The sequence below is a fragment of the Candidatus Enterococcus moelleringii genome (assembly GCF_017377575.1).
GTDB classification, from domain to species: domain Bacteria; phylum Bacillota; class Bacilli; order Lactobacillales; family Enterococcaceae; genus Enterococcus_A; species Enterococcus_A moelleringii.
This window is the reverse complement of record NZ_JAFREM010000004.1, coordinates 403,699-448,607: the sequence shown is the minus strand read 5'-3', so window position 1 is coordinate 448,607 and position 44,909 is coordinate 403,699. Positions and strand designations below refer to the sequence as shown.

Here is a 44,909-nt window from a genome sequence, read left to right as displayed (position 1 = left end):
AATGATCGATCAAACTAGCGCTGTCTTGTGGGCGGCTTAGTCGGGATTTTTCTTCTGTTTTTCCTTCGCTTTCCTTCGCTTTCCTTCGATTCCTGCGCCGCCGCATCTCCATAATCAAGTTATAAGAATGCGAATCGGTTTCAGGTTGTGTTCCAGGTGTTCTTTCCTCCAATACTTCATTTGTTTCAGATCCTGCTTTTACTCCTTCTTTTGGCTTATCAAGAGAGACTTGGGGTGTTTCTGGTAGTGCTCGATAGGTACTTTGTGATTTCAACTCTTCGAGTTTTTTCTTTTTATCTGCTGCATCAACTTCTTCCACCGTTTTTTCTTCTATAGTTACTTCAGGTACTTCCAACATAGGTATAGCTGGTGCATAAGCCAACATGGACTGGTTCAAGACAACTGGTGCATTGGCTTCACCAAAGAATTCATCACCAGTAAAAACCGATGTCTCAATGGTTTCTACATACTTGGCACTAACAACTTCCTCGAACAGACCAACACCATCTTTTTCAAAGATGTCTAAAGTCGTTAACAGCTCTAAAGATTGCTTGATTTCAGCTGGACTTAGATCGGTATTGGGATCTTTGATACTCAGCGTGTGCTTTTTTCCAAGACTGTTTAGGAAGCCGGTCACTAGTTTAATCATGTTCAAAAAACTCCTTTCATCATTTTTTAGCGTAGGGGACAGGGCAGTAATATCATCAAAATCAGGTGGCAGCTACTTCAATTGGCAATAACTTGGCAAGTGGCGACAGAATGACAGACTTGGCTTTCTCAATGAAATTCCGAACAGGGAAGACTCTCAAATTTATTCTCTTCCACTCTGACGTCTCGAAGTAATCCTGGAAAAAGTAGATGAATTTCTTCATGGTTTTGGTGACTTTGGTTCGGGTAAATAAGTATTTGACTAAATCTTTTAACACCAAAGCAAACTCCTCCGCACCCAACTGATAGCGCACGCGTAACGCTAGCAATAGTTGGATGGTCGTGGCATTGTCTTGGGTCTCCTTGTAAAAATCCATCATGCGCTGCTCGATGGTGCTTAATGATAAATTGAAAATCTGGTTGGGTGTGAAGGGTTGCTCTGACATTTGTATTTCCCTCTTTCTCTTAGTAATTTTTTCAAAATAGGTCGCATAGAAGACTATCCCAACTCCATCGTTGTGCACACTTCCTAGTAACGATGAGAGTAGAGGATTAGCCTAGGGTATTGCTCTTAATTCCTAACGACGTTTATAGGCAGCTAAGGCTTCTGCTTCTACATCAAAGACCGGTGTTTCAATAGTCTCCACAAACTTGGCACTAACAAGGGTTTCATAGGAACGGACGCCGTCTTTTTGGAACAGATTTAGTCCGACAAAATCAGTTAACAAGGTTTTGATTTGAGATGGTGTTTTGGTAATATCTACATCTTTAAAGCTGATCGTCTGACTCTTGCCCATCGCGTTTCTAAAGTTCACAACTAATTTCTTCATGCTGGTCATCATACTTATTCAGCCCCCTCATTAAGATCTTTGGTGATGCGTGATTGCACGGTCATGATCACACTATCGAAGCTGCTTCCTGCTTTGGAAAGCTCCGCCATAATTTCTCCTAATCGAACGACCTCTGCTTCAGGTGGGTTATCAATCACGTTTTGGAAATTCACTTTCTTCTGTTTGTCTTCGCCTTCTTGTTCGATCAATACTTGTAATTTTGTTCCTAATTTTTGAATCATGTTATTTTCCTCCGCTTTCTGTTTTGGGATTTTAAGTTTTATTTTTTGTTGCTGTGGTGTTGCTCCGGCCGGTGATTAAACAATAAAAGATTTTTCGACAAAACTCCACAGACGACTTAGAAGGGTCACCTACGACTTAGCGACCTTTCAATTTTTGAAAACCTTGATTTAAAGGGATTCTTGATTTTTTGGATAGAAAAAAGTGCTCTAAGTCGAAGGTGAATTCCTGACTAACTTTTTTGTCTGAAATCAGCCAAAACCCGGGAAAACCTTGGTATATCAACAAAACGTCCCTTAAGGTTTTCTTAATAATTTCGACTGAATTTTCAAAGATGGGGGAATAAAAGGCAAAAAAAGCAGCAGATACCCATCAAAAGATGAACATCAGATGTGTTGAGTTTTGTTATTTATAATTTAGCTAATTCTTCTGTCAGCTGACGAAAGGTTAATCCATCTCAATCGATCGTTCGTGAATTCATGCCAGATACTTTTAAGATATGTCTAAATTATTTCGCATCAGGAATGTTTGTAGCAACTCGTGCTTGCTCAGCTGTCCATTGAATTTAGCATTTGGAACAGGTAGTGAAGCAGGATATCCAAAGTTCGAATATGAAAACACATCCCTAGCATTAGCAGATTCTGTAGAAAACAAGGCTAGATTAACAAAACATTGGCTGCATACTTCTCGATGGTCCGCTTCTAATGCTTTATAATCCTCTCTGGGACGGATAGGTACGCCCTTTTTTTATCAGATATAACAGATTTAGACAGACAGAACGATACGGTACATCTAACGGAAAGAGTACACACGTAGGGTGTAACATAGGGATTTTTTACTTCATAAAGCAGTCATAGCGCTGAATGACCTGGGTAGTCAAGTCGTAATTGTAAAACATAAGCATCTCTTCCTTTCGTAACAACTGTTTCATTCGAGAGTGACAGGAATCGCCCGCATAAAAGGCCAATGTTTCATTACGTTCAGGAATGAGTAGAACTGTGGAGATGGACAACGGAATATCTTAGAGATGGCATAGCTGAGACTGCTCGACCAATTCATCCCACTTATCCAACTGAGAGAATTCATCACTCGTATCAACAAACAAAACTTTATCATCTATTTTACATTTCATCAAAATTCACTCTTTGTTTCCTGTATTATTAGAACTGTAGGGAAATACATTCATTAAGGAACCAAAAATTTGAAGCGGAGTTGGCTAATTGGCTGCGGGAATTAATGGTGGCACAAGAGATCGAAGGACAGGAAGTGCAGGGAAGTATGGGTTAACTAGCTGGATGGTCTAGTTCGTCAGAGCTAGGCTGTTTTTTGTTTGGGTCATTTCGGTGAATTTTCAGCAAAAAGGGAAGGTTTATTCATGATTAGACCGTTTCTTTCATTTCTCTCTATTTTTTAATCTTTGGCTTCTGTATAATGAGATGGGAAATAAAGGAGTGGTATGGTGGCTAAGGTTTTAATTATAGAAGATAACAACGATATTAATGGGATTTTACAGGATTTATTGAAGGAAGAGCATGAGGTGTTTCCGGCATTTTCGGGAACAGAAGGCCTGATGCTTTTTCGTTATGAGGCGATCGATCTGGTGCTGCTGGATATTATGCTGCCGGGAAAAAGCGGCGATGAAGTATTGGCGGAGATTCGTCAGGACAGCAGTGTGCCGGTAATTATCATCACGGCTCTTGGAGACAAGAAGACCGTCAGTGATTACTTGATGAACGGGGCCAATGACTACATTACCAAACCTTTTGATTTAGACGAGGTTCATGCCCGCGTCATGGTTCAGCTGCGAAATCGGCAGGCAGTAGAGCCTGAAAAGAACAAATTAACCGTTAAAAATATTACTTTAGATGAAGACAGCTTTACCATTAACACAGGGGAGAATTCTTTGCGTTTAGGGAAAAAGGAATTCGACATCTTGAAGACTTTAATGAGTCGGCCAACGCAGATTTTTACTAAGGAACAGTTGTACGAGCAGGTTTGGCAGGAAAGCTATTTGCCAGGAGATAATACGTTGAACACTCACTTGAGTAATTTGCGGAAGAAAATCAATCAGCTGGATAGCGAGAATGAATATATCGAAACGATCTGGTCGGTGGGTGTGAAGCTGGCAGGTGATAAATGAGTTACCTAGCGATAATCAGTACCCTAGCGGCATTTTTTCTAGCCTACCGCTATTTGACTCTGCGATCAAGCTTGCGGAAGTTAGCCAAAGAGATTGAAGAAAAGCGGATCAGTCAAACCAATGTGATACTAACTAATCCTGAGCATCAAGTGATTTTGGACCCTTTAATCCATGAAGTGAATCAAGTGTTTAATGAGCTGCAGGAGATTCGGATTATGAGCCAACAGGAGAAGAAGACCTTGGATTTGGCGATTCACAATATCACCCACGATATTCGGACACCCTTGACGATTGCCAGCGGCTTTACCCAAAATTTGTTAAAGGATGTTCCGGAGCAGCAGGAGAAGCTGATGAAAATTCAGAAGAACTTAACTACCGTTTCTCAGCGGGTGGAAGTTTTGTTGGAATATCAGGATTTGTTGGAGGCCAATGTGCAGCCGCAGTTCCAGCAGTTGGACTTGTCTCAGGTATTGAAAGAAAATCTGCTTCACTATTACAGCAACTTAACGGAGCAAAACTTTGCAGCTGAGGTGGATATTGAAGAAGGTGTGCTGATCGATAGTGATCCTGAGATATTGCAGCGAATCTTTCAAAATATCTTTAGCAACATCCTAAAGCACGGGGAAAAGCAGCTGTCGGTGAAGCTTTCCAGTGATGACAAGTGGGCTTACGTGCAGATTCAAAACCAGAGCCAGCAGGAAATCAAGAATCTGAACAAGCTGACCAGCCGGTTTTATTCAGAAAATATGTCCGAGACCGAGAAGTCTTCGGGTTTAGGTTTGTATATTACTAAAGAGCTGGTGGAGCTGACTCAAGGGTACTTAACAATGAAGTATCAGGAAAAGCAGTTTTGTTTGGAGATTGCTTGGCATTTAGTAAGAGGATAAAAAACGATCGACTCCGGTATGGAATCGATCGTTTTTTTAGATATCTCTTTTTCTAAAAGATGCTAGTGACACTGTAGAGCAAAGAATGATAACCACCAAACAAGTCACAGCTACTTTTAACCAATAATTGTCAGGGACATTGATCCAGGCTGCATCGATGTTTCCTTGGAAGCTCAGGTAACGGAATACCTCAACTTTACTGTAAATAGCACTCATAAGTGAGATGAAAATCGGCAGAAGGACTACTGTCAATACAGCTGAAATGTTTGAAAAGGTTAGGAACAAAACCAGTAAACCAAAGGCGAAAATACCTTGTACCGAGATAAATTGCATAATTAGTGCACGGAATAAATTCTCGAAATAGTCAGGACCAAATGTGCCTACACCGCTCTTAAGAGAAGCCGTAATGAAGAGCGTGCCGTAATAGAAGACAAACTGCATCAGGACCATAAATAAGAAGACCACATATTTAGAAAAGAAGAATTTGCCTCGGGATACGCCTGATGTAACTAGGTTCTTTAAGGTTTTGCGAGATAAGTCAAAGCCGATAGTCATGATAAAAATCGGCAAGCTGAAATAGATTAAGAAGCTGGCCATGGTGGACATCGCAACAACCGTGTTTGCCCCAGACCATTGTGCTTGGTTGGCTTGCTCCTGCAGACTGTGCAGGGTTTCGCTGAAACTGCCAACGGTTACCAACCCTTCAGTCAGTACGGATAAAACCACCACTGCTATTAAAATAATTTGTGTCACGTAAAAGCCCTTTGAATGAAATAAACGATAAAAGTCTGCCCGAATTGTATTAACCATGATGAATATCCTCCTCATTTCCACCGACTAATTCAGTGAAATAATCCTCTAAGTTTTGTTTTGCGTGATAAATGCCGTCGATGACAATGCGTTCTTCGACTAAGGCTTGAATGATATGATTCACTTGATTGGATTCGCCAAAAATATGCATGGTGTCGTTATCGACTACCTTCAATACATAATGCAGGCTATCCTGCAGCAGCTGACTGGCTTGCTGAATTTGTTTCGTTTGCAGGACAATGTACTCGTCATTGATCTGATCGAATTCTTCTTTAGAAATTTCCTTCACCAGCTGGCCGTCATTGATAATCCCAAAGCGGGTAGCGACATAATAAAGCTCAGTTAAAATATGGCTGGAAATGATAATCGTCATGCCTCGTTCTTCGTTCAAGCGTTTGACTAAGCGACGAAACTCTACAATCGCAATTGGATCAAGTCCGTTGATGGGCTCATCTAGGATTAAGAAATCGGGACGAGTCAGGATCGCAATGCCGATCCCCAGCTTTTGCTTCATTCCTAGTGAGAAGTTTTTGTATTTCTTTTTGCCGGTGTCTTTTAAATCCACCAACTCCAAGGTTTCTTCAACGACTTGTTTGGCATTCACGATACCTCGCAGCTTACAATAGTAGGTTAAGTTTTGCTTGGCCGTCAGCTGATCGTAGGCTGAAGGAGTCTCGATGACTGCGCCGGTGCGCTTCAAGCCGTTAGTCCATTCCTTGTCGGTAGAAGAACCGAACAAAGCGATGGTACCGTTAGACGGTGCGATTAAACGAGTGATAGATTTCAGCAGCGTGGTTTTCCCAGCGCCGTTTCGTCCGATCAGGCCGTAAATTTCCCCCTTGCGAATTTCTAATGAAACATTTTTTAAAGCAAATTGATGTTTGTATTTTTTGTTTAAGCGATTCACCGTTAAGATGGTTTCCATTATTTGCAGCTCCTTTAAGTTTGTGTTCGTCAGCCGGTTAATTTTTTTCGTTATGTTGTGCTGACTTACTATACTTAATACTTTACCCCTTCTTCTTCAGATAACTCTCAACCAATTCTAAAATGTTTCTAAAGTTCTTGAGGAAATGAAAAAAGACTAGAGCGGATTCTAGTCTTCAAGTGAGAGCTATTCAATTCTAAACTGTTTCTCTAACAAAACACGAAGCAACAAAGTGCAATCCAAGGCTTAACACTAACATGCCTGGCGCCCATGGTAAGATCATTGTCAGCATGGCTGGAATGACTAAACCGATGACAATGCAGCCGGTTGTGATGTTAATGATTGCGGAGGCAGCGACTTTGCCAAACCGGTTCAGCTTTGCATCGTTCCAGATCCAAGGATAAAGGACCGCAAAGACTGTTGCGATGACTGCGGAACTAGCGGCGGCGATGGCAACATGTGTGAAGCTAAGATTTTTTCCTTCTATTAAAACTAGAATACCCATCAACCAACCGCAACTTCCTAATACTGCTTTTGCGAATGCTGTTTGATATTTTTTCATGATTGATTCCTCCAAATTTGTTTTTGATTTTCTATAAGCTGACTATAGCATGGGAAAAACAGCAGGAATATCAAATTTGGATTTGTTGCAAGAAAAGGATGGTTTGTTGCAAAAGCAATAGGATTCTCTTTGTTTTTCGATACGCAAGGACAAGAGAATGTGATAAACTTTAGGTAGTTAACGGAGGTGAAAATAATGGCAAAAGGAATTACAGTCAAACCGATTATCATTCAATGGGCCATTCAAAATTCTGGCAAAAGTATGTCTCTGATCTCTCAAAAGTTTTCCAAAATTGATGAATGGGCATCTACAGAAAGCGAATTAAGTGTGAATGAGCTGAATAAGCTAAGCAAAGAACTGCGCGTCCCTTTTGGCTATTTTTTTCTTAAAAAACCTCCAGTTGAAGATATTGAACTATTGAAATACAGAACGATCGACAACGAAGAGCATGAGACTCCAAGCAGAGAATTGATCGATACGATTAAACATATGGAAGCTCGTCAAAGTTTTATGCGGGAAAACTTGGTGGAAGATGGCTTTTTGCCATTGAACTTCGTAGGAAGTGCTACGACCAACGAGGAAGCGGAAGAACTAGCAACTGCAATTTTGACAGAGCTTGGTTTAACCAGTGATTGGAATCAAAAAAATCCTGATACTTTTAACACACTGAGACAAGCGGCGAGTAATGCTGGAATTTTAGTCATGCAAAATGGTGTCGTTGGCAACAATAATTACCGCCCGTTAGATGTTGCTGAATTTAGGGCCTTTGTGTTGATTGACGAGTACGCACCATTGATTTTTCTAAATGCCAGAGATAGTGTGAAAGCCAAGATTTTTTCTTTATGTCATGAACTTGTTCATATCTGGCTAGGTGTGAATGAGCTATATAACGATCCTCAAGGGGAGAACCAAGTATTCCTAAATGAGCAGCTTGAAAAATTCTGTAATGAAACAGCGGCAGAGATGTTGTTGCCGGGAAATGTATTGCGTGAGATTTATGATGTAGAAATGAATGCCTATGAGAACATAAAATCCATTTCTAAAGGATTTAGTGTAAGTGATTTGGTCGCATGTATCCGACTGAGACAGCAAAAGCTAATCTCTAAGAAAATCTTTGATGAAGTTTATCCGACTTTACTGGAAGAAATGCGTAAAAACTTATCTGCTAAAGAGGAAATGGAAAAGAGCTCTGGTGGCAATTACTATTATACTCAAGGATCGAGACTGGATAAGAATTTTGTTCACTCGGTAAGCAGGAAAGCTAGAGAAGGAAAAATATTGTATACGGAGGCCTATGAACTTTTAGGTGCAAAAGGCAAGACATATGACAAATTGATAGAGTTTGTGGAGGGGAGATAATGAAGAAGTATCTGATTGACAGTAACAGTCTCATATCGCCTTATCGAACTTTTTATCAATTTGACATAGTTCCTTCTTTTTGGGAATGGTTCAAACAAACCTATGATCAATCCGTTTATTTGGTGGATCGAGTGAGGGACGAGTTGTGCCATGCGAAGGGAGACAATAAAGATGATTTGCAGATTTGGGTCGAAACATACTGCTTGGATAGAAGTAAAATAATTTTTCCTAACAGTGATAGCGCTGTTTTGACTGAATATGCTAACGTGCTTAATCATATAGAAACTTCTCCTTTTTATAAACAAAGAAGTTATGACGAATGGGCGGTCTTTGAAAAGGCAGACCCATGGCTGATTGCTATAGCGAAGGCTCACGATTATACAATCGTTACAATGGAAGAACGTAATTTGAACTTGAACCCTAAAAACCCAACTGGTAAAGAGCCAAGAATTCCAGATGTCTGTGCTGCTTTGGGTGTCAGATGTATTAATTTATACGACTTGATGCGGGAAGTTCAATGTGTAATTTAAAAAGGATGTAGCAGCCTACATCCTTTTTGTTATGCATTCAATTTCTAAACATCCGCAATCACAATCAGCAGCAAAAACTCATCATCGGATTGTTTGATCTTCATGGTGCCGTCGTAGTTATCGACGATCTCCCGGACATTGGCCAGGCCGAAGCCGTGGTTCTTTTTATCGGGTTTGCTGGTTAGGATTTTCCCGGCTTTAGTTACCAGCTGTTCCTCAGTCGAATTGACAATTTCGTAGCTGAAGTAGCCTTTGTAGTAGCGGGCCTTCACCGACAGCTTTCGCCGATCCACCTCAGGGATTTTCGCAGCGGCTTCGATGGCATTATCTAATGTATTGGCAAAAATCGTACATAAACTGACGTCATCGATGCCTACCCAGTCGCTGAGATCGATGTTGAAGAAGCAGTCAATTTCATTTTGCTGCGCCAGCTGATACTTGGAATTCAGCACATTATTTACCAGCGAGTTCTTACTGAAGGCGCGGGTTTGACTGGCATAAACCTTGGAAAGGCCAGTAAAATAATCCTTGGCTTCTGCTACTTGATCGCCTTCCAGGTAGCTTCCCACCACACTTAAATGATTGTTTAGATCATGCTTCAGCTTGCGGACTTCCTGCTGATTTTTTTCCAATTCTTGATAGTAATCTTCCTGCAGCTTGTAATTTTTATTTTCCAAATCTTTTTTGATCGCCTCAGATAAGTAACCAGTCAAATACTGGATGCCGATACTGGTTAAGGCAATGGCCAACATCGCTGGAAAGATCACCCAAGCGCCATCACTGGGTGCGAAAATGACAACGAAAACAATGCCCACCAAAGGGCCTAGTGAGACCAAATTGATCATGTTCCACATAGCAGGGTTCATAACCTTTTTGGCATTGGTAATCCTTTTTTGGTAGCGGCGATAAACCGTATACCACAAGGGAATGCGCAAAAAATTAAAGAACAGATGAAGAGCCGTGTCGATCGTGAGTGTCTGGCCTGTTTCCAAAAAAATACGCAAGCCCAGTTCTTCAAAGACAAAATTACTGGAAATAACCAAAGGTAATAAAAGAAAAACAGCTCCCAGCCTGCGCTGATAGGTTCCTTTGAAGCCCAGCAGCATAGTCAAGGTGAACAACAATAGGACACCCAGTACATTGAATGGATCTTGCGGGTAGATGACTGTAATCATAACGCCATAGGTCATGAAATAAACCAGCAGCTTAATTACCCGTTGTTCTTTTACGGGTGCAAAGCACAAGATCGTTTGGTAAAAATAGTACGCAGGGATAATGATTAATAGGTTGTTTAAGAGCTGCGCAATGATTTGTGGAAGACTCATAAAATTACTCCAATAACAGTTTGGCAAAGGCGACGTGCAAATCTTGCTTATTCCCGCGGCTCAAAGGCAGCGACTGTCCAGCGCATGACACGTACTCTGTGCCGGTTTCTTGAACAAAGTTGATGTTGACTAAATAACGATTATGAATGCGAACGAAGCAGTCAGGCATTTCCAGCTCAATCTCGTTGAGCTTGCCGTAAAAGGTTAAGACTTCCTCTTCCGTGCGAACGTGAATCTTGCGGCGCTCACTCCAAAAGTAGCAAATATTTTGTACCAGCAGGCGTTTTTGCCCGCCTTTATGCTTCACTAAAAAGGATTGCTCCGGTTCTTCTGACAGCTCAGCAATCGCTGCGTCCAGCACTTCCAGTATTTTTTGTTCCTTGTAAGGTTTTAAGATATAGTTCAAGGCTTTTACTTCATAGCCTTGGAAAACGTAGTCAGGATGGGAGGTTACGAAAATCAGCAAGGTCTCCGGAGCTTGTTTACGCAACAAACGAGCGGTATCCATGCCGTTTAGCTGCCCCATTTCGATATCGAGGAATAAAATATCGATACTGCCAGCAGATAGCTCAGCTAACAACGCTTCGCCGCAGTCAAATTCCTGCAGCTGATAGTCTCGCCCTTTTAGCTGCAGCGATCGTTCCACTACCTTCCGTAATTCTTTACGTAGACGCTGTTCATCGTCGCAAATAGCGATTCGAATCATGTTATCCCTCCTTGTATTTCCGACCAGCTATAAGCTGGAAAAAATTATGAAGCCTTTCTTATTATTCTATCATAAAACGCTAACAAAACTTTACAAAAATCGGGTCAAACTTTACATTTCCCGGTCTATTTTGAAGGCGGAAATTCTTTTATGATTAAGTAGAAGATAGGGATTTAAAAAATAAGGAGGAGTTAAGTATGTTACAAGTCAATCATTTATACAAAAGCTACCAAAGCGGGAATGTTACTTACAATGTGTTGAAGGATGTGTCGTTTTCCATTCGTAAGGGGGAATTCGTTGGGATCATGGGGTCATCAGGTAGCGGGAAAACTACCTTGTTAAACTGTATTTCCTGCTTTATTCCTTACGAAAAAGGCGAAATTTTGCTAAACGGCACGAAGATTGCGGCTTTAGACGAAGAACAAATGGCGGAAGTGCGTAATGAAAAACTAGGCTTTGTCTTCCAGGACTTTATGCTGCTGGACGGTTTGACGATTTTTGAGAATATCTGTCTGCCAAAGATCATCAAAAACGCTCCTTACAAGAAAATGGAAGCGCGCGCCAAGAAGCTGCTGACCATGTTCGGCATTCGCGAAGTGGGGAATAAGTATCCAGTAGAAATCTCTGGTGGTCAAAAGCAGCGGACTGCCGTAGCTCGTGCATTAATGAACAATCCGTTGTTGATTTTAGCTGATGAACCGACAGGGAATTTGGACAGTAAATCCGGGGCAGCAGTTATCGGTGCTTTTACCGAGGCGAAAGAGGAGCTGGGAGCAACCATCTGCATGGTTACCCACGATAGTTTCTCAGCCAGCTACTGTGATCGGGTAATCGTGATGAAGGACGGGCATATTTTCAAGGAAATGGTTCGTTCTAGTCGTCCAACTGCCTTTCACGATGAGCTGCTGCTGGTATTGAAAGAGCTGAATGGGGGCGCGGATCATGAGCATGGATAAGGTTTTTAACAAGCTGCGGCGTTACAACCGCGGCAATTACGTTCAGCTGGTTTTTTGTTTAGGCTTTGCGGTTCTTTTGATTACTTCCTATGCTGCGACGCTGTTTAGTCCCACCGTTCAAAATGTTTTGCCGCCGGGCGGGGATTCTCGCAAGCAGATTTATATGATTTTTGCGATTGCCTTAATCGGCTGTCTGATGTTTGCCATTTATGCCACTGGCTTGTTTTTCAAATATAAAAGTCGGGAGACCGGCGTTTTCTTGGCGCTTGGTGCGTCAAAAAGAGTATTGGCGAAAGCTTTTTATAAAGAGCTGGCTAAAATTTGGGCTGCCTGCAGTCTTTGCGGGATTATTTTTGGGAATATTATTTCGTTTATTGTTTGGCAATTGTTCCGTTTGTTAGTGATTAATACAGAGCAGATGGCTTATCAATTTGCCCTAACCGGTTCGTTGATTGGCCTGTTGTTTGCCTTAGTGCTGGGCCTTTGTATCTTGGTAATGGCGTATATCTTCATGAAGCGCAGCAATCTGATGGATATTTTAAATGATCAGCGGAAAAACGAGCCGATTCAAGAGGTGACGAAGTTTTACGGCTTAACTGGATTGGCTATGACAGTAGTTGGTATCCTGCTAGGGTATGTGGTTCCGTCGATTACAGCCAATAACTTCAACACGCAAATGCCTGCTATTTGGAGTGCTACGTACTTGATTTCAGTTGTTGGAATTTACCGTTTTGTGACTTATTTGATTTCTCATCATGAACGAGGCAGAAGACCACAAAAATACTACAAAAATATTATTCCCTTCAGCATGATGAAGTCGCAGGGGAAACAAACGGTACGCAATATGTGTGTCATGGCTTTATTGGTACTAGCAAGTCTCTTTGCATTATTTTATGTGCCGATGAATTCCACTATGTTTTGGGAGATTGATGACAGCCCGGTGGATTATTCTCTGCCTTACCCAGCTTCAATCGATCAAGTGAACCAAGAGGATATTCAGCGTTTAGCGGATAAGCATAAGGTGGAGGTAACTAATTACATCGAAGTGAACTTTCCTCAGCTGCTGGTCAGTGGGGTAGAACGTGACTGGACGGACGACGGTGAATTGGTGGAAGAGTATCACGAAAAATTTAAGTATGGTGAATTCATCAGTGCCACCGAGTATGAAAAAATTACGGGTGAACAGCTGACTGTGCCGCAAGGTGGTTATTACATGGTAGTCACTGGTCCGGAAGGTTTTTGGTTGAAGTTCGACGATATGGATCAAGTGACCAATCCAGTAACCAACGAAACCTTCAAGCTTAGTTTTACCGGCTCACAGATGAATAGACAAATGTATTCTGCTGGAGCACCCCGTTATGTTCTGAATGATGCTGATTTTGCTCAAGTGGCGACAGATTTGCCGATTGAACATCAAGTGAAGCAAGTAATGTTCAATGTAGCGGAATCCGATGCTGAACAGGCTTTTGCTCAAGACGTTTTCAGCGAATTTGTTGATCGTGCACCGGCAGAAATGGCTCGAGTGACTGGGTATGATGACTACCAAGCCGAACAAGCACAGCTTACCAATGAGTCTCACGATGGCGATATGCCGATTGAACTTGATACTGATAATCCTGACCTGATGAGTTATTGGAAATACTATCCAACTATCAAAACGATTATCAAGCAAAACTTCTTACGCGATCAGGCGGTATTCTTCCTGCTCTTTATCTACGTTGCGACGATTTGTCTGGCAGCTGTGGGGATTATTGCCTACACCCGCAGTATTACGATTGCCATCAATAACAAACAGCTCTTTGATGATCTAACCAAGCTGGGGGCCAATAACCAGTACATTCGCCGAACCATCAATTCTCAGTTGACGAAGATCTTCGTTTACCCAACTGTGATTGGGGCCGCAGCTATGATGCTGTTTAGCCTGCTGATATTCTGGGGCAATGACCGATCATTTGTCGCCTCAGAAAGGATCGCTTTTGGAATTGATGTCTTGATAACTGGTGTGGTGTGCATCTACATTTTCATTATCTATCGCTACTCGTATAAGCGAATGAGGAAGCTCCTGCAAGTATAAATAGAAAAAAATTAAGCTGGCCGCCATTGAGATATTCTTGTCTTAACGGCGGTCAGCTTGTATGATTGAAGCAAACGATTAGTAAAGGAGAAGCAATGTTTGTTTTCGAGATGCAATTAGCTAAGACAATGCCTAGAAATGGCTATCCTTATGAAGTGCTGGCAATTAAAGAAATTCTCAAACAGGATGGCAAACTGCCCTTTACCGCACCAGTGACCTTCTTATCTGGCGATAACGGCACTGGGAAATCGACTATTTTAGAAGCGATCGCGGTGGCTTACGGGATTAATCCAGAAGGCGGCAGTCAGAATTTTAACTTTTCTACCGTGGAGAGTCACTCGGAGCTGCATGAGCACGTGCGCTTAATTCGCAAAGGCGATATTCCGCGGACGAAGTTCTTTTTGCGTTCGGAAACCTATTATAATGTAGCTTCTGAGTTAGAGGAGTTGGGGCGTGATCCGCTGCAGGGTGGACTGGCTCATGCTTCTTATGGACATCAGCCGCTGCATACTCGTTCTCATGGAGAAGGGTTGCTGGCAATTATTGAGAACCGCTTCGGGGATCAAGGCTTTTATCTGTTGGACGAGCCGGAAGCGGGACTGGCTACTAGTCGGCAATTTGCTTTGCTGCAGGAGATGCACCGCTTGGTCAAGGGAGGCTCGCAGCTTATTATCGCTACTCATTCGCCAGTGATTATGTCTTATCCTGGTGCAGTGATCTATCAGTTCTCGCAAGTGGGGATTGAAGAGCTGCCGCTGGAGGAGACGATGGCGTATAAGGAGACCAAGCTGTTTTATGATGATTATAAAAGGATGCTGCATTATTTGTTGGAGGGGTAGGTTAGAGTAAAAAATGCACCTCCTTTGTCAGGAAGTGCATTTTGACTTATTCAGCAGTTTCAGTGGCGTTCTCTTTTACATAATGCTCATATAGCATTTCCAAGAACTGAATTTCAGTCACATTTTGATAAGGTAGTATATAAAAATCGGTAAACAGGAAGAAGCGTATCAAATTCCAGAAAAAGAATGAATAGCGCAGAATCAGAAACTCAATCTTATAGCCATCCATAATTTCTCGGCTTAAAGTGATTGCGTCTGAGGCGCTTAACTGTGGATTCTTTTCCAATAGAAAATTCGTCATTGCATAAGATGCACTCTTTATGATGCCCGGAATAATGAAGAGTAATGACCATAAGAATGTATAAATAGCAATCAATACATTGGCTTTCAAAATTCTGTTTTTCTGTGCTCTTACAAAGTATGAAAAAATCTTTAATCCATCAGCTCGTTGTCCTCTTAACGTATGAATGGCGCACCATTGTAAAACTGCACTGGATAGAGCAGCTATAAAAAAGATGGCTACAATAGCTAAAAGCATTACTAAAAACCATAAAAATTGTGAAAATCCTGTGTAGGGATTTGTGTAACCATACCCGTAGTCATAGGAAAAATAATTAAGGAAACCAAACAACCTGTAATAACTGTTAGTCAGGAAGCGCATGGAAGCTAATCGTAATAAAAAGCTAGCAATGGCGTTAGCTGCAATCAAGAGTACAATTGTTTTACACCATTCGCCGTATCTTCCAGATAATTTTTCCTGCGCACGTTTCTTTATTTCTGCACGAGTAATATTCATTCCTTCTGCTTTTTCAAGCTGTAACTCAAATTCATCATCTGTTTTCATTTGATTGATTTTGTTAGCTAAACGTTGATCAAGAGGTTCATCGCTCTTGGGTATTCCTTGCATTAAGTTATAGCCACATTTGGGACAAAACTTTGCATCAGCGTTTAACTCCGTACCACAATTTGGACAATATTTCATTTTTCTTCACCCTAACTAATTTATTTCTGCCTGTTAACTCCTTGAATGAATCACTAACCCTTTTTCCCAACCCTAACAATAACAGAAAAGATTGAAAAAATAAATGGGGGGATAGTTTGTATACAGAAAGTATTATTGATATAATTCCATTAGTCAATAAATTTTAAAAGGAAAACCAAATTGAGAAAAATAGACCGAAGAAAACAGCAGAAACAGAGACGACAATGGGTTTTGGTTGTAACCGCTATATTCATGCTTGTTTGTTTTGTTACCTTTTTTACACTAAAGATAGTGAAAGGCAGACAAGTAGAAGAAGCTGCTACAGTTCAATCCTCAACAAAGGAAACAGTAGAAAAGATTAGTCAAGCAAGTTCAGTAACTAGTGAATCATCTTCTGCTCAACAAGAGCCGGTCACTAGCACAGTAAGTACGGAATCATCTAGTACAGCAGAAGAACCCAAAGCAGTGATTTTGGATGATTCTGGTTTAATAGCTAATGCCAGCCAAGTCAGTTATGGAGTCTACTATTTTAGTGATGATACGTACATTTCTAATCAAAATTCGATCCCTACACCATCCGCAAGTGTTATAAAAGTTTTTATCATGTCCTATATATTCGAAACCAATATGGATATGCAAACTATTGTCAACGGTGAGCCTTTAAGCGAGCTTACACGACGCATGATTCAAAACAGTGACAACAGCGCTACAAATGCAATCATTGATCAAATTGGAATGGAGCAGTTAAACGCCTATTTCCAAACCTCTGGATATACGGATACACAATTGCAACGGAAAATGTTGGATGAACAAGCTGTGAGTATGGGGAAAGAAAATTATACATCTTTGAACGATACTATGGCTTTTTTAAAGAAAGTATATCAAAATAGAGGGGCCTATCCTTACTCGTCTATGCTTGAGTTAATGTTGGGACAACAGGTTAGAACTAAGATTCCGAGTAAACTACCTGGAGATGTGGTTGTAGCTAATAAAACGGGAGAACTTCCTTCAGTGGAGAATGATATAGGTTTAGTTATGTCTGAAGATGAACCCTTTGCAATAGTAGTTCTTTCGAATGGTGTAACCAATAGTGGAGGAATGCGGGATGCTATTGGGAATTTTACTTTAATTGCTTTGAGATAGAAATTATATGGGTATAAGAATGATCTAGTGAAAAGGGAGTGGTAAAAATGAAATATTGTCCAAACTGTGGAGCAGCCAATCAAAAAGATGCAGCATTTTGTGAGCAATGTGGACACAAATTAACTTCAGTTGCAGAAGAAAGTACTACAGTAGATAATGTCCAAAATGATGAGGCTGAGATGATCACACCTGTTCGGCGTACTACTAAAGCGAATCAAAGCAGTAAAGTACCATGGATTATTGGAATAGTTGTGCTTTTAGGTGTTGTTGTTGGCGGTGGAATCTTTTTTGCTTCTTATGGAAACAACAATCCAGAACCGGCAGCTTCACGGACCACATCAATTTCGAAAGAATCTTCTAGTGAGGAGTCAGAGGAGACATCTGATACAGTAGAAGATGAGCTTTCTAAATACGATGAGATTATTCGCGACGCTAAAGAAATGACTATCAATGGAGAATATCGAGAATCGTCTTTACTACTTGCTTCAATTCCTGTAAGTGATCTTTCCAAAGATGAGTTCCGAGTCATTCGCGATGCTGTTCAAGACTTAACCCAAGAAAATAATAATGGCATTCAGGATGAGAAGAAAAAGGAAATGAGCGATCAAGCGGCTAATAACAATTCGCAAACTGTTTCTAATGGAGGGTTTGCTGGTGATCTTGCTAAGTGGGCGAACACCTACACTTTCTATTATTCACAAAGTGGACAAAAACAAAGTTCATTAACGATTGCTGCCAATGGTGGAGTTACTCAGAATAATTATAATGGAACACAGTATTTCGGAAAAGCAACGATTGCAGGTGCAAGTGGCAGTATACTAAGCTATGAAACGAACGCCTTGTATCCTAGTACGATGCCGAACACCAAATCCATTCGACCAGATGTACAAATCAATGTTCAATGGGATGGTGGCGGAACCCAAACGTTCTATGGATACCTTTCATATTCCTCACGCTTAGCTTTAACTGACGGAGTAGTAAAAGGTGCCGGTGTGAATGAGGTCTGGATTTCTTATTAATTAATGAATATTTTTGGCAAGTCTTCATAATAGGGGACTTGTCTTTTTTGTATACCCTCGAACTGGATATCGGTTGACACCTGCTCAAAAGGGTCGTATAATTCAGATTATACCAAATTGTGAAAATATTCACTAATGCATTTTGAAGACTTTGCTTAACAAGTGATTGCTCACTTTTTAAAAATATGGCGAAACTAGGAGTTGGTAGGTATGGAGAAACTGGTGCTGGCAACAGAAGACATTTTTTTGGACGCGACGGACGCGAAGCGATGTATGGATGCGGAATGCCTGAAATTAGTGGAATATTTGCGGCGGAGACAGTTTGAAACAGGCTTGGTTTTAGTGGATGAAGGTTCAACTCCTGATGAAACTGTTCAGGAAAACTTGAGTTTCTACCTACCAGCTGAAGAAGTTTTTAGCCAAAAAGCCTTTGACTACAAGACGAAATACTTTATCGACAATTCAATCGAACGATTGGAAAAGGCGGCTAGTAAAGGCTTCACACCGGTTCTGATTGCTGAGGGTGGGACCTTAGAGGATAGTGAATTCGACTGTGCTGCGTACAGCACGATCTCAGATTTTCATCTGTCATTGATTCAAGCATCCTTTGAACAGCATTCTGTCAACTAACTAAATAATGGAATTCCAGCTGGATGTAGGCAAATTGCTGCTTACATCCAGCTTTTTTGTTGTGTCGAGATTTTAGGAATGGGCATATTTTTTTACAAGATCTTTTTTTAGATGGTACTTTAGAAAGAGAAGAAGAAAGCGGTTAAAAAAAGAGCAGGAGTGATGACAATGAAAAGAATACTGATTCTTAGTGCCATGGCAGCCCTCTTTTTAGCAGGCTGCACGCAAAATGATTCGGACCCAAACACAGCAATTTCTACACAGGAGACTGCGAGTTCCAGCAGTGCCCCGACTACAAATACGGACACAGAGGTAATCGCAGATAACTTGGATGTCCCATGGTCAATTGAAAAGCAGGGCGAGACCTTTTATCTGACTGAACGAGGCGGAAATGTCATCAAGATCGAAGACGGTGAAACCCAGCAGCAGCCGGTTGCCTTTGAAGAGACGTTGTCTTCGGCTTCGGAAGCGGGATTTTTAGGCTTTGTGCTTCGTCCGGATTTTGCCACTTCCAATGTAGCTTATGGGTATTACACTTACGAAGGTGCGGATGGTCGGATGAATCGGATTGTTCAATTGCAGTTAGACGGAAATCAATGGCGGGAAACGGAAGTGTTGCTGGATGAGATCCCTAGCGGCAACAATCATCATGGCGGACGAATGAAAATCGGGCCAGATGACAAGCTGTACGTGACCACAGGTGATGCTTCTGAGCCGGACAATGCTCAGGACATGGGTTCTTTGGCTGGGAAAATTTTACGTTTGAATTTGGATGGCTCGATTCCTGGAGACAATCCGTTTACCGATTCCTACATTTATACTTACGGTCATCGCAATTCCCAAGGGTTGACTTGGTCGACGGATGATACGATGTATGCCAGTGAGCATGGCGCCAGTGCCGATGACGAGATCAATGTGATCGAAGCTGGGAAAAACTACGGCTGGCCGGTGATTGAAGGCAATGAAACGCAAGATGGGATGGAAGCGCCGTTGTTTAGCTCCGGCAACCAGACCTGGGCACCATCGGGAATGGGCTATCATGATCAGAAATTGTATGTTGCGGCTTTACGAGGTGAGGCGGTACTGGAGTTTGATTTGGAGAATAATCAGACAAGCGAGCTGATCAGTGATTTTGGCAGAATTCGCGATGTGTATATTGATGGGGATGATCTTTATTTCATCACCAATAATCGCGACGGCCGCGGCAGTCCTTCAGATAATGACGATCAGCTAGTGAAGGTAAGTTTGCAAGAATAATTTATAGTTGAATAAGCACAGGTGGATTTTGGCTGCTGAAGTCTGCCTGGTTTTTGTCAGTAAATACTTGTTGACTTAACGTTCAGGTTAACTGATATAGTACTAAATAAGCAGGAAAAGAGGAATGGAAATGGATAAAATGAAGAAACTACCAGAGAAATTGGTCTCAATTGGCCAAACAAATGAACTGGCTGCTAAATTTTTTGAAGGCAACAGTTATTTGTCGGATGTTGTCAATGATCCTAGAGTGGATGTTGGGATTGCCAATGTGATTCAAGAGCCGGCAAGCCGTACCAACTGGCATGTACATAAAAATGGCTATCAAATTCTGCTTGTTACAAAAGGCTGCGGCCTGTATCAAGAAGAAGGCCACGAAATTCGTGTACTCAGTCCAGGCGATGTGGTGATCACTCATCCGGATATTAAGCATTGGCATGGTGCCGCGGAGAATGAATGGTTCGAACATTTAGCGATCACTAAAGGCAATGTCCAGTGGTTGGAGGCCGTATCCAGTGAAGCATTTGAAGCTATATAGGTATAAAAAGGTGCAAGAAATCAAGCTAAGGTTTCTTGTGCTTTTTTTCGGATAAAGGCTGTCATATCAATAACTCAACGCTGCGTTGAGTGGGGAAATCCCCACTCAACAAATTAGTTAGCTGGAAAAGCTATCTCTGTTTTTATGGTATAGGTTATACTTAAAGAGAGGAGGGATAGCTTATGATTAAGATCGGTTCACAGCTTAAATATTTCCGTGAGAAGCACAAATTCACCCAGAAACAACTAGCTAATATTTTGCATGTTACCCCTCAAACTATTTCGAAATGGGAGTTAGATAAAAGCTATCCTGCTGTTGATCAGTTAGTCGAATTAAGTCGACTGTACGAAATCAGCGTAGACAAATTGATCGGACGAGGAAAACCCAGCTTCCTGGATTACCTAGCCAATTCACAAAATTTGCGAAATTATTATGGGATTCCTAAGGTGAAGGAGGAGAAAAATGATGGTTGATAAATTAAACAAAGCGATTCTAATACTTTATAATGTTTGCGGAATCACGCTGGTGGTTCTTGCGGCCGCCGGAATGGCCCCGCCGGTTGGTTGGCTTCCTCGGTCGATGATCATCATCGGAAGCATTCCCTTTGTTATGCTTATCCTCGCCCACCTGTCTCTTTATATAATGAAGAAAAAAAAAAAACAGCAAAATAGCGGCCTTCGATCATGTGTATCTTGCATGATCGAATTTTTTTGTCATAAAAATTGTTAGTTATTTACTTCTGATAAAGAGGGCACACGAGACACATTTTTTTCAGATAACTTTCAGCATTAAAATGCAATCGTTTTTATTCTTAATAAAATTAATATAAGACAAGAAATATGATAAAATAGAATGGAAGCTTACAAAATTATGGTTAGAGTATTTACTGAAGATTAGTATAGTAATGAAACATCTGAGATCGTCAGTTACATATTTCTTTGAGTAGTTGTGAAGAGTTAAATATAGATGGTTAACTCTGTAACTTGTGTTTTTTATAAGACTAGAAAGGGGTGTCTATGATGATAGATTTTCTAAAAGAGCATCGGTATAAAATAGCTGTGATAGTCAGTCTGTCTATTGTGGCCTTTTCTTACTTAATCGTTTTAACATATTCAAAATTCCATGCGACAACCGAAGTGGACGATTCTGCCCGAGTGGCTTTTTTTCTTGGGGATCGTTTTAAAACGACGGATATTAGTCCTGATGATATTGCACCTGGTGAGTCAAAAAAAATATCTATTGATGTATCGAATAGCGAGGGGACGAAAACAATCGAAACTTCGATGCGCTATATTATTGAGGTGGAGGATTTTGGGTCGTTGCCGTTGGAGTATGAGTTGAAAAAAGGAACCACTTTAGTTGAATTTGGGAACAAGCGTGCAGAAGGAACTATGTCCGTAGGATCAGATCAAACTGACAGCTACACGTTAACAATAAAATGGCCAAAAGAAGATAATGACATAGGATATGCAAATGAAGTGAAGGCTATTCGTTTAAAACTCCAAGCAGAGCAAATAGATTAGGTGGGGCTGATGAGAAAAATTGATTTAACTAAATATAAAACAGCTTATCTCATCACAGGACTATTCTGTATTGTGGGGATATTCTTCTTTGGGATGTATAACTGGGGAAAGTATCTGTCTAGGCAGACGGATGACCAGCCTGTAAAGGCAGTCGAAATGTTTTTTACTAGTGATTTGCTGAAGGAGCTTGGTGATTCAACTGGGGAGTATGACTATATTATTTCTGAATGGGATGACGAAGATTCCATCAAGATCCAGCTGCGTAATTACCCGGATAGTCAACGGTTTACGAATCGGGAAATTGTTTATACGGTGGAAACAGATTATTCGGAAGCAACGTTTAGCAGTCAAGGAGTTGGTATTACCTCGACTAGTGGTAAGACAGAGGAACTTACTTTGCCAAAATCAACTAGTGCAAGTGAACAGAGTAGTGAGACTATTGATATCAGTTTACCTAACCTTTTCGATGGTGGTGAAACCAGTAAGATAGTTACAGTCACAGCCACAACATCGTCTCCATATATTCAAACAATTACAGCTAAGTTTCTGATTGAAAAAGCAGCGACCGGGTTTAACGTAAACGTTGTGGATGCGCTAGATAGTCCGTTTGCTACGGTGACCATCACAACAGAAAAAGATCGTGACTTTAAACTAGCTTGGAAAGAAGCTCTAGTTGTGCCTGATCAGACGAATCCAGTTTTTTATGGTAAAAGCATTACTGCTTCTTCGGCTCCATACAATAGAGAAATCTCGTTGGGAACCGTTAAAGATACTGGAGCGATTACCTTTTATATGTTGAAGTACGATGAAGGCGAAGTTTACGACAATACTAACTATACGAATGCATTTGAAGTTATTGAAGTCCCAGGAGGTGGCTAATTTGAGAAAATTAAAAAAACTTGGACTAATTTTTTTGGCGACTCTTTTGGTCATCTTACCAGTTGTCAGTGGTCTAACGATGCTGGCGGAGCCGATGTTAGCAGCAGAAACTGAGACGGTGGATTCTTCGGAGAGTTTGGGGAACAAAACGGTTCTGCCTACTGAGCAAATACAAACCACGGAGGAATCGACCGTTTCCAGTGCTGACTTGGAGCAATCAACCAACACTTCAGAACAACCGATAATAGAAGAAGGCACTGATCAGAGTGATGTAGAAGAGGAACCAATTGTTGACGAGTCAACTTTTGAGGAGCAACTTGGAACTGATTCTCAGTCTTTAACAGATGCTGATGTTGATAACGAAAATAATAAACAGGGGGAACCTGACTCTTTGAGGGACACCAATAATGCTTTCCGTTCTTATATTGAAAGTGAAAGCAATGGTGCTCAAAATGTATTTCTTAGGAATGAAGTGTCTTCAGACAAGGTCGAAGTCAATTGGAAAATTTTGAAAAATGATGGCTATGAATTGGACATTCAATTGAATAACTATTTGCCAGAAGCTACGGTTAATTCTCGGCAAATTGAAGTATTTATTCCTAGAGGTGTTCTAGTAAAAAGAGCCCATTTAGAAAACATAGTATCAGGAAATAGCAATATAAGAAGTGTTGAGGTTAGGGACATGGATTCGACGGTTACTGACCAAGTAAACTTGAATTTTATACGAAGCGCTTTTTTTAATCCGACATCTGGGACTAACACATATTCAAAAGATTATGTAACAGGAGGCACTGTTATTTTTAATGTGTCATCTTCGGCAAGTACTTTAGAATTCAAAATCAATTTGTTGCCTAACTTTGAGGAGGGTACGAATAATAACCGTAACTTTTGGACGGGTGTAACTGATGGTAGCTTAACTCGGGGTCAGCCGTTGACGGCTAAATTAATTGAGAATGCTACAACAGTTGAAACCTTAATAATGGACGATTTCAAAATTCCTAGTACAACTTCTTTGTCGGTAGTCACTCGGGGGCCGTCAACCGGGACCACTACTCCCGGTCCACAAACTTTAGATGAAGATTTACAACTCATTATGCAACCACGTCTAAGAAACGATTCTGAGAATTCTAGTAGTAACGCATACTATATGAGCAATGTAACTTTTCAAGCTTATCTACCGTACATGCCTTTAGACAATGGACAATACTTATCTGCAACGCTGTTGACAGATAAGATGGATGCTTGGGTTAATGGAACTGCAGCGAGTAACAACGGAAATCCATTAATCCAATATTCAACAGAGCTTCAGACTGACGGCAGGGTCATTATTACCTATTCTTTTGTTGATATATCAAAAGAATACTTATTATATATACACGATCTACAGTTATACTATCGACTACCTAGCCAGCCGAATGCAGAAGGCAACTTTTTTTCGTTAGGAAAGGACTTGTACTACACTCAAAATAATCTAGGGTGGAAATTTCATAACTATAAATATAGCGAATCTGAAAATTATGAAATGGTAGAAACTAAGAATGTTCCTTTAACAGATCCACCGTCCAATCAAAAACCTCTAGAAATCACTTCGGGTGAAGCATTTTCTTTTGCATTTCTTAAGAGAGGAAATTATGAAGCAATTTCTGTTGAGGGGACACCTGCAACTACTCTGTTAGGGTATGCTCAAATTACCAATAAATCTAGCGCTAGTGGGGCAGTTCGAGCTTCTTACCAGTTTGACACAGAGAACAAATGGAATTACGGGGTAACTACTGTTCAATTCTGGACAGTTGATTCAAACTACGGAGGAAGTTTAGCGGCTTCACGTAACTATGAGTATAATTTTGACTTCACATTGCAGAAAAGAGATCCACAAGGGACCGGTGATACCCTTCATGGGACATATAAACTGATACCTAGCCAGCAATATCAGGGGGTTACGATTAGTCACGATTATGGAACTGATTCGCCACTTTTAGGTTATCGAAATGAACGGTATTACTACTATGTGAATCGTGAGATGCTTGCGAATGGAACATTCACTGGAGGGTTACCTGAAGGTTTCAATTATAAGGATTACTATATAAAAGAACTAGCATATAATTTCGAAATTTCGTCTAAAGAAGGAGACGATTATATAAGTGGTGATGGCGGTCGTATGAAAGAATCAGGCGGCCAATTTTATGGATATACATTTGGTGGTACCAATAGCAAAGGGAAAGTGAAATATGAACTGTCTTCGGCTGGAAGTACTCCTGGAGTTACTCTAAGTGGCGAGAATACGACTACTATAATTAATAAATCAAAAAGTGATCAAGATGTGGGCTTGTTCTTAAGTAATACAACACAGAAAAGAATGAGAGTCTTGGACGAGAATAATGTACCATTAACTCAATCTACTCAAAGAGTGGATGTCGGAAAAAAAGTCACAGTTACTGCCAGTGCAGTGGCGAGTTTTTATCCATACGGTGCGACAAATTACGCTCCAAATCCCGTCTTCCTAATACGAACACCCGTTGATTTGGATTTAGATGTATCTTCTATTCATATGGCACAAGATGGGACGTCATTAACGGTTGTCACTGATGAACCAGTTGAATTACCCGATGGTAGCAAATTGTATTACGCTAAGCCCACAGATAGCGATGGGTTGGGTTATTACAACGAAGACCGCGAAATGGTCGGCCGTACAATTGATATCAGCTATCAAATGACTGTTAATATTCGAGCAAGGACTGAACCTATCAGATACAACGAGTTGTTATTTATCACTGATCAAAAGTATGCAGCTTTTCCATCAGGTAGTTATGCTGGTTATGCGGTAAACGATATTTGGGGGATAGCCTCGACTTTAGGTACTGAGAAAGCAGGGTTCTACTTCATAGGTGGCATAGCCAAGTTAGCTACAACAAATTCCGGATATATGTTTAACACTAATCCACCAAAATTAGATTTTGGACTTGAGTCAGAAGAATCTGGATTATCTCCCAATGTACGGGAAGAATTAAATCTAAAATACGATGGTGTTCTGGACAAAGAAGCAGTAGAATTTGAATCAACATTTACCTATGAAAATACTAAACAACCTGGACAAATAGATAGCGACGGGAAACTCATTTTTTATCTCCCTATTGCTAAAGAAGGGTTAAAACCAGAATGGGCGCTGGACCAGGAAACACCAGAATTTTCATTATCTTTGACAAAAGAACTAGACTTAGACCCTGAATGGGGGACTTATGAAGTAGGTTATTCAACTGATAGAGACAAAAGGTTCGATAATCGATTAGCTAACTTTGTTGGAAGCGGAAATTATGCTAATTACATGCCTTATGAGCAGATTGTGGATACAAATAGTCTAGATAATGTAACGATGATCAAAATCGTTGCGAAGCCCAAAGAAGGTATAATCATTCCGTATGGTGAAAAAGTGACTGCTACTATGTCCTTAAAGTATAGTTCATCTAATGCTAATGATTTTTATAATCGTACGGGAGAGAAAACCTATTGGACGCCTTTCGTTTTGCAAGTTTACACAATGAATGGAACTAAAAATGAATTTGAGAATAACGCTCCGCAGCAGACCGTGCGCATCCGCTATCGTCCTGAGTTTGATCCCATCCCTATCTGGGCATATAATGAGACGGATTATCCAACAGGTGAAGCTGATGGTATGAATAAAGAAGCAACTGTTTCTCTACCAAGCTTTATAAATAAGTTTAACTTGCAAATTAAATCAGTGGAACCAGTTGGCGTTGACTTGGTAACTTCTGATACTATAGGAACCAATCTGGATAGACCAGTAGAATATGGAAATAGAACATTCGGATTTTTGCATGGATTAAATGAGAATGCTCAAGTCCAACTGTCTTCATCACCTATTTTAGAGTTGGGTGGAACTCTGGTGAAAGAGCAGAATCAACTTTCGTATCAAATATTCAACACTAATAATATCAACAAAACAGCAAGTACAAAACAGGTAAAAATTGTGTATGTTTCTAAGGGCAGTGATGATATTGGATTTGAAGTTATTTTGGAAATTAAGCGACGAGCATCTAGTATTAAAGCAGAAACAGCTTTGATGGCTGGAAAATCTTATTTGAGTTTTACTGAGGATGGAAATAATGATACAACTTTAGAGGATGGGGCATTTACCCTGCAAACAAATCTTGAAGACAATCTATTGCTGACTAATTGGCCTGAAGATGACTCTAAAAAAGAAGAAGTTTACTTGGAGTTTAATTCCACTTCTGGAACAACTCCGCAAAACGGTCTACCCTTAGGGGATACGATTTTAATGAAAGTTCAGCCTGCTAACGATATTAAAGAGCCTGAGTATTATTACTATAGAAAAGAATCTCAAGTCGGTTCTGATCCAGAGACGAAAATTGAATTAGTTGATTTCAAAAAAATGGGTGATAGCGGCGAATCATCATTGTCTTGGGAAGACCTTACTAGACATATTACGAACAAAGCTTCTTACTTGTTCATTTTTGACTTTGCGAATGAAGAAGCTCAAACAACAACTACTGATACCATCAGTTTGAAATTTGGTTTTTTCGAAGAATACGATGCTGCCCCACAATCATTTGTGATTGAAACAAAACGCGTGATTACGAATGATTTAGAAAATTTGAATACTGTGCCTTATGAGATGCATGATCCAATTGAACTAAATGGAAAGTTCGGTCTAACCGATGTCGGGACAGCTGTAGATAGCTACAACATAGAAAAATATCTGGCATTAAACCTTAAATTATTTAAAGCTGGTGAAGGAGAAATTTCTTGGCCACAGGGTGTATTAATTCAGGATATAATCAATTCGAATACGATAATCAAACCAAAACTTGTGGATGGTGATTTGCAGTTTGTTTATCCATCTAGTGAAATTACGAATGTTCTAAGAGAACTAGAGTATAAACTGAAGATATTCACGGATACGCAACCATTTAAACCCGGAAACTACACAATAAAGGTCAATGCATTGAAGGATTACTCTGATACGCATCCGTTAGGTGGACAAACAATTGGAGAAGCAGATATAAGTTTTACAGTTAGAGAGCCGACTTCTAGAGGCCTGCGAGTTCAATCAGCAGCAACGGATCGGTTGGTGTACAATAAAACTAGTAGCCAAGAAGCAACTATCGATTTGAAAGTAGAGGGCATTGGACAAGTTATTCCTGTGCTAGAGAAAAAGGTTCTAAATAATTACGTGGAAGTCACCTGGTCGGATATTATAGAAACACCGCAGCCAGATAGTGATAATCCAGTTAGTACTAACCCATTTGTCATCAAGTTCAAAGAGCTGGATCCAACCATGCTCCAAACTCAAAACGGCGAATACCGAATCGTCTTCAAAGCTTACGAAAATGCTGATGACACAGAACCTCTCTACGAAGTACCTTGGACGTTCCTCATCTGGGACCCGCCAAGCTAACAGGAATTCAAGTAAGAACGAAGCACTTTGCATTTTCACAAATGCGAACATGCTTCGTTCTTTTTTGTCGTCAAAGTTCAGAAATCGTTAAGTTGTGCTGAATAAATAGAAAAATTGGCGGGAATGGGTATAATAGGTGGGGATTTACTGCCGGTTGGCGGAGAGGATTTTTTAGATGAAGCTTTTATTGTGTGAAGATGAAGATAAAATGCGGGAATTGCTGAAGCGATTTTTGGAGAATGAAGGCTATAGTGTGGTTGAGGCCAGTGATGGGGAAGAGGCGCTGGAGAAGTTTTATGAAGAGAAGCTTGATTTGGCGATTTTGGATTGGATGATGCCGAAGATGAATGGGCTGGAAGTGGCTCAGGCGATGAAGCGGGAGCGGAACATCAAAATCTTGATGCTGACGGCGAAAAATATGCCGGAGGATGAAGTGGAGGCGTTAGTGGCTGGGGTGGATGATTATTTGGCGAAGCCGTTTCATGCGCAGGTATTGCTGGTGCGGGTTGCGAAATTGCTGGGTGTGATTAAGCAGGATATCAAGCAGCCGTTGGTTTTTGTACCCAATGAAAAGCGGGTGCTGCTGCATGACCAAGAGCTGGAATTGACCAAAAGAGAATACGATATGTTGTACTATCTTTACCAAAATCAGGGACAGGCGTTGACGCGGGAACAGATTTTGTTGTCGGTGTGGGGATTGGATCACGAAAATGATGAAAGGACCGTGGATAGTTTTATCCGCATGTTGCGGGATAAGCTGGGAAAAGAGTTTATCCAGACGGTTTACGGCACGGGGTATCGTTTTGAACTACCAAAGAAATAGCTTAACTCGCAGCTTTATTCAGCGGGTGGGGATTATTTTTATCGTGATCGTAGTGTTCTTTGCGCTTTTTTATCGCTGGGGCTTTCCGACTTATTATTATTGGAAAATGGAGCAGCCGGTGAAGGAGGCGCAGCAGCTGATTCAAAATGGCAAGGAGGATCAGCTGTCTGAGGATATCGTGGTGGTGTCGTGGGATCGTGACGGCTTTAATTCGGAGGATGAATTGAACGCAGATTTGACCTTTCAACTGGGCCAGGCGGGCGTTTCGTTGAATCGTTTTTGGGTGGATGCGACGACGATTGATGCGGCGGAGTCGGGTCGATCGGTGCAGCGGTTGTACAATCAATCGAGGCAACGGAATGATTTTTATGCGATTTTCTTTATAGAAGATCAGAATCTTTATTTGATCGGGACGAGTATTCCGGACTTTCAGGCGGCGATTCGCACCTTGATGCCAATTCTGATTGCGACGACAATTTTGTTTTTGGTGTTGCTGTTTGGCTTGATTGTTCTGCTGGTGCGCAACCAGATTATTAAACCGATCGGGCGCTTGGAGCAGGCGACGCGGAATATTTCTAATCTGAATTTTGCTGGTTCGGACATTCAAGAGGAAAATGAGCTGGGCAGCTTGAGTCAGTCGATTAACCAGATGAAGCGTTCGCTGCAGCAGCATGAAATGGAGATGCTGGAGCGCAACGATCAGCTGAAGGCTTTTTCATCCAATTTGGCTCATGAGTTAAAGACACCGTTGTCGGTGATGCAGCTGTTGGTGGATGGTGAGCAGATGGGCTTGGAGAATCCGACCTTTTTGCAGGATGTTGATCAGCAGTTGGCGGACATGAACGAGCTGGTGGCTCACATTTTGGCTTATAGCCAGCAGATGAAAGAGGATGTTCAGCTGGAGTCGGTGGAGATTCAGGCGCTGGTGGAAAAGGAATTGAAACAGCAGCAGCTGATTGATCCGAAATTCCAGGTGACTCTTGCGATCGAGCCTTGTCAGTTGGAAACCAATCAGCAGTTGATGGGAATGATTTTGCTGAATCTTTTGACCAATGGGATGAAGTACAGCTTGGATAAGCAGATGACTGTGACCGGGAAAAGGTCGGGCAACTATTACCAGTTGACCTTCCAGAACAAGGCGACGGAAATGTCTTATCAGCAGTTTTCTCAATTAACCGAACCCTTTGTGGTGGGGGAAGCCTCCCGCAACAATCGGTTGTCGGGAACTGGCTTGGGACTTTCGATTGTGCAGCAATCCTTGAGAACATTAGGCGGCGAATTAATTCTTCGCCAGGAAAATGGATATTTTATTGCAGGTGTGACCTTGCCTGTTAAGCGGAAGACAGTCTCTTAATGGAGGCTGTTTTTTTTGCCAGTTCCACTTTTCGCAGAGTACATAGTGAGAAAAGTTTAACAAATGCCCAGCAAACGATGATTCGTGCTGTGTAGTGGAATGGTAAGCGTAAGACGATCGGACTAATTTTTCCCGATCTTGGAAAAATTAATCTCATAATGGGAGGTAGCTGTCACTCCTATTTTTCACGAACTTGGAAAAATCAATTCCTCGAAAGGAGATAGCTGCCAGTTATGCTTTTCGCAGTTTGTCAGAAGCGAAAGAATTTCTATAGTTTACCACCTAGGCACAGATTGCAAGGTTTAGCATAATGGTATGCGTACGAGAATGAACTTGATTTTTCACGAGCTTGGAAAAATCAATTCCTCAAAAGGAGTTAGCTACGTGGAAATGAGAATTTGCAACTTCTTTTGAATTTTGCACAAGTTTTGCATATTCCTTCTGTATTCTTCTCGTTGTAGGGTGCCAGTCCAACTTTTTGGCAGTTAGGCAAACATTAGAAATCTACCTAAAATTATTCTCTGTAAAAAAAGAGAAAAGTGTAATTGGATGGTATCCGTGGTGAGAATCGGATTAATTTTTCTGCAAGAAAAATTAATACCTTAAAGCGAACTAGGAGGAAATAGACATGAATAATAGAACCAAAAAGAAAGTCATCATCGGCGGTTTAACGGCTGCTTTGCTTTTATCAGGCGGTACGCTGGTTTCAATGGCGGCCCATCAAAAAAAGAGCGGGCAGGCAGACGCGACGCCGGTGGCGTTAAAATTTGACGAAAAAAAAGTTTTAAAAGAAGACGAAAAATACAGCATTAAGGATTTTGATTTTGACATCGATCCGGAGACCTTCCAAATTACTTTGCGTTCAAAGGATCACGCGTTTACCTTTGCCGGCAATGAGGGCGCAACGGTGGCGAACGTCAAAAAATCAAAGGACGCCATTTCCTGGGATTATCCGGATAAAGGGATTCAAGTGAAGGTAACGAAAAAAGACGATCACTTGGAAGTGGAAATGACGCCGCAATCAGATGAGGTGGAAGAAATCGATTTTCCGAAGATTCAAGGGGACACTTACTATTTGCCGATTGGGGAAGGGAAAAGTATTCCCGCCGATAATGCCAGCTGGCAAAGCTATTTCCAGGAAAATGATACGTTGGATTTAAACGAAAGTTTCTCTATGTCGTTTCTATCTGCGGTGCAGGACAATACTGCGGCAACTGTGGTAATGGAGGACAATTTTAACAAAGAATTGGCTGAAGATACGACCACACCGACGATTGATTTTCAGTTGAAGACTTCGCTGAATCGTTTCAACCGGAAAGACTCACAAAAGTACGATATTTACTTATCCGACAATGATCCAGTGGCGGTGGCGAAGCTGTATCAAAAGAACCGGATTGAGAACGATCAATTTACTTCATTGGCAGATAAAGCTAAAACCACACCGGAAGTGAGCAAGCTGATCGGTGCACCTCATATCTATTTCTGGCAAAGTCGGATTTTGACTGCCGATGAAGTGAAGTGGCAGAAGCTGCAAAAAGAGGACCATCAGAAATTGTATCAGCACGTTGGTGATTTGCTGGAGCAATATTCAGAGGATGGCCGGGATGAATTTGACAATGCGATTACGGCGTTGAACAACGGCGAGGCTTATAAATATGAGAAGAACACGATTTTAACTGGCTTGAACACCGTCTTGGCTTATCCGGATTTTTACAATGCGGAAGTCTTTCCGACATTGGATAAAAAGGATCAGGAATATTTGAAGAAGACGAAGGAAGATATGCCGACGGAAAAACGCTTTGCCATTAACAAGCAGCTGTTGAAGGTTGAATTGAAGGACAGCACCGTGGCGCTGGATCAGTGGGGGCAAAGCACCAGCTCCGATGTGATCAAGGACATGAAGGACAGTGGGATTAACAATTCCTGGATTGGTCTAGCTAACTGGAACGAAGGCTTAATCAATCCGCAATTTGTACAGACAGCCAAAAAAGACGGCTATTTAATTGGACCATACGATTCGTATCAATCGATTCACGAAACTCCTTCGATTGACTGGAATACCGCTGGCTTTAAGAACAATACCAATGTTTACAACAATAAAACCATCATGAAGCCTTCTGGCGAATATGTTTCTGGTTTCTTAGGCAAGGGACGCAAGGTGAACCAAACCTTGATTGGTGATGAATGGCAATACCGCTTGAAGCAGACGACTTCCAAGGAAGTTCCCTTTAACACTTGGTTCTTGGATACTGATGCAGCCGGGGAAATTTACAATGACTTTAATCCGGAGCATCCAACTTCGATGGATGAGGATGTTCAAGCCCGCTTGAAACGGGCAGATGGTTTGGCGAAAAAAGGGCTAGTGATCGGAACCGAAACCGGAAATGATTACTTCAATCAGGGCATGGTCTTCGCTCATGGCTTGGAAACGCCGGTGATTGCCTGGAGTGATCCTGACATGCGGGAAAACAAAGAAAGTCCTTATTATGTAGGTGGCTATGCGGCTTTAGGCGACGGGATTCCTGAGCGTTACTCGAAGCAGGTTCCGGTTAAGGATGAGTACAAAGCAACTACGATCGATCCGGTTTACAGCCTGCCGTTGTACAAATTGGTCTATAACGAATCCGTAATTACCACCCACCACTGGGAATGGGACAGCTACAAAATCCAAGACGAAGTACAAAATCGCCGCTTGAAGGAATATTTGTACAATGTACCGCCATTGGTGCACTTGGATGCGGCGACTTGGAACGAGCGTAAACAGGACCTCATTACCAACAGCAAAAACTGGGAAGCTTTCCAAACTAGTGCAATTAATCAAGAAATGACGGACTTCAATTATTTAACTGAGGACAAATTGGTACAGGAAACTAACTACGGCAAGGACTTGTCGGTCATCGCCAATTTCTCTGATCAAGCTCAAACCGTAAATGGAGAGACATTGCAGCCACATACGGCGTTAATTACCAATCACGGCAAGCAAACGGTGATTGAAAATCAATAAACCAAAGAAAGCAGGGAAGACATGCTGAAAAAAATTTTATTAGGAATTGTACTGATCCTGCTGTTTGTGCCGGTTTATGCCTTTAAGATTGAGCCGAATTTGGCGATTGTGCATCGCCTTCATTTAGGGGATCAGTCGAAGCCGGAGGAATTAAAGGTGGTTCAGCTTTCCGATATTCAAGTGTCGGAGAGCTACGCCACCAATCGCTTGGACAAGGTAATTAAAAAGGTGAACAAGGAAAATCCTGACATCATCGTTTTTACCGGTGATTTGTTCGATAATTACGCCCAATACAATCACGAACAGGAAATTATCGCTAAGCTGAGTGAAATGAAGGCTACCATCGGCAAGTATGCAGTGTGGGGCAATCATGATTACGGCGGCGGAGCTGCGCGAGTGTACGAACAGGTGATGAACGCGGCGAACTTTGAAGTGTTGAAAAACGCCGGGGAAACCATTTCGCTGGCGGATGGCAAGCAGGTCTTTATCGGTGGATTGGATGATTCCTTGTTAGGTAATCCTTCGATTGACGAGGCGCTGGCTTATCGCCAAGGCTACGATTATTCGATTATGCTGACTCATGAGCCAGATGTGGCGGATGGCTTTATCGGCACCAATACCCAGCTAATTTTAGCCGGCCACAGTCATGGCGGACAGGTGCGCCTACCTTTCGTTGAAGTCAAAAATGTCCTGGCAGAAAAGTATGTGCGGGGTCTGTATGAATTAAGCGATCATACCCAGCTGTACGTTAACACCGGACTGGGGACTACTAAGATCCATGCCCGCATGGGTGTACCACCGGAAATTTCGGTGTTTCAATTACATTTTTAAATCAGAAATCACTGACTCGCAGGTTGAGTCAGTGATTTTTTTCACTAAATAAATCAACTGGTATTAGATTTGTCACGAAAACAAGCCAACTGGTATTAGATTTTGGGTTGGATTGGTATTTAAATAAAGCGATTTCATCGCGAATCAAAAAGTTTCGAAATTATTATATAAAAAAATTGGAACTGATATAGCGCGGTTTGAAGGCTGTTTTGCTGTTTGCTTATTCTCGCTTCCTTGACAGGCCTGAAAAAACCACCCTATACTTGTCTTGTGGTTATAACCAGTTATGAAGGTAGGGATTTAGATGGAACATTCGTTTAAAAACAAAGCTTTGTATCATCAATTAGTGGATGTGCTGCAGGAGCGGATCGACAGCAGCATGGTTCCCCACGACAAATTGCCGTCGGAAAGGGAATTAACCGCTCAATATGGAGTAAGTCGGACGACGGTTCGCTTGGCTCTGCAGGAATTGGAAGCCACCGGCAGTATTTATCGCCGGCACGGCAAAGGCACGTTTGTTTCTGACTTGACGAAGGATGGAGCGGATTTGGCTGGGGCCTACAGCTTCACGGAACAAATGAAGGATCTGGGGCGAACACCGGAGACGCGGATTTTATCTTTTGAGAAATTGGAAGCGGATAAATACATCGCCAGACACATGAATCTGCCTTTAGGCGAACCTCTTTTTAAGCTGAGCCGCTTGCGTTTGGCGGATCAACGACCATTGATGGTGGAGGATTCCTATCTGCCAGTGAAATTATTTATGTCGCTGGACGAACAGTTGTTAAGAAGCAAGCCGCTGTATGATTTGTTTTCAGAAGACTTTGAGCAAACGGTGCGTTTAGCCGATGAAGAATTATTCGCCAGCATTGCACAAAAAGAAGATGCAAAATTATTGGAAATTCCCGAGGGTGCGCCGGTACTGCATTTGAGCCGTTCAACCTACAACATGAAGAACGAGATCATCGAATTTACCTTAAGTGTCGCCCGCGCCGATCATTTCCATTACAAGATACGTCATATTCGTACGAACAAGGAGAGTTGAGCATGTATTCATTAACAGCAGCAGAATTAGAAAAAATGGGGGCGGAAATTACCACCCGGGAAATTCGCCAACAACCGGAATTATGGCAAGAAGCCTTCACGATTTATCAGGAGAATTTGACCAAGATTGAAGACTTCCTAGCCGAAGTGAAGAGTCAGGCTAACGGCCAAAGAACGCGGGTGATTTTCACCGGAGCGGGAACTTCCCAATATGTGGGGGATACGTTGGTTCCTTACTTGAACGCCCACGGCAATCATCATGACTATATTTTTGAAAGTATCGGAACTACCGATATCGTGGCGGCTCCCAAGGAATATTTATGGCAGGATGTCCCAACTTTACTGGTTTCTTTTGCCCGCAGCGGCAACAGTCCAGAAAGTATCGCGGCAGTAGAAGTGGCGAACCAAGTGGTGGACACGCTGCATCATTTAACGATTACTTGTGCCGAAGAAGGTCAATTAGCCCAAATCAGCCAGGCGGATGAGCACAGTTTATTATTGCTGATGCCAAAACGCTCTAACGATGACGGCTTTGCCATGACCGGCAGCTTCAGCTGTATGACTTTAGGCGCGTTGCTAACTTTTAATGAAACCGATTTAGCTGATAAAAAACACTATGTTGAAGTGTTAAGCAAGTTAGGCCAAGAAGTGATTAGTCGGGAAGCAGAAATTCAAGCCATTGTCGATCGCGACTTCAACCGGATCGTTTATGTGGGCTCCGGCAGCTTGTCTGGCTTAACCCGAGAAGCGCAATTGAAAATTTTGGAATTAACCGCCGGCAAAGTCTCAACGGTGTTTGATTCATCGATGGGCTTCCGTCATGGACCGAAATCCTTTATTAATGAAAAAACCTTGATGTTCGGCTTCGTCAACAATGATTCCTATACACGAGATTACGATCTGGATGTGCTAGAAGAAGTGCACGAAGACGGGATCGCAGCCGGAACGATTGCGATTACCCAACCGGGGGAACGGAATTTCTCTGGTGACAGCTTTGAATTTACGGCGGATAACTTCTTGCTGCCGGACGGTTACTTGGCGTTAGCCTATGTTATGGTGGCCCAAACCGTGGCCTTGCTTACCTCAGTGAAGGTGGAAAACACGCCGGATACACCGTCGCCAACCGGCACAGTCAACCGTGTGGTTAAAGGCGTTACGATTCACCAGTACAAGTAGGAGGAAGAACATGCTGAAATTAACCAAAGAAAAAAAGGCCGCTATGGATCGCTTATCGACACCTGAAGGAACCATCAGTGCTTTAGCGATTGATCAGCGGGGCGCCTTGAAGAAGATGATCAAGGCGTTGGATGTTGAACCGACTGCCCAGCAAATTGAAGATTTCAAGGAGCTGGTTTCCTGTGAATTAACGCCCTATGCTTCATCAATTTTACTTGATCCGGAATACGGTTTGCCGGCAGCGAAGGCTCGTCATAAAGATGCGGGATTATTGCTGGCTTACGAAAAAACCGGCTACGATGCCGCAACGCCAGGGCGTTTGCCAGATTTATTGGCGGACTGGTCGGTGCTGCATTTGAAGGAGCAGGGAGCCGATGCGATTAAATTCTTGCTTTATTACGATGTGGATGAAGATCCGGAGATCAACCATCAAAAACACGTGTTTACCGAACGGCTAGGCAGCGAATGTGCGGCGGAAAATATTCCTTTCTATCTGGAATTGCTTTCTTATGATGCCACCAACAGTGACAACAGCTCGCTGGAATATGCCAAGGTGAAACCACGAAAAGTCAACAAAATGATGGAGGAATTCTCGAAGCCTCAGTATAAAGTCGATGTGTTGAAGGTGGAAGTGCCGGTGAATATGAACTTTGTGGAAGGCTTCGCTACTGGTGAAACAGCCTATACCAAAGCCGAAGCGGCACAATTTTTCTTGGAACAAAGCCAAGCGACGGAGCTGCCATTTATTTTCTTGAGTGCTGGAGTCAGTGCAGAGCTGTTCCAAGAAACGCTGCGTTTTGCCAAAGATGCTGGTTCAACCTTTAACGGCGTTTTATGCGGTCGGGCAACTTGGAAAAATGGCGTGAAGCCTTTCATCGAATCCGGTGAAGCAGCGGGACGTGAATGGTTGGAAACTGAAGGCCGGGAAAATATTGAAGGCTTAAATGCGGTTATCAAGCAAACCGCCAACTCATGGCACGACAAAGTTCAGGTCATTGATTAGGAGGAATTGCCGTGATACTAACTGTCACAATGAATCCATCGATTGATATTTCTTATCCGCTGGAGCGGTTCGTTTTAGATGACGTGAACCGCGTCGATCAGGTGACTAAAACGGCGGGCGGCAAAGGCTTGAATGTTACCCGCGTGCTCCATGAATTGGGAGCAGAGGTTACCGCAACTGGTGTACTCGGCGGCTTTCATGGTGCCTACTTAGCCAGTCAGTTGGATCAGGAGCAGATTACCCACGATTTCGCGATGATTAAGGAAGAAACTCGTAATTCGATTGCCGTTTTGCATGAAAGCAATCAAACAGAGATTTTGGAAGCTGGACCGGTAGTTAGTGAAGCCGAGCAGCAGGAATTTTTGAAGAAATACCGAGCGCTGTTGCAGCAGGCCGAGCTGGTAACCATTTCTGGCAGCTTAGCCAAAGGATTGCCGGCGGATTTTTATCAAACGTTGGTAAGCTTGGCATCGGAGCAGCAGGTGAAGGTCTTAGTGGATACTTCGGGTGAAAGCTTGCGGCAAGTTTTGCTGGGGGCACAAAAGCCTTACTTGATTAAGCCCAATTTAGATGAATTGCGGGCTTTGTTAGGGGAAAACTTGTCATTGGAGCGTTTAGCTGAGATGCAGGCGACCTTGAATCAGGAGGTGTTTGCCGGAATTGAATGGCTGGTGGTGTCGTTAGGCAAAGATGGCGCGCTAGTTAAGCATCAGGAGAACTTTTACCGGGTGGAAATTCCCACGATTGAAGTGGTGAATCCGGTTGGTTCAGGAGATTCCACGATCGCCGGCTTGGCCTATGGACTGTCACAAGGACATGACTCCGAGCTGGTTATGAAAGAAGGCATGGCAGCCGGAATGGCGAACACGATGGAACGCAAGACCGGACATGTTGAGCCGAAGAATTTTCAGCAGCTGATTGAGGAAATCAAGGTAAAAAAAGTTTGATCAAGCCAGGGCTCGATCAAACCGTTAAAGAGATTGGGAAACGAGTTCAATTTTGTAGAAGTCCCATTTTTTGTAGGTTTCCACATATTCCAGCACCTGTTCCGTATCGCGCCGTTTAGTGATACGAATTTGCAGGACGGAAGGCTCCTCTTGGGCAATCAGCAGTTTTTCAGCAGCCGCTGCCGGTGTCGGGAACTTGATTTGATTGGTTTCCACAAAGTCTTCTTCGTTCATGTGGATATTGTAATCCAGCTTGAAGCGTTGATAAATCGAATTGTAGTAGCTTAAATCCGGGTAGTTGGCGTTGACATATTGCTCCGGCAAATAAGTTTGGTGATAAAGATAGGGTGTTCCGCCGGTGGTGCGCAGCCGTTCGATGCAGTAGTAATAGGCAGTTAGCGGCAGCTTCAGGTGATTCAGATAAACCGGATCATTGCCGCGGGTAATAGACAACACCTTCACCTGGTCATTGTTGATAGAGAACAGTTCAATGTCCGAGAATTCCACCAGCTTGCCTTTGCGGGCCCGGGAGACAAAGGAACCGCGGCCTTGGTGACGCACGATGAAGCCGTCTTTGACTAATTCGTTCATGGCACGAATCACAGTGATGGAGCTGACGTTATACATTTGAGTGAGTTCTGATTCAGTATAAAACTTGTCGCCGTTTTCAAACCGGCCGGAAATGATTTGCTGCTTTAATTCATCTTTTATGAGTTGATATTTAGGTGTGGCCATAGTCTTCCTCCATGAGTGTTTACTAAGAATTGGATTAAAGTTCTTTCGGATACCCTTTCAAGGATGATTTTACCACAAGTTCAAGTATTTAAAACTGTTGACATTCGATTTAATAAAATTTAGTATATTAATATAGTGAATGCGATTACAATGAGGAGGGAGCTTTTGGATACATTTGAGATTAAAGAAGATTTTCTGCTAAATGGGCAGCCCTTTAAGATCATGTCAGGAGCGATTCATTACTTTCGGGTCCAGCCAGATGATTGGTATCACTCGCTGTACAACTTGAAGGCGTTGGGGTTCAATACGGTGGAAACCTATGTTCCTTGGAATTTGCACGAGCCGCAAAAAGGCAGCTATCATTTTGACGACATTTTAAACTTGGAGCGGTTTTTGGAAATTGCCCAGGAGCTGGGCTTATATGCGATTGTTCGACCGTCGCCTTACATTTGTGCCGAGTGGGAGTTCGGCGGATTTCCCGCCTGGCTGCTGGAGGAAAAGGGGCGAATTCGTTCCTCTGATCCGGCTTATCTGAAGCATGTGGCGGATTACTACGATGTCTTGATGGAGAAAATCAAGCCCCATCAGCTGACTCAAGGCGGCAACATCTTAATGATTCAAATTGAAAATGAATATGGCTCTTATGGTGAGGACAAAGCTTACTTGCGGGCAGTGCGCGATCTGATGAAAGAACGGGGAATCGAGGGGCCCTTCTTCACGTCAGACGGCCCTTGGCATGCCACTTTACGAGCTGGCAGCATGATCGAAGAAGACATTTTGGTGACCGGCAACTTCGGTTCCAAGGCCAAAGAAAACTTCGCCGACATGGAAAGCTTTTTCGCGGAACATGGCAAGAAGTGGCCCTTGATGTGCATGGAATTTTGGGATGGCTGGTTCAATCGTTGGAAGGAGCCGATCGTGCAGCGGGATGCTGAAGAGTTGGCAGAGGCTGTGAAAGAGGCTTTGGCAATCGGCAGTATCAACCTGTACATGTTCCACGGCGGGACCAACTTCGGCTTTATGAACGGCTGCTCCGCTCGCGGAGTAATCGATTTGCCGCAAATTACTTCTTATGATTACGGGGCACCTTTAGATGAACAAGGCAATCCAACTGATAAGTATTATGCGTTGCAACGGATGGTTCATGAGCTGTATCCAGAGATTCCGCAACAGGAGCCGTTAATTAAGGAAGCTATGGTAGTAGATAGTATTCCGCTGCAGGATAAAGTCAGTTTGTTTGCGACTTTAGAAACAGTGAGTCAACCAGTGAAAGCCCTTTATCCTCAATCGATGGAGGAGCTGGGGCAAAATACCGGTTACCTGCTTTATCGAACGACGATGGTAAAAGACGCCGACAAAGAACGTCTGCGAATTATTGATGGCCGTGATCGAGCGCAGCTGTACTTGAACGGAGCGCATCAAGCGACCCAATATCAAACCGAGATTGGCGAAGACATTTTTGTTTCGCTGGATCAAGCTGAGAATCAAGTTGATATTCTGCTGGAAAATATGGGGCGGGTGAATTACGGGCATAAATTGTTTGCCGATACCCAGAAAAAAGGGATTCGCACCGGCGTGATGGCGGATTTGCATTTTATGACTGAGTGGTTACAGTATGGTTTGCCGCTGGAAGGTGTTGCTGACGTGGATTATTCCGGCACGTGGCAGCCGCAGCAGCCAAGCTTTTATCGTTATGAAGTAGAGTTGACAGAAACTGCTGATTGTTTTATTGATATGACCGGCTTTGGTAAAGGCGTTGTCTTTGTCAACGATGTGAACATCGGTCGTTTCTGGGACGTTGGGCCTACGCTTTCCCTGTATATTCCTAAAGGCTATTTAAAAACAGGGAACAACGAAATTGTCGTATTTGAAACCGAAGGACGTTACCAGCCAGAAATCCAGTTGCTGGCTAAACCACTATACAAAGAGATGAAAGAGGGAGAAAAATGAGTATTATTGCTGTAAGAATTGATGGACGTTTGATACATGGGCAGGTTGCTAATTTGTGGACTACGAAATTAAACATTACCCGCATCATGGTAGTGGATGATGAAGTCGCAAAAAACGATATTGAAAAAAGCGGCTTGAAGCTGGCAACTCCGGCGGGTGTGAAGCTGAGTGTTTTGCCAATTGAAAAAGCAGCCAATAACATTTTAGCCGGCAAATACGATTCCCAACGCTTGCTGGTGATTGCCCGCAAACCGGATCGTTTGTTGAAGCTGGTGGAATTAGGGGTACCATTAGAAGAAATCAATGTCGGCAACATGTCGCAAACCGACGAAACCCGGTCGATTACGAAATCGATTAATGTGGTGGATCAGGATATAGAAGTCTTCAAGCAGTTGAATGACAAAGGGATTCGCCTAGTTGCTCAGATGGTACCAAGTGATAAGGCAGAAGACTTTATGAGTCTTTTGAACAAATAGGGGGTTAAGTATATGAACATAATGTGGTGGCAGATCTTATTATTAACATTATACGCAGGGTACCAAATTTTAGATGAATTGCAAGTGTACTCTTCCTTGAGCGCCCCGGTTTTTGCTGGGTTATTCACCGGATTAGTGATGGGGGATTTGAAGGCCGGCTTAATTATCGGCGGCAGTATGCAATTGACCGTTTTAGGGGTTGGGACCTTTGGGGGAGCTTCCAGAATTGATGCCAACTCAGGCACAATCTTGGCAACGGCTTTCACCGTAGCCTTAGGCATGAATCCTGAGCAAGCGATTGCCGCAATTGCGGTACCAGTTGCCAGCTTGATGATTCAGCTGGATATCTTGGCTCGTTTTGCCAATACCTTCTTCGCGCATCGAATCGACAAATTAGTCGATGACATGAACTACAAAGGGATTGAACGTAATTTCTTGATGGGTGCCCTTCCGTGGTCCTTATCACGAATGACACCGGTTTTCCTAGCGTTGGCTTTCGGCGGCGGCTTAGTGGAAAAAGTGGTAGGTTACTTGAATGGCGATTTGAAATGGTTGGGTGATGGACTATCTGTTGCCGGGGCTGTATTACCAGCCGTCGGGTTTGCGATCTTGCTGCGCTACTTGCCAGTCAAGAAGCACTTCCCTTACTTGATTTTAGGCTTTACCTTGACCGCTTTGCTGGGAACCGTCTTTACCAACATGCAATTATTGGGCGGCAGTGTAGCCAGTGTAGTCGATGACTTTACCGGCGTCTTTAACTCTCTGCCAATGTTGGCGATTGCCATGATCGGTTTTGCGCTGGCAGCTATCAGCTACAAGAATGGGCAGATGGTACCGACTGGACCGTCCAGTCACAGCAGCAGTTCCGATAGTTCAGACGAGGGGGAAATTGAAGATGACGAAATCTAATTACAAATTAACCAAAGAAGATTTTAAGCAGATTAACCGACGCAGCTTGTTCACTTTCCAGCTAGGCTGGAACTATGAGCGGATGCAGGGCTCAGGTTACCTATATACCATTTTACCGCAATTACGTAAAATGTATGGAGACGATACACCAGAACTAAAGGAAATTATGAAGACCCATACTCAATTCTTCAATACTTCCAACTTCTTCAATACCATCATTACCGGGATTGACTTGGCGATTGAAGAAAAAGAAGGGATTGCTGCTAAAGAAACGATTTCTGGTTTGAAGGCCGGCTTAATGGGACCTTTTGCCGCAATCGGGGACTCCATCTTTGCCGCCTTGATTCCGACGATTTTCGGGGCCTTGGCTGCCAACATGGCCATCAATGGCAATGCAATTGGGATCGTGATCTGGATCGTCGCCCAAATTGCCGTAATGGTCTTCCGTTGGAAACAGCTGGAATTCGCCTACAAAGAAGGGGTTTCGCTTGTTACCACCATGCAGCATCGCTTGACTGCTTTAACCGATGCCGCAACTTTACTTGGGGTATTCATGGTAGGGGCTTTGGTAGCAACCATGGTTAATGTTCAATTCTCTTGGGCACCAAGCATTGGGGATGTAACCTTGAACATGCAAAACAACGTTGATATGATCCTGCCGCGCCTGCTGCCTGCCGGAATTGTGGGAGCTGTTTACTGGATGCTAGGCAAAAAGAACATGACATCAACCAAAGCAATTTTCATCGTGCTGATTGTCAGTGTGGCTTTATCAGCATTGGGCGTAATCTCTAAATAATTGAGACAGGAGAAAAAGCAATGGGAAAACAATTAGTCTTAATCAGCCATGGCTTGTTTTGCGAAGAGCTGAAAAAAAGTACCGAGATGATCATGGGACCGCAGGATAATATTCATACGGTGGCCTTGCTGCCATCGGAAGCGCCGGAGGATTTCCGCGGGAAGTTTGAAGCCGCGATTGAAGGCTTGGAGGATTATGTTGTACTGGCGGATCTAATGGGAGGAACTCCTTGCAATGTGGTTTCTCGCATGATTATGGAAGGTCAGGACATTCAGTTGTACGCTGGTATGAACATGCCGATGGTGATCGACTTCATCAACAGCGAATTGGTCGGCAGTGAAATGAATCTGATCCACGCCGGCACCAGCAATATCGCTCATGTCAATGCAGTGATTGCCGCTGACGATGATGAGGATGACGAATAAATAGTCGGAAACCGTTTCTCTTGGAGGAGCGGTTTTTTTCTTTTTTTAGCTGGAAAAACCAAAAGAAAACTATATAATAGAAGCAATAAAATTTAGGAGGAATGTGTTGGTGGATATTCAGGAGTTAAAAGCCAAGATGAATTCCGGCGAGGTGTATTTTGAAACAGAGGAGTTAATGGCGGAACAAGCGGTTTATCGCGATTTGTTGTTCCGGTTCAATCATACCTTGCCTAGTAAACAGGCAGAAAAGGCAGAACTATTGGAGCAGCTGTTAGGTTCCTTTGGTGAGAACTCCTACATTGAGCAGCCGCTGCATGCCAACTGGGGGAAGAACACCTATTTTGGAGCGCGAGTCTATGCCAATTCCAGTTTGACCTTGGTGGACGATACGCGCATTGAGATTCAGGACGATGTGATGATGGGGCCGAATGTTACGTTGTGTGCCGGGACACATCCCTTGGACCCGGAATTAAGACGAAAGAATGCTCAGTACAATTTGCCGGTGGTGATTGAGAAAAATGTTTGGTTGGGTGCAGGGACAATTGTGTTGCCGGGAGTAACGATCGGCGAGAATTCAGTGATTGGTGCTGGCAGCTTAGTTACCAAAGATATTCCGAAAAATGTTGTGGCTTTTGGGTCGCCTTGCCGGGTGGTTCGGGCACTAGAAAAGGATTCCTAATCAGGAATCCTTTTTGCGTTACTTTGTCGTTTAATTTATGGAGGGGAGCTAGTTTTTTCTTTAACAAAGATCGATTTTTACTTGAAATTGTGGTCATTTAGACAAAAATATCATAATCTGATCCATCATTTTCCTTTATACTGAGAGTATAGTGCTTCACTATTCAAAAGAGTAGACGTGGTGCTCAAAGACAAAGGTACCGATTTTAGCGAAGAGCTGTTCCCAATCCTTGCGATTGATGGCGTCGCCTAATAAATAGATCCGTTTAATGTGCTGGGGCAGATCAACCACCGGTGCATCAGTAATCACAATGTCGCAGTCCTCCAGATGATTTTTCTGCAGGTGAATCTGCTGCGGTGAAAAAAATTTCTCGATCTGGGCGATGATGTCTTCGCTGACGTAGTAATCCTTGGTGTAGTTTACGCCAACAATGATCGGCTTAACGGCTTTATAGCGCACATAAATGTGAAACAGAGCTTCCACGATCCACACGATATTTTCTTGCCCCTTCAGCTTCGGCAGCA

Annotated in this window: 42 protein-coding genes (1 of these 42 running past the window's edge); 30 read left to right on the top strand and 12 right to left on the bottom strand. The window is 42.5% G+C overall.

Annotated features, from left to right (window positions below; translation table 11 throughout):
* The 4 genes from JZO70_RS03930 to JZO70_RS03915 all read right to left on the bottom strand — a co-directional run.
* The coding region (locus JZO70_RS03930; RefSeq protein ID WP_207672223.1) for a DUF2922 domain-containing protein at window positions 1–649 on the bottom strand (649 nt) is incomplete at its 3' end.
* Between the two features lie 61 nt (window positions 650–710).
* Complete coding sequence (locus JZO70_RS03925) at window positions 711–1,094, bottom strand: hypothetical protein (RefSeq protein ID WP_207672222.1); 384 nt, start codon at window positions 1,092–1,094, stop codon at window positions 711–713.
* A gap of 132 nt (window positions 1,095–1,226) precedes the next feature.
* Window positions 1,227–1,490 carry a DUF2922 domain-containing protein gene (locus JZO70_RS03920; protein ID WP_242703741.1) on the bottom strand — a complete coding sequence of 88 codons (264 nt, stop codon included), beginning with the start codon at window positions 1,488–1,490 and terminating at the stop codon, window positions 1,227–1,229.
* 2 nt (window positions 1,491–1,492) lie between these two features.
* Complete coding sequence (locus JZO70_RS03915; RefSeq protein WP_207672221.1) at window positions 1,493–1,720, bottom strand: hypothetical protein; 228 nt, start codon at window positions 1,718–1,720, stop codon at window positions 1,493–1,495.
* Window positions 1,721–3,177: 1,457 nt separating this feature from the next.
* On the opposite strand from JZO70_RS03915, the gene JZO70_RS03910 reads away from it, so the two are divergent.
* Entirely contained in the window at window positions 3,178–3,858 is a 681-nt protein-coding gene (locus JZO70_RS03910; RefSeq protein ID WP_207672220.1) for a response regulator, read from the top strand.
* Complete coding sequence (locus JZO70_RS03905) at window positions 3,855–4,745, top strand: sensor histidine kinase (RefSeq protein WP_207672219.1); 891 nt, start codon at window positions 3,855–3,857, stop codon at window positions 4,743–4,745. Before JZO70_RS03910 ends, JZO70_RS03905 begins: the two co-directional genes overlap by 4 nt.
* A 36-nt stretch (window positions 4,746–4,781) precedes the next feature.
* Here JZO70_RS03905 and JZO70_RS03900 read toward each other — a convergent pair whose 3' ends face one another.
* From JZO70_RS03900 to JZO70_RS03890, 3 genes are all read right to left on the bottom strand, one after another.
* A complete protein-coding gene (locus JZO70_RS03900) occupies window positions 4,782–5,555 on the bottom strand; it encodes a DUF2705 family protein (protein WP_207672218.1) in 774 nt (257 codons plus the stop codon).
* Window positions 5,548–6,480, bottom strand: coding sequence for an ABC transporter ATP-binding protein (locus JZO70_RS03895; RefSeq protein WP_207672217.1), 933 nt, complete (start codon window positions 6,478–6,480; stop codon window positions 5,548–5,550). Before JZO70_RS03895 ends, JZO70_RS03900 begins: the two co-directional genes overlap by 8 nt.
* 196 nt (window positions 6,481–6,676) lie before the next feature.
* Window positions 6,677–7,042: a hypothetical protein gene (locus JZO70_RS03890; RefSeq protein ID WP_207672216.1), complete on the bottom strand. Its 366-nt coding sequence runs from the start codon at window positions 7,040–7,042 to the stop codon at window positions 6,677–6,679.
* 195 nt (window positions 7,043–7,237) lie between these two features.
* On the opposite strand from JZO70_RS03890, the gene JZO70_RS03885 reads away from it, so the two are divergent.
* Together JZO70_RS03885 and JZO70_RS03880 are read left to right on the top strand one after the other, a co-directional pair.
* The gene (locus JZO70_RS03885; RefSeq protein ID WP_207672215.1) at window positions 7,238–8,401 is read left to right on the top strand and encodes an ImmA/IrrE family metallo-endopeptidase; all 1,164 of its coding nucleotides are present in this window, start codon (window positions 7,238–7,240) and stop codon (window positions 8,399–8,401) included.
* A complete protein-coding gene (locus JZO70_RS03880) occupies window positions 8,401–8,931 on the top strand; it encodes a DUF4411 family protein (RefSeq protein ID WP_207672214.1) in 531 nt (176 codons plus the stop codon). Before JZO70_RS03885 ends, JZO70_RS03880 begins: the two co-directional genes overlap by 1 nt.
* 44 nt (window positions 8,932–8,975) lie before the next feature.
* Here JZO70_RS03880 and JZO70_RS03875 read toward each other — a convergent pair whose 3' ends face one another.
* Together JZO70_RS03875 and JZO70_RS03870 are read right to left on the bottom strand one after the other, a co-directional pair.
* Window positions 8,976–10,256 (bottom strand): ATP-binding protein, encoded by a 1,281-nt coding sequence (locus JZO70_RS03875; protein WP_207672213.1) that lies wholly within the window; start codon window positions 10,254–10,256, stop codon window positions 8,976–8,978.
* Window positions 10,257–10,260: 4 nt separating this feature from the next.
* Window positions 10,261–10,962 (bottom strand): LytR/AlgR family response regulator transcription factor, encoded by a 702-nt coding sequence (locus tag JZO70_RS03870; protein WP_207672212.1) that lies wholly within the window; start codon window positions 10,960–10,962, stop codon window positions 10,261–10,263.
* A 197-nt stretch (window positions 10,963–11,159) separates the two neighbouring features.
* Between JZO70_RS03870 and JZO70_RS03865 the strand changes: the two genes are divergently transcribed.
* From JZO70_RS03865 to JZO70_RS03855, 3 genes are all read left to right on the top strand, one after another.
* Complete coding sequence (locus JZO70_RS03865; protein ID WP_207672211.1) at window positions 11,160–11,918, top strand: ABC transporter ATP-binding protein; 759 nt, start codon at window positions 11,160–11,162, stop codon at window positions 11,916–11,918.
* The gene (locus JZO70_RS03860; protein WP_207672210.1) at window positions 11,905–13,992 is read left to right on the top strand and encodes an FtsX-like permease family protein; all 2,088 of its coding nucleotides are present in this window, start codon (window positions 11,905–11,907) and stop codon (window positions 13,990–13,992) included. The genes JZO70_RS03865 and JZO70_RS03860 overlap by 14 nt, the downstream gene beginning before the upstream one ends.
* Window positions 13,993–14,087: 95 nt before the next feature.
* Complete coding sequence (locus JZO70_RS03855) at window positions 14,088–14,831, top strand: AAA family ATPase (protein WP_207672209.1); 744 nt, start codon at window positions 14,088–14,090, stop codon at window positions 14,829–14,831.
* Between the two features lie 46 nt (window positions 14,832–14,877).
* On the opposite strand, the gene JZO70_RS03850 is transcribed toward JZO70_RS03855, so the two are convergent.
* Complete coding sequence (locus JZO70_RS03850; RefSeq protein WP_207672208.1) at window positions 14,878–15,813, bottom strand: DUF975 family protein; 936 nt, start codon at window positions 15,811–15,813, stop codon at window positions 14,878–14,880.
* Window positions 15,814–15,993: 180 nt separating this feature from the next.
* Between JZO70_RS03850 and JZO70_RS03845 the strand changes: the two genes are divergently transcribed.
* The 17 genes from JZO70_RS03845 (at window position 15,994) to JZO70_RS03765 (ending at window position 38,415) form a co-directional block, all read left to right on the top strand.
* Window positions 15,994–16,956, top strand: a complete 963-nt coding sequence (locus JZO70_RS03845; RefSeq protein WP_207672207.1) for a serine hydrolase — start codon at window positions 15,994–15,996, stop codon at window positions 16,954–16,956.
* A gap of 47 nt (window positions 16,957–17,003) precedes the next feature.
* Window positions 17,004–17,975: a zinc-ribbon domain-containing protein gene (locus JZO70_RS03840; RefSeq protein ID WP_207672206.1), complete on the top strand. Its 972-nt coding sequence runs from the start codon at window positions 17,004–17,006 to the stop codon at window positions 17,973–17,975.
* 210 nt (window positions 17,976–18,185) lie between these two features.
* The gene (locus JZO70_RS03835; RefSeq protein WP_207672205.1) at window positions 18,186–18,605 is read left to right on the top strand and encodes a hypothetical protein; all 420 of its coding nucleotides are present in this window, start codon (window positions 18,186–18,188) and stop codon (window positions 18,603–18,605) included.
* 168 nt (window positions 18,606–18,773) lie between these two features.
* Complete coding sequence (locus JZO70_RS03830) at window positions 18,774–19,862, top strand: PQQ-dependent sugar dehydrogenase (RefSeq protein WP_207672204.1); 1,089 nt, start codon at window positions 18,774–18,776, stop codon at window positions 19,860–19,862.
* A gap of 130 nt (window positions 19,863–19,992) precedes the next feature.
* Entirely contained in the window at window positions 19,993–20,397 is a 405-nt protein-coding gene (locus tag JZO70_RS03825; protein ID WP_242703739.1) for a cupin domain-containing protein, read from the top strand.
* Between the two features lie 182 nt (window positions 20,398–20,579).
* Window positions 20,580–20,870, top strand: coding sequence for a helix-turn-helix domain-containing protein (locus tag JZO70_RS03820; protein ID WP_207672202.1), 291 nt, complete (start codon window positions 20,580–20,582; stop codon window positions 20,868–20,870).
* A gap of 543 nt (window positions 20,871–21,413) precedes the next feature.
* Window positions 21,414–21,920, top strand: a complete 507-nt coding sequence (locus JZO70_RS03815; protein ID WP_207672201.1) for a hypothetical protein — start codon at window positions 21,414–21,416, stop codon at window positions 21,918–21,920.
* A 9-nt stretch (window positions 21,921–21,929) separates the two neighbouring features.
* On the top strand, window positions 21,930–22,799 hold the full coding sequence (locus JZO70_RS03810; protein WP_207672200.1) for a hypothetical protein: 870 nt from the start codon (window positions 21,930–21,932) through the stop codon (window positions 22,797–22,799).
* Between the two features lies 1 nt (window position 22,800).
* Window positions 22,801–28,233 carry a hypothetical protein gene (locus JZO70_RS03805; RefSeq protein WP_207672199.1) on the top strand — a complete coding sequence of 1,811 codons (5,433 nt, stop codon included), beginning with the start codon at window positions 22,801–22,803 and terminating at the stop codon, window positions 28,231–28,233.
* A gap of 175 nt (window positions 28,234–28,408) precedes the next feature.
* The gene (locus JZO70_RS03800; protein WP_207672198.1) at window positions 28,409–29,056 is read left to right on the top strand and encodes a response regulator transcription factor; all 648 of its coding nucleotides are present in this window, start codon (window positions 28,409–28,411) and stop codon (window positions 29,054–29,056) included.
* Window positions 29,037–30,410, top strand: coding sequence for a sensor histidine kinase (locus tag JZO70_RS03795; protein ID WP_242703738.1), 1,374 nt, complete (start codon window positions 29,037–29,039; stop codon window positions 30,408–30,410). The genes JZO70_RS03800 and JZO70_RS03795 overlap by 20 nt, the downstream gene beginning before the upstream one ends.
* Before the next feature lie 628 nt (window positions 30,411–31,038).
* Window positions 31,039–33,414, top strand: coding sequence for a glycoside hydrolase (locus tag JZO70_RS03790; RefSeq protein ID WP_207672197.1), 2,376 nt, complete (start codon window positions 31,039–31,041; stop codon window positions 33,412–33,414).
* A gap of 21 nt (window positions 33,415–33,435) precedes the next feature.
* The gene (locus JZO70_RS03785; RefSeq protein WP_207672196.1) at window positions 33,436–34,245 is read left to right on the top strand and encodes a metallophosphoesterase; all 810 of its coding nucleotides are present in this window, start codon (window positions 33,436–33,438) and stop codon (window positions 34,243–34,245) included.
* A 304-nt stretch (window positions 34,246–34,549) separates the two neighbouring features.
* Window positions 34,550–35,290, top strand: coding sequence for a GntR family transcriptional regulator (locus JZO70_RS03780; protein ID WP_207672195.1), 741 nt, complete (start codon window positions 34,550–34,552; stop codon window positions 35,288–35,290).
* A gap of 2 nt (window positions 35,291–35,292) precedes the next feature.
* Window positions 35,293–36,465: an SIS domain-containing protein gene (locus JZO70_RS03775; protein ID WP_207672194.1), complete on the top strand. Its 1,173-nt coding sequence runs from the start codon at window positions 35,293–35,295 to the stop codon at window positions 36,463–36,465.
* Window positions 36,466–36,475: 10 nt separating this feature from the next.
* Window positions 36,476–37,468: a tagatose-bisphosphate aldolase gene (gene lacD, locus JZO70_RS03770; RefSeq protein WP_207672193.1), complete on the top strand. Its 993-nt coding sequence runs from the start codon at window positions 36,476–36,478 to the stop codon at window positions 37,466–37,468.
* 11 nt (window positions 37,469–37,479) lie between these two features.
* Complete coding sequence (locus JZO70_RS03765; protein ID WP_207672192.1) at window positions 37,480–38,415, top strand: hexose kinase; 936 nt, start codon at window positions 37,480–37,482, stop codon at window positions 38,413–38,415.
* A gap of 24 nt (window positions 38,416–38,439) precedes the next feature.
* On the opposite strand, the gene JZO70_RS03760 is transcribed toward JZO70_RS03765, so the two are convergent.
* The gene (locus JZO70_RS03760; RefSeq protein ID WP_207672191.1) at window positions 38,440–39,150 is read right to left on the bottom strand and encodes a GntR family transcriptional regulator; all 711 of its coding nucleotides are present in this window, start codon (window positions 39,148–39,150) and stop codon (window positions 38,440–38,442) included.
* Between the two features lie 150 nt (window positions 39,151–39,300).
* Here JZO70_RS03760 and JZO70_RS03755 point away from each other — a divergent pair, with 150 nt between their 5' ends.
* The 6 genes from JZO70_RS03755 to JZO70_RS03730 all read left to right on the top strand — a co-directional run bounded on the left by JZO70_RS03755 (window position 39,301) and on the right by JZO70_RS03730 (window position 44,385).
* Window positions 39,301–41,100, top strand: coding sequence for a glycoside hydrolase family 35 protein (locus JZO70_RS03755; protein WP_207672190.1), 1,800 nt, complete (start codon window positions 39,301–39,303; stop codon window positions 41,098–41,100).
* Entirely contained in the window at window positions 41,097–41,576 is a 480-nt protein-coding gene (locus tag JZO70_RS03750; protein ID WP_207672189.1) for a PTS sugar transporter subunit IIB, read from the top strand. Before JZO70_RS03755 ends, JZO70_RS03750 begins: the two co-directional genes overlap by 4 nt.
* Before the next feature lie 12 nt (window positions 41,577–41,588).
* The gene (locus JZO70_RS03745) at window positions 41,589–42,485 is read left to right on the top strand and encodes a PTS mannose/fructose/sorbose/N-acetylgalactosamine transporter subunit IIC (RefSeq protein ID WP_207672188.1); all 897 of its coding nucleotides are present in this window, start codon (window positions 41,589–41,591) and stop codon (window positions 42,483–42,485) included.
* Window positions 42,472–43,281 carry a PTS system mannose/fructose/sorbose family transporter subunit IID gene (locus tag JZO70_RS03740; RefSeq protein WP_207672187.1) on the top strand — a complete coding sequence of 270 codons (810 nt, stop codon included), beginning with the start codon at window positions 42,472–42,474 and terminating at the stop codon, window positions 43,279–43,281. Before JZO70_RS03745 ends, JZO70_RS03740 begins: the two co-directional genes overlap by 14 nt.
* 20 nt (window positions 43,282–43,301) lie before the next feature.
* Window positions 43,302–43,706, top strand: a complete 405-nt coding sequence (locus JZO70_RS03735) for a PTS sugar transporter subunit IIA (protein ID WP_207672186.1) — start codon at window positions 43,302–43,304, stop codon at window positions 43,704–43,706.
* 136 nt (window positions 43,707–43,842) lie between these two features.
* The gene (locus tag JZO70_RS03730; RefSeq protein WP_207672240.1) at window positions 43,843–44,385 is read left to right on the top strand and encodes a sugar O-acetyltransferase; all 543 of its coding nucleotides are present in this window, start codon (window positions 43,843–43,845) and stop codon (window positions 44,383–44,385) included.
* 159 nt (window positions 44,386–44,544) lie between these two features.
* Here the strand turns inward: JZO70_RS03730 and JZO70_RS03725 are convergent, their stop codons facing one another.
* Window positions 44,545–44,909, bottom strand: the end of a protein-coding gene (locus JZO70_RS03725; RefSeq protein WP_207672185.1) for a helix-turn-helix domain-containing protein. It continues 1,150 nt past the right edge of the window; 365 of the gene's 1,515 nt are visible here — the last part of the coding sequence; the start codon falls outside the window, past its right edge — the gene reads right to left on this strand; it ends in the stop codon at window positions 44,545–44,547.

Bases quoted from the DNA above. Each gene is read 5' to 3' on its own strand.
- JZO70_RS03925 (WP_207672222.1), bottom strand. From the start codon at position 1,094: ATGTCAGAGCAACCCTTCACACCCAACCAGATTTTCAATTTATCATTA.
- JZO70_RS03920 (WP_242703741.1), bottom strand. From the start codon at position 1,490: ATGATGACCAGCATGAAGAAATTAGTTGTGAACTTTAGAAACGCGATG.
- JZO70_RS03915 (WP_207672221.1), bottom strand. From the start codon at position 1,720: ATGATTCAAAAATTAGGAACAAAATTACAAGTATTGATCGAACAAGAA.
- JZO70_RS03905 (WP_207672219.1), top strand. From the start codon at position 3,855: ATGAGTTACCTAGCGATAATCAGTACCCTAGCGGCATTTTTTCTAGCC.
- JZO70_RS03900 (WP_207672218.1), bottom strand. From the start codon at position 5,555: ATGGTTAATACAATTCGGGCAGACTTTTATCGTTTATTTCATTCAAAG.
- JZO70_RS03895 (WP_207672217.1), bottom strand. From the start codon at position 6,480: ATGGAAACCATCTTAACGGTGAATCGCTTAAACAAAAAATACAAACAT.
- JZO70_RS03890 (WP_207672216.1), bottom strand. From the start codon at position 7,042: ATGAAAAAATATCAAACAGCATTCGCAAAAGCAGTATTAGGAAGTTGC.
- JZO70_RS03885 (WP_207672215.1), top strand. From the start codon at position 7,238: ATGGCAAAAGGAATTACAGTCAAACCGATTATCATTCAATGGGCCATT.
- JZO70_RS03880 (WP_207672214.1), top strand. From the start codon at position 8,401: ATGAAGAAGTATCTGATTGACAGTAACAGTCTCATATCGCCTTATCGA.
- JZO70_RS03875 (WP_207672213.1), bottom strand. From the start codon at position 10,256: ATGAGTCTTCCACAAATCATTGCGCAGCTCTTAAACAACCTATTAATC.
- JZO70_RS03870 (WP_207672212.1), bottom strand. From the start codon at position 10,962: ATGATTCGAATCGCTATTTGCGACGATGAACAGCGTCTACGTAAAGAA.
- JZO70_RS03865 (WP_207672211.1), top strand. From the start codon at position 11,160: ATGTTACAAGTCAATCATTTATACAAAAGCTACCAAAGCGGGAATGTT.
- JZO70_RS03860 (WP_207672210.1), top strand. From the start codon at position 11,905: ATGAGCATGGATAAGGTTTTTAACAAGCTGCGGCGTTACAACCGCGGC.
- JZO70_RS03855 (WP_207672209.1), top strand. From the start codon at position 14,088: ATGTTTGTTTTCGAGATGCAATTAGCTAAGACAATGCCTAGAAATGGC.
- JZO70_RS03850 (WP_207672208.1), bottom strand. From the start codon at position 15,813: ATGAAATATTGTCCAAATTGTGGTACGGAGTTAAACGCTGATGCAAAG.
- JZO70_RS03840 (WP_207672206.1), top strand. From the start codon at position 17,004: ATGAAATATTGTCCAAACTGTGGAGCAGCCAATCAAAAAGATGCAGCA.
- JZO70_RS03835 (WP_207672205.1), top strand. From the start codon at position 18,186: ATGGAGAAACTGGTGCTGGCAACAGAAGACATTTTTTTGGACGCGACG.
- JZO70_RS03830 (WP_207672204.1), top strand. From the start codon at position 18,774: ATGAAAAGAATACTGATTCTTAGTGCCATGGCAGCCCTCTTTTTAGCA.
- JZO70_RS03825 (WP_242703739.1), top strand. From the start codon at position 19,993: ATGGATAAAATGAAGAAACTACCAGAGAAATTGGTCTCAATTGGCCAA.
- JZO70_RS03820 (WP_207672202.1), top strand. From the start codon at position 20,580: ATGATTAAGATCGGTTCACAGCTTAAATATTTCCGTGAGAAGCACAAA.
- JZO70_RS03815 (WP_207672201.1), top strand. From the start codon at position 21,414: ATGATGATAGATTTTCTAAAAGAGCATCGGTATAAAATAGCTGTGATA.
- JZO70_RS03810 (WP_207672200.1), top strand. From the start codon at position 21,930: ATGAGAAAAATTGATTTAACTAAATATAAAACAGCTTATCTCATCACA.
- JZO70_RS03800 (WP_207672198.1), top strand. From the start codon at position 28,409: ATGAAGCTTTTATTGTGTGAAGATGAAGATAAAATGCGGGAATTGCTG.
- JZO70_RS03790 (WP_207672197.1), top strand. From the start codon at position 31,039: ATGAATAATAGAACCAAAAAGAAAGTCATCATCGGCGGTTTAACGGCT.
- JZO70_RS03785 (WP_207672196.1), top strand. From the start codon at position 33,436: ATGCTGAAAAAAATTTTATTAGGAATTGTACTGATCCTGCTGTTTGTG.
- JZO70_RS03780 (WP_207672195.1), top strand. From the start codon at position 34,550: ATGGAACATTCGTTTAAAAACAAAGCTTTGTATCATCAATTAGTGGAT.
- JZO70_RS03775 (WP_207672194.1), top strand. From the start codon at position 35,293: ATGTATTCATTAACAGCAGCAGAATTAGAAAAAATGGGGGCGGAAATT.
- lacD (WP_207672193.1), top strand. From the start codon at position 36,476: ATGCTGAAATTAACCAAAGAAAAAAAGGCCGCTATGGATCGCTTATCG.
- JZO70_RS03760 (WP_207672191.1), bottom strand. From the start codon at position 39,150: ATGGCCACACCTAAATATCAACTCATAAAAGATGAATTAAAGCAGCAA.
- JZO70_RS03755 (WP_207672190.1), top strand. From the start codon at position 39,301: ATGAGGAGGGAGCTTTTGGATACATTTGAGATTAAAGAAGATTTTCTG.
- JZO70_RS03750 (WP_207672189.1), top strand. From the start codon at position 41,097: ATGAGTATTATTGCTGTAAGAATTGATGGACGTTTGATACATGGGCAG.
- JZO70_RS03745 (WP_207672188.1), top strand. From the start codon at position 41,589: ATGAACATAATGTGGTGGCAGATCTTATTATTAACATTATACGCAGGG.
- JZO70_RS03740 (WP_207672187.1), top strand. From the start codon at position 42,472: ATGACGAAATCTAATTACAAATTAACCAAAGAAGATTTTAAGCAGATT.
- JZO70_RS03735 (WP_207672186.1), top strand. From the start codon at position 43,302: ATGGGAAAACAATTAGTCTTAATCAGCCATGGCTTGTTTTGCGAAGAG.
- JZO70_RS03730 (WP_207672240.1), top strand. From the start codon at position 43,843: ATGAATTCCGGCGAGGTGTATTTTGAAACAGAGGAGTTAATGGCGGAA.